Raw genomic sequence first — 56,771 nt, forward strand, 5'->3', positions numbered from 1 at the left:
GGCGGCCGTGACGACCGTCGTTCTCGCGGTCGTACTGATCACCGGGAGCGCCTGGCTGCTGGCCTGGCAGACGCTGGCGTTCGCGCTGGGCGCGGCGGGCGGGGTCGGACGCTCCCCGTACGGCTGGCTGTTCCGCAAGGTTGTTCGTCCCCGGCTCGGCCCGCCGACGGAGTTCGAGGCACCCGAGCCGCCGCGGTTCGCACAGGCGGTCGGACTCGGCTTCGCGGTCGCGGGACTCGCCGGTTACGTACTGGGCGTGGAGTGGCTGGGGCTCGCGGCGACCGGGGCGGCGCTGGCCGCCGCTTTCCTCAACGCGGCCTTCGGATACTGCCTCGGGTGCGAGATGTACCTGGTCGTACGACGGGTGACGGTACGTACGGAGTAAAGGCTGCTTAAAAGCAGGAGGTCATCCGGGGATGACGTGACGATTATCTCGCGCCCGGCAGGCACGAGGGCTGGCCACTTGTCCGTTCTTGGGGCACGATCTGCGCATCGCTGTAAAACCTACGGCTGCGTAACTTCCCCGCCGGGAACCGCCTTCCCAGGCAGAGCAGAGAGAAGGGTCATCCCCGTCCATGGCTGAGCTTGTCTACCGTCCCGCCATCGGTCTCGCCCGGACATTGTTCAAGGCCTGGGACCTGAAGATCGACTTGAAGGGGACGGAGAACATCCCGCGCTCGGGTGGGGCGGTGCTGGTGAGCAACCACATCGGCTACCTGGACTTCATCTTCGACGGTCTCGCGGCGCTCCCGCAGAAGCGGCTGGTGCGCTTCATGGCGAAGGAGTCGGTGTTCCGGCACAAGGTCTCCGGCCCGCTGATGCGCAACATGAAGCACATCCCCGTGGACCGCAAGAACGGTGAGCAGGCGTACGCGCACGCGCTGGACTCGCTCCGCTCCGGCGAGATCGTCGGGGTCTTCCCCGAGGCCACGATCTCGCAGTCGTTCACGCTGAAGAGCTTCAAGTCCGGCGCCGCGCGCATGGCCCAGGAGGCGGGCGTCCCGCTGATCCCGATGGCCGTGTGGGGCACGCAGCGGCTGTGGACCAAGGGCCATCCGCGCAACTTCAAGCGCAGCCACATCCCGATCACGATCCGGGTGGGCGAGGCGATCGAGGCTTCGCGCGACAAGTACGCGGGGGCCATCACGCGGCAACTGCGTGAGCGGGTGAACGAGTTGCTCGAGGCGGCCCAGCGGGCGTACCCCGTTCACCCCAAGGGGCCGGACGACACGTGGTGGATGCCGGCGCATCTGGGAGGCACGGCGCCCACCCCGGAAGAGGTCCGGGAAACCGAGGCGCGCTAATTCCTGCCGGCGCTCAGGTAGTTCGTTCGCTGCGGGCCCGTGGGGGCTTGTCGCGCAGTTCCCCGCGCCCCTGAGGGGCGCTCACCTGACCGTGATCCGCGCCCCCGGGCTGAACTTCTCCAGGAGTTCGACGAGTTCGGCTCCGGCCGCCTCCGCCTCGGCCCCCGCCATCGGGGGCAGGCACTCCAGGAGGAAGATCGCCGACGTGGTCCGCTCGGTGAGCCGGGTCCGCGGGCCCTGGCGCCAGTTCCAGCGACGGCACGTCACACCCTCCTCGTCGCACCACACCACCTCACCGGCGTCGGGGTGCTCGACGACCTCCTCGCCGCCGGCCACGGTCACGAAGTCCTCGGTGCCGGTGGCGCGCACGAGCCGCATCCCACCGCGGATGTGGTCGAGGTCCTCACCGCCGACCGGGACCAGGTGCGCCACGCTGATCGCGTTGTAGAGGTCGACCAGGACGTTGATCCGGGGCAGGCCGGCATCCGTCAGCGCGCGCTTGGCGAGCGCCTCGGCCGAGTTGCGGGTGCGCGACGGTTTGGAGCCGAACGCTGTGTACGTGTCCCTCCAGGCGACCATGTGCGGGTCCTCGTGCGGGGCCCGGCCGTCCAGGCGTACGGCGAGCCGACGGGCCGCGTCCTCGAGGAGCGCCGAACTCGCGTCGGTGCTGGGCCCGTTGACAAGTCCGTGCGCCTCGATCGCGACATGGGTGAAGCCGGGCACGAGCGCGCGGACCTCGTCGGACACGGTCAGGGTGAGAGTCATCGACTGCCTCAGAGTGCGGTGGGGAGCGTCTTCCAGAGATACGGCCTGTCGGGCGCGGCCTTCAGCACGCCCAGCACAACCGGATGAGGTTCAGCGTACAGTACTGGGTAGTCCACCTCATTGGACTGCGGGTCCGGGATCCACGCCAGCCGCTCACCGCCGAGAGAGAACTGGGCGTCCACGCCGGCCTTGTTGCCCCTCGGGTCCTGCCGGTGCCACGCGCCGTTGAAGCGCACGGCGATCAGACCGTGCACGGCGTGACCGCTTCCGTCATCGTGCGCGAGCCGCTGGTAGCACAGCGCCGTGGGGATGTCCTCGGCGCGCAGGAGCGCGGCCAGGGCGTGCGCCTTGGCGTAGCAGATGCCGGTGCGCTGTTCCAGGACGGTCGAGGCACGCCAGGTGACCCGCAGGTCCCCGCTGTCGGCGGAGTGCGGGATGGTGTCGCGCACGAATTCGTACGCCGCCCGCGCATAGGCATACGAGTCGGCCGCACCCTTGGCCAGTTGCGCGGCGGTCTCCCGCACCAGCGGGTGATGATGGTCGATGACCTCGTCAGCGGCCAGATATGCGGACAGGTCAGAGGTGTTCTGGATCAGCTCCATGACCCCGGAGCATAGGAAAGCGATCACCGATCAGTCAATGACTTTTCAGGTGACCGCATATCTATGCATACACGGTGAGGGCGTCAGCGCGCCATTTCCTCCTTCAGCGCCGCCAGGAACGCGTCCACGTCGTCCTCGGTGGTGTCGAACGCGCACATCCAGCGGACGTCACCCGCGGGCTCGTCCCAGAAGTAGAAGCGGAAGCGCTTCTGCAGGCGTTCACTCACGTCGTGCGGCAGGCGGGCGAAGACCGCGTTCGCCTGGACCGGGTAGAGGATCTCCACCCCGTGCACGGCCCGTACGCCCTCCGCCAGCCGCTGCGCCATCGCGTTGGAGTGGCGGGCGTTGCGCAGCCACAGGTCCTTGGCGAGCAGCGCCTCGAGTTGCACCGAGACGAAGCGCATCTTGGATGCGAGCTGCATGGACAGCTTGCGCAGGTGCTTCATGTGGCTGACGGCGTCCTGGTTGATCACGACGACCGCCTCACCGAACAGCGCGCCGTTCTTCGTCCCGCCGAGGGAGAGGATGTCGACGCCGACCGCGTTGGTGAACGTCCGCATCGGGACGTCGAGCGAGGCCGCCGCGTTGGCTATGCGGGAACCGTCCAGGTGGACCTTCATGCCGTGGGCGTGGGCGTGGTCGCAGATCGCGCGGATCTCGTCCGGGGTGTAGAGAGTGCCCAGCTCGGTGCTCTGGGTGATGGAGACGACCTGCGGCATCGCCCGGTGCTCGTCGTCCCAGCCGTACGCCTGCCGGTCGATCAGGTCGGGGGTCAGCTTGCCGTCGGGTGTGGCCACCGTGAGGAGCTTGAGGCCGCCCATGCGTTCGGGGGCGCCGCCCTCGTCGACGTTGATGTGCGCGCTCTCGGCGCAGATCACGGCGCCCCAGCGGTCGGTGAGCGCCTGGAGCGCCACGACGTTGGCCCCGGTGCCGTTGAAGACGGGGAACGCCTCCGCCGTGGCGCCGAAGTGGCTGCGGACGATCCGCTGGAGGTTCTCCGTGTAGTCGTCCTCGCCGTACGCGACCTGGTGCCCGCCGTTGGCCAGGGCCAGGGCGGCGAGCACCTCGGGGTGGGCCCCCGCGTAGTTGTCGCTGGCGAAGCCTCGGCTCTCCGGGTCGTGATGACGGCGTGCGTCGGTCTTCGGAGGGTTCACGGCTTCTCGGTCAGCCACAGACGTTTCCCGTTCACTTCGGCGGCGGGCCGCTCCCAGACGCCTGCGATGGCCTCGGCCAGCTCCTTGACGTCGGTGAAGCCCGCGAACTTCGCGTTGGGGCGCTCGGCGCGCATCGCCTCGTGCACCAACGCCTTCACGACCAGGATCGCAGCAGCCGACGTCGGCCCCTCGGCGCCCTCCGACGCCCCGGCCTTGCGGAAGAAGTCGGCCATGGCCAGCGTCCACGCCTCGGCTGCGGCCTTGGCGGCGGCGTACGCGGCGTTGCCCGCGGTGGGGTTGCTCGCGCCGGCGGCGCTGGTCAGGACGTACCGGCCGCGGTCGCTGCGCTGGAGGGCCTCGTGGAAGGCGAGGGAGGTGTGCTGCACGGTGCGGATGAGCAGGAGCTCCAGCAGGTCCCAGTCGTCGAGGACCGTCTTGGTGAACGTCTCGCTGCCGCGCCAGCCGCCGACGAGATGGACCAGGCCGTCGACGCGCCCGAAGTCCTTCTCGATACGGGTGGCCCACTCCCGGGTCGACTGCAGGTCGAGGAGGTCCACGGTGTCGCCGACGACGGTGGCGCCGCCGTGCGCGTAGCTCGCCGCGTCCACGGCCTCCGCGAGCCGCTCGGGGTCGTTGTCCGAGCCGACGACGGTCGCGCCGGCCTCGGCGAGCCTGAGCAGCGTCGCCCGGCCGGCCGGGCCGCCGGCGCCGGCGACCGCGATCACCGCACCACTGAGAGCCCCGTTCCCCATGTCCATCGCCTCCTGAGCAGTGTTTTCGGTGGCGCGGTCGCTCATGCGGCGACCCGCTCGGCGCTCTCCGCGGTGATTCCCCTGGTGGAGGCGATCACGTTCTTCAGCTTCTTGGAGAGGGCCTCATAGAACATGCTCAGCGGAAACTCGTCCGGAAGCACGTCGTCGACGAGCTTGCGCGGCGGCAGGCTCAGGTCGAGGGCGTCGGGGCCCTTGGCCCAGCGGGATCCCGGGTGCGGGGCGAGATGGGCGGAGACCAGCTCGTACGCCTTGAACCAGTGGACGAGCTTGGGCCGGTCGATGCCCTCGCGGTAGAGGGTCTCGATCTCGGCGCAGAGCTGGTTGGTGACCTGCGGGGCGCGCTGCCAGTCGATGTGCAGCTTGTTGTCGGTCCAGCGGATCACGTCGTGCTGGTGCAGGTACGCGAAGAGGAGCTGGCCGCCGAGGCCGTCGTAGTTGCGGACGCGCTCGCCGGTGACCGGGAAGCGGAACATCCGGTCGAACAGCACCGCGAACTGCACGTCACGGGCTTGCTCGACGCCCTCCGCCTCCAGCTTCACGGCCTCCTTGAAGGCGGTGAGGTCGCAGCGAAGCTCCTCCAGGCCGTACATCCAGAAGGGCTGGCGCTGCTTGATCATGAAGGGGTCGAAGGGCAGGTCGCCGTGGCTGTGCGTGCGGTCGTGGATCATGTCCCACAGGACGAACGCCTCTTCGCAACGCTTCTGGTCGTGGACCATCGCGGCGATGTCCTCGGGCAGTTCGAGGCCGAGGATGTCCACGGCGGCGTCGGTGACCCGGCGGAAGCGGGCGGCCTCGCGGTCGCAGAAGATACCGCCCCAGCTGAACCGTTCCGGTGCCTCGCGCACGGCGATGGTCTCCGGGAAGAGAACGGCCGAGTTGGTGTCGTACCCGGCCGTGAAGTCCTCGAAGGTGATGCCGCAGAACAGCGGGTTGTCGTAGCGGGTGCGCTCCAGCTCGGCCAGCCAGTCGGGCCACACCATGCGCAGGACGACCGCCTCGAGGTTGCGGTCCGGATTGCCGTTCTGCGTGTACATCGGGAAGACGACCAGGTGCTGGAGGCCGTCCGCGCGGTTTGCGGCGGGCTGGAAGGCCAGCAGCGAGTCGAGGAAGTCCGGCACCCGGAAGCCGCTGTCGGACCAGCGGCGCAGATCCTTGGCGAGGGCCCGGTGGTAGTCGGTGTCGTGCGGCAGCAGCGGGGAGAGTTCCGCGACGGCGTCCACGATCCGGCGCACGGCGAGATCGACGTCAGCGGGGTCCGGGGCGTCCTCCCGGTCGAAGTCGATCGATCCGTCCTTGGCCTGCCATGGCCGGATCTGCTCCACGGCATCCTTGAGCACAGGCCATGCCGGGTGCTCCACCACCCTGCCGAGCGCGAAAAGCCGCTCGTCCGAAACCGTCTGCTCAAGAATTTCCGTCATGTCCCATCCTCCACGGGAGAACCTCTCGTATGACCACCGTATGGGTACGAGGTTCCCGACCACAAGGCGGGACAGGAGAGATTGTCCTGCCCACCTCCATGGTCACCGAATTTTTTCCTGCCGGAAACCAAGGGGACAGTTACTTCCACTACCCGACCGTGGCCGGTTCACACCCCTCGCGGGACCATCACTTCCGGCCAGCCCTTCCGGCGCGTCCGTACGGGTCCGACGCGGGGCCCGGCGGTTAGGCTGCGGCAGCCGAGCCGCCGTCGACGGAAGCGAGTTGACCTTGAACTTCCTGACCATCGGGCACCGAGGAATCATGGGCGTGGAGCCCGAGAACACCCTGCGTTCGTTCGTCGCCGCCGACCGGGCGGGCCTCGACATGATCGAACTCGATCTGCGCCTCAGCAAGGACGGCGCTCTGGTCGTCATGCACGACGCCGATGTGGACCGCACCACGGACGGCACCGGACCCGTCGCCGAGATGACCCTCGCCGAACTGCGCGCCCTCGACGCGGGCCGCGACGAGCGCGTCCCGGTCTTCGAGGAGGTCCTCGACGCCGTCGAGGCGCCGCTCCAGGCCGAGATCAAGGACACGGCGGCGGCACGGGCGCTCGCCGAGGTCATGGAGCGCCGGGAGCTGGCCGGGCGCGTCGAGGTGTCCTCGTTCCACCCGGACGCGCTGTGCGAGATCACCCGCCTGGTGCCCGGGGCGCGCACCGCGCTCATCGCGAGCCTCTACGGCCCCGACGTGGTGGTCAGCGCCACCCGGGCCGGCGCCTCGACGGTCTGCCTCAACATCCGCCGCCTCACCCTGGAGATCGTCGAACGGGCGCGAAAGGCCGACCTGCGGATCATCGGCTGGGTGGTGAACACCCAGGACCAGCTGCGTCTCGTACGCGCCCTGGAGCTGGACGGCGCGACCACCGATCACCCGCAGATCAAGCACACGGGCCGCTTCACCGCGTAGCGGGGCCGCCGCAGCTCACACGAGTTGTCACGGCAGTTGTCACACCAGTTCCTTGACCAGCAGCTCGAACCGCAGATCGTCCCGCAGCGGAATGCCGAACCGCTCGTCGCCGTACGGGAAGGGGCTCATCTCTCCCGTACGGCGGTAGCCGCGCCGCTCGTACCAGGCGATCAGGTCGTTCCGTACGGAGATCACGGTCATGTGCATCGCCCGCGCGCCCCAGGTCTCGCGCGCCGTGCGTTCCGCCTCGGCGATGACCACCTTGCCGAGCCCCGCGCCCTGGACGGCGGGGCTGACCGCGAACATGCCGAAGTAGGCGTGGTCGCCGCGGTGTTCGAGCTGGCAGCAGGCGACCACCCGGCCGTCCTGTTCGACGGTCAGCAGCCGGCTGTCGGGTGACTTGATGACGTCGAGCACGCCCTGCGGATCGGTCCGCTGCCCGTCGAGGATGTCCGCCTCGGTGGTCCAGCCGGCCCGGCTGGCGTCACCCCGGTAGGCCGACTCGATCAGCGCGACCAGCGCCTCGATGTCGGCCTCGGTGGCGTCACGGAAGGTCGGTCCGTGGGCGGCGGTCTCCATGCGGCGGTTCTCCGGTTCTCCTGCGGCGCGGGCACCGCTGAGCCTAACGCCGATCGCGGAGGACCCCCCTAGGGCCTGTCGTCAAATTCCCGCCTGCCTAGCGACGACATGCACGCTCCCCCACTGCCTGAAGGGCGTGGGAGGTGCCCCCACTCGCTGCACCGGACACAGACCCACGTACAACCGGTACGAGGGCCTGTGCCCGGCACGCCGAGAGCACGCACCTGCCGCCGCGAGGCCCGCCCTTCGGGCGGACGACGGGAATTTGACGACAGGCTCTAGGCTCCGGTCGCATGGTGCATGTACTGAGCAGCCGCGTCCTTGTCCACCCCCTGGACCCGGAGCGTTCCCGGATCTTCTACGGCGAGCATCTGGGGCTCGCCGTCCACCGCGAGTTCGGGACGGGACCGGAGCGGGGCACGGTCTACTTTCTCGGCGGAGGGTTCCTGGAGCTCTCGGGACGGGCGGAGGAGCCCCCGTCGCCTTCCGTACGGCTGTGGCTCCAGGTGGCCGACGTGGCGGCCGCGCACGACGAGCTGGTGTCCCGGGGCGTCGAGATCCTGCGGGCGCCGGTGAAGGAGCCGTGGGGGCTCGTCGAGATGTGGATCGCCGATCCGGACGGCACGCGGATCGTTCTGGTGGAGGTACCGGCCGACCATCCGCTGCGGTACCGGCCCGGTATCTGACGCCGGGGAGTCAGAAGCGCGGCGCGCCGAGCCGGCCCTCCAGACGGCCGAGCAACTCGCCGAGCAGCACCGCGAGTTCCTCCTGGGCGGCGCTGTCCACACCAGACAACACCGCTGTCTCGTACGTGAGTTGCTCGGGCAGCACACCGTCGACCAGATCGCGTCCGGCGTCGGTGAGACGCACATGGGCGACCCGTCTGTCCCGGGTGTCGCCGCGCCGCTCGACCAGGGCCCGCTCGGTGAGCTGCTTGAGGCGCTTGGTGACGGCGGCCCCGGAGGAGAACGTCTCGCGGGCGACCTCGCTCGGGGTCAGTTCACGGCCGGTGCGCCGCAGCGCGCAGAGCAGCTCGAACTCGGGGCGGGTGAGCCCCACCCGGCGCAGCGGGGCGTCCTCGGCCTGCTGGAACAGGGCGGCGCAGCGGTTGATACGGCCGATGATCTCGATGGGCCCGGTGTCGAGGCCGGGGTGAACGGCCTGCCACTGCCGCACCACCCCGGCCACGGTGTCGTCCGCCCGGCCGAGGTGGGCCGACGACCTGGTGTCCGCCCCATCGGCCGCGGCCCCTCCCCCGGGCGCCGCACCCCCGTTCACTGCCGTCATGGCCGTACGTCCTCCGTCGTGCTGTCGTCGTGCGTCTGCCGGTGCCCGCCGGGGCATGACGTCACGTTCCCGTCGTCCGCCGGGAGGGCGGGCGTCGCGAGGCGGGCGGGAATGTGACGACAGGCCCTAAGAGCGCAGCCCCGGGCCGTGTGCCGTCGCCGCGAGCGTACGGTGTCCGGACCGTTCGGCGAGCACGACCCGCTCCTGGGGGCGGGTGCGCTGCCGCCACTCGCCGGCCGCCGTGTCGGCGGCGGTGCGCAGGTCGGCGAGGGCGGCGGCGAGGCCGCGGCGGGCGGTGTCCAGGGATCCGGGTACGGGATGTACGTCCGTCAGAGCGCGTTCGGCGTGGGTGCGGGCGTGTTCGACCGCAGTGAGCGCGTGCTCGACGCGCTCGCCCGCGCGGTGGTTGGTGACGGCGACGGCCGCGACGAAGCCGAAGAGGGCGCCAACGAGCGTGTCCAGGATCCGCTCGGTCATCAGGCGGCCGGGTTCCTGGAGCCCCGAGAACTCGGTGACGAGCAGCGCCACCGGGGTCACACAGACGCTGCCGAGCCAGTAGTTGCGGCTCATCAGCGCCTCGATGGCGAAGTTGAGAGTGAGGCAGCACAGGACGAGGGCGACCGGGCCGAGGTGCGCCAACGGCAGGACGGCGGCGAAGAGCAGTACGCCGGCGAGGTTGCCGACGGTCCGCTGCACCGCCCGGTTCCAGGTGAGCGTGACGTTGGCCTGGTAGAGGGAGGCCGCCGTGACGAGGGCCCAGTAGGGGCGGCCGACACCGAGAGCGAGGGAGGCGTAGCCGGCGAGGGCGCAGCCGAGGGCGGTACGGGCGGCGAGGGGCACGAGCGGGCCGAGCCTGGTCCGCAACGGGCGGGGCAGGACAGGGGGTTCGGGGGCGAACGGGTTCGCGCCGAGGGGTTCGTCGGGGGTCGGGGGGTGTCCGCCGGAGCGCAACTCCCGTACGTGAGCGCGCAGTTCACCGGCGCTGCTCGCGGCGGGCGCGCTGAGCGCGAACTCGGCCCGCCCGAGCAGTCGTCCGAGTGCGCGCCGGGTGTCGGCGCGAGGGGTGCCCGGGCGCCCGCCGGCCGAGGCCAGCGCCTGCCGGGCCGCCTCGACCGCGGCATCGGCGGCGACCCGCGAGCGGATGTAGCCATGGCCGCCGATGCCGTCGCCGGTGCCGTACGCCTCGGCGTGAGCGGCGACGGCGTCCAGGGCGTGGGCGGTCGCCCGGCGCTCCGGCCCGTACGGGCGGACGAGGCCGGGCGCCATCCCGACGAGCCAGGCCCATGCGCCTGCCCCGGCGGCCAGCGACAGATGGCCGGGCACCTGGCCGAGCGTCTGTGGGGCGAACAGCGCGGCCGACGACACGAAGGTGAGCACCACGTTCGCCGGCGGCCCGATCCGCGTGGCGTCGCACAGGGTCTTCTGCGCGGCCGCCAGCAGCGCGCCCACGGTGACCAGGACGACGGCGTTCCCGGTGAGCGAGGCGGTGAGGAGGGCGACGGCCAGTCCGGCGAGCATGCCGAGGACGACGCCCGCCAGGACGCGGGCCCGGGCGGCGTACGGACGGTTGTGGGCGTAGAGCGCGCACAGGGCCCCGGCCATCGTGTACATCGCCAGGTCGAGGTGGCCGAGCGCCGCCAGGGTCAGACAGGGCGGAGCGGCGGCGGCGAGCACGCTCAGCGCCGGCTTGAACCAGATGTCGGACAGCCGGCCGACCCGCAGGACACCGGACAGCGAGAGGCGCCGTGCGGGCCGCGAGGCGGCGGGATCAAGGCTCGGGTCAGAGCTCATCGTCAGATGTTAGCAAGTGTTTTACCCGTAAAACATAGGGGCTGACCTGCGGTGCTCCGGCGTACGCTCCCCCGCGTACACCCTTGCGCTCGTATGCGCACCGCCCGGCGCGGGCAGCCCTTCAACGGAGGTCTCGTGGACTCGGGATCGAGGGGGAGGTTCCTGTGCACGGTCCGGCTTCGCCCGGGTGGCTGCTGGTCGCGCTGTGCGCGGCGACCGGCGCGTACTGCCTGCTGCGGATGCGCAGCACCGTCGGGGAACAGCGCCGGGCCGCCGGCGGCGAGGCGCTGATGGGCTTCGGCATGGCCGCGATGGCCGTGCCCGCCGCCGTTCTCTCCCCGCCGCGCTGGACCTGGCTGGTGTACACGGCCGTGTTCGGCACGGCCGCGCTGCGCGCTCTGTGGGCGGCCCGCACCGGGCGGCACCATCTGCACCATCTGATGGGGGCGTTCTCCATGGCCTACATGGCGTCCGCGATGGCCGCCGCCCCCGCCCACCACCACGGATCGAGCGGCTCCGGGGTGCCTCTGCTGACGACGGCGCTGCTCCTCTACTTCACCGGGTACGTGCTGCTGTCCGGCGTCCGCCTGGTGTCCGTACCGGCACTGGTCACCGGCGGCGGGGTCCGGACGGGTGCGCCCGCGTGGGGCGAGCGGCCCGAACTGGCGCGCGCCTGCCGACTGTCCATGGGCATCGCGACGCTCGCCATGCTGATCACGCTCTGAACTGTACGAAACCGTGGTCTGCGTCACTTTGCCCTGACGGACCGTAGGTCTGAGCGCCACCGCGCTCATAGGGTGAACGCATGATGGTCCCCGCGGCACTGCTGCTGCTCGGCGCGCTGACCGCCGTCGTCGCCCCGCGGCTACTCGCCCGCGCCGACTGGCCGGACCGCGAACCGGTGGTCGCCCTGTGGGTCTGGCAGTGCGTGGTGGCGGCCGTGCTGATGTGCTGCGTGCTGTCGATGACGCTGAGCGCGGCGGCGGCCTGGCAGGCCGTACGCGGCCATGTCTTCGCCCCCGCGCCGCACGCGGTCGTGGACGCCTACGGCCTCGGCGCCTTCCGCCCATGGGCCGCGGCGACGGCCGTGCTGCTCGCCTGCGGCGGGCTGTGGACCGCGGCGATGCTCGTGCGCGAGGTCGTACGGGCGCGCCGTCGGCGCCGGCTGCGGCGGGCCGAACTCGCCGTGCGCGCCCCGCTGTTGCCCGGTGAGGAGCCGCGTCCCGACCGGCTCGTGGTGCTGGAGGGCGAGCACGCCGACGCCTGGTGGCTGGACGGCACCGCACCTGGACTGGTCGTCACCACGGCCGCGATGCGCCGCCTCAAGGGGCGTCAGCTGGACGCCGTACTCGCGCACGAGCAGGGGCACGCGCGGGCCCGCCACGACTGGCTGCTGCACTGCTCGGGCGCATTGGCCAACGGGTTTCCGCAGGTACCCGTCTTCGCGTCGTTCCGGGACGAGATGCACCGGCTGGTGGAGCTCGCCGCCGACGACATGGCCTCCCGTCGCTTCGGCCGCCTCACGACCGCCCTCGCCCTGGTCGAACTCAACGAGGACCGGGGCGTGTTCGGCCCGTCGCCGACCCCGCAGGCCCATCTCCCGCTGCGCGTGCGCCGGTTGCTGACCGCGCCGGACCGGCTGACGGCGGGCCGCAGGCTGCGGCTGACGGCCGCCGCGTCCCTGGTGCCGGTGATCCCGGTGCTGGTGGCCTTCGTACCCGGGCTGCGGGCGCTCGGGTAACACGGCCCTGTGCACCTCGGTTGGCCTCCGGCCCGGCGCGTCGGCGAGGATCGCACCATGCGCTCCCCCCACCTCGCACCCCGGCTTCGACACCCCGCCCGCCACCAGGCCGCCCGCGTGGCCGGCGCCCTGGCCCTCGCGTCCGTGCTGCTGCTGACCCTGGTCTGGGTGGACTGGCACCCGTTGATCGCCCTCGACGGTGACATCGCGCGCGCCACCCATCGCTGGGCGGTCGACGAACCCGGGCTCACGCACATCTTCCGGATCCTCACCGACTGGGTGTGGGACCCGCTGACGATGCGCCTGCTGTGCGCGGCCGTGGCGGTGTGGCTGGTGTGGCGGCACTCGGCGTGGTGGCTCGCGCTGTGGCTGGTGGCCACCTGTGCGCTGGGCACGCTGCTCCAGCAGGGGCTGAAGGCGGCGGTCGGCCGCGCCCGCCCCGTCTGGCCCGACCCGGTCGACTCCGCCCACTACGCGGCCTTTCCCTCCGGTCACGCCATGACCGCCACGGTGGTGTGCGGCCTGCTGCTGTGGCTGCTGCGCCGCTACGACGCCGGTCGTGCCGTGTGGCGTACGGCGGTCTCCGTGGCGGTGGTCTCGGTCGCGGGCGCCGGTCTGACGCGGGTCTGGCTCGGCGTCCACTGGCCGTCGGACGTGCTCGGCGGCTGGCTCCTCGGGGCGCTCGTGGTGGCGCTGGCGGTGATGACGTACGCGCGGTTCGAGCGGGCGAGGGAGCAGGCGAACGAGCGGGCCTGACCCGCCCGCGAGGCCGTTCGCCGGGGTCAGCCGTCGCGGAGCGACCGGTTGACCTCGCCCAGGGAGCCGGTCAGGCGTCCGTAGTCGGCCGGGTCCAGTGGTGCGACGAAGTGCCGCTCGACGACCTGCCCATGCACCTCCACGGCCCGGCGGAACACCGCGCGGCCGTGCTCGGTCGCTTCGACCAGGACGCTCCTGCGGTCCTCCGGCGACGGAACGCGACGGACCAGCGCGGCCTCCTCCATCCGGTCGATCAGCCGGGTGATGCCGCTGCTCGTGAGCGTGAGGTCATCGGCGAGGACACGCTGGGAAACCTCCTCGTCCGGCTGCCGGCAGAGCCTGATGAGGACCTCGAACATCGTGTGGCTGATGACGCAGTCCCGCCTCAGGACACTGTCGATCCGTCGTTCCAGCAGCGTCGCCGCCTTGATCAGCAGCCCGAAGTCGTGGATCAGCGGGCTGTTGGCGGCGCGGGCGGTCTCGTCGCCCCGCCGCGTCTCGGCTTCCACCTGTGCGTGTCCTTCCGGTCCCGGAGGACCGTGTTCGAGCCTGGGGGAATCCGAGGAAGGGGACAACTGTGGACCTGCAGCACTGGCTCGGCCGGGCCGCTGCACGTCGACGAGGACAGGTGCCGCCGTCTTCGAGGAGTTCACCGGTCGGCTGAGGGACAACTATCCCTGGCTCACCTTCCAGATCGTCCCGCCCGCACCCGCCGGGCTGGGCCGTGTCCTGGCGGCCGGCCGCCGCGCCGCGCTGGGCCGACCTGATCGACGCGTCCGACGCCCTGGAGCTGTACCAGCGGCCGGAGCTGGACATCGTGAGCTGCTTTCCGATCCTGGAAAAGCCGACGCCGACCGGCGTCGACGCCGCGTCCGCACGCGTCCTGGCCGTCGGCATGGACCATCCCGATCCCGTGTTCCTGAGCACCTTGAGGGCCGGCAGCGACGCCTTCACGGCCCGCCATCGGCAGGTCACCGCGGACGCCGACGGGGCGCGCATCCTGCGCAGCGTGCTGATGAAGCCGGAGTCCGAGCAGCACGTCGAGCGCCTCCACGAACGGGTCGAACAGTTCGCCCGGTCGCTCTGACCACCACCGGCGAACAGGACCTTGGATAGGGTCCAGCACATGGCTGCCGTGCTGTTCGACTTCTCCGGGACCCTCTTCCGCATCGAGTCCACCGACTCCTGGCTGCGCGCCGTGCTCGCCGAGCAGGGTGTCGTCCTGCCCGAGCCGGAGACGACCGTTGCCGTGCGGGCGCTGGAGGCGGCGGGGGCGCTGCCCGGTGGCGCCGCTCCGCAGCGGCTGCCGCAGGAGCTGGCTTCCGTCTGGGAGATCCGCGACCGGAGCGCCGAGCTGCACCGGGCCGCGTACACCGGCCTCGCCCGTCAGGTGCCGCTGCCCGAACCGGCGTTGTACGACGCGTTGTACGAGCGGCACATGGCGCCGGCCGCGTGGACCCCGTACGCCGACGCCGTCGAGGTGCTGGGCGCGCTGCGGGAGCGCGGGGTCTCCGTCGGGGTGGTCAGCAACATCGGCTGGGATCTGCGTCCCGTGTTCCGGGCACACGGACTGGACCCGTACATCGACGCGTATGTCCTGTCGTACGAGCACGGTGTGCAGAAGCCGGACCCGCGGCTGTTCAAGGTGGCCTGCGAGGCGCTCGGCGTCGCGCCTCAGGACGTGCTCATGGTCGGCGACGACCGGCGGGCGGACGGGGGCGCGGCGGACCTGGGGTGCGCGGTGCACTTCGTGGACCATCTGCCGGTGTCCGAACGGCCGGACGGGCTGCGGCCGGTGCTGGAGCTGGCCGGCTGAGACCTCGCCGGTGAGGAGGGCACGCCGGTCTGGGGTGATCCCCCGCGTCACCCCAGACAGGCGGCCGCCCGGAACCGCCCCTACGGGCCGCTCCGGCTGCGTCGGCTCCAGTCGGCCAGACTCGGCTGACAAAAAGTCAACGCAGAAGTACCAGCATGTCCCGGCGCGGCGCCTTGGTCAATGAGGAATTGCTGTGTCATTGACGGGACATGGGCGTCCCGCCGGACACCGGAGTGCCCGACGGGACGCCTGGGAGCGATCCGCCGGTGACGGTCAGTCGAAGTAGTCCGGCTGCGTCTGGACGTTCAGCTCGGGCACGCGGACCTTCTTGGCCGGATTCGTGCGCCGGTCGTCGAGCTTCAGGACGTCGAAGCCCTTGGCGATGTCGTTCGAGTAGATGTAGCCGTTGTAGTAGTACGCCGACCACGGGCCGGCGGTCGTGACGCGGTCGGTGGTCACCGGGCCGCGCTCGAAGTAGGCGATCTCCTTGGGCTTCGCGGAGTTGGTGAAGTCCCAGACGGAGACACCGCCCTGGTACCAGGCCTGGACCATGATGTCCTTGCCCTTGACCGGGATGAGCGAGCCGTTGTGGGCCACGCAGACCTCGGTGTCGGCCTGGTAGCGGGGGATCTTGAAGTAGCTCTTGAAGACGAGCTTGCGCTTGTCGCCCTTGCCAACGATGTCGTAGATACCGTCGGCTCCTCGGTTCGGACCGATCTGCGCGTTGCAGGTGGCCGCGCCGCCGCCGCCCAACTCGTCGGTGAAGACGACCTTGTTGGCCTTCTGGTTGAAGGTCGCCGAGTGCCAGAACGCGAAGTTGACGTTGTCCTGGACGCGGTCGATGACCTTCGGGTGCTCCGGGTCCTTGATGGAGAACAGGATGCCGTCGCCCATGCAGGCGCCCGCCGCGAGGTCCTTGGAGGGCAGCACGGTGATGTCGTGGCAGCCGGTGGTCTTGGAGACGCCCGGGTTGGTGGGCGAACCGGGGTTGCCGCCGCCGTCGGGGCCCTCACCGGGGAAGAGGACCGGGAAGCCGACAACTGCCGCCTTCTCGGGGGCCTTTCGCGGCACCTTGATGACCGAGATGCCGTCGTGCGGCGGCTGGCAGTCGGGGAAGGTGGCGCTCGGCGAGTAGGAGGAGACGTAGATGTAGACGTTCTTGCGCTCGGGCACCAGCGTGTTGGTGTGCGAGCCGCAGGCGGTCTCCACGGCGGCGACGTACTTGGGGTTCGCCTTGTCCGTGATGTCGAAGATCTTCATGCCCTCCCACGACGACTTCTCGGTCGCGGGCTGCGAGACGCTGTTGCAACTGCTGTCGCTGCGCGAGGAGTCGGTCGACAGGAAGAGCAGATTCCCGGAAACGGAGATGTCGTTCTGGCCGCCGGGGCACAGCACCTGGGAGACCGTCTTCGGGGCCTTCGGGTTGCTGATGTCGAAGACGCGGAAGCCGTCGTAGTTGCCGGAGAAGGCGTACTTCCCCTGGAAGGCGAGGTCCGAGTTGGTGCCGGGCAGCGCGTCCTTGGGGATGTTCGTGAGGTGTGTGATGTTGTCCGAGTGGACGATCTCGTCCACACCGGGTATCTCACCCTCGGCCAGGGCCTTCTTGACCTGGGACTGCACGCTCTTGGAGATCTTCTCCGGCACCGTAGGCCCGTCCCCGGGGTCGGGGGTGGCGGCCGCGGGGCCCGCGGTCAGCAGCGCGGCCAGGAGTCCGGCCGCCGCGGCGCCGACTCCCAGGTGTCTGCGCCGCGTTCGGGGGTTGTTTAACAGGGTCACTGCTTCCTCCCTGGTAGCCGTTCCGGTCAGAACGGTTCACGGTCCTCCGAAGTATCGTCTTCATCATGCACCGATCAACACAGAGCAATGCACTTGTAATGAAAGTTTCTGATCACCGGCGAATGGAAGCGTGCTAGGACGGACACAGCACTCACGAGGTGTCCCTCAACCCACCTGACCCAGGAGGCTGTTGTGCCCGTCCGTCGCGCGTCCCGTACCTGGCGCCCGGCCCTGGTCGCGCTCGCGCTCGCCCTCACGCTCGGCGCCTGCGACTCGGACTCGTCCTCGGAGGCCGACGGAAAGGCCAAGTCCGCCACGGCGACCGGGCCTTCGGTGATCGCGCCCGGCCTGCCCGGCGAGGCGGCCCGGACGCTCTCCCCGGAGGAGGCGAAGGCCGCGCTGCCCGACGACTCTCCCAACTCGGCGGACATCTCGTACGCCCGAAGAATGATCGAGCACCACGCGCAGGCGATCGAGATCACCGAACTCGTCCCCGAACGCGCCGGGTCGACACCGGTGAAGCGGCTCGCCGAGCGTATCGCCGCCGCTCAGCGTCCCGAAATCGCCGCGATGCAGGGCTGGTTGAAGGACAACGGCGGCGACGAGAAGAGCACCGGGCACTCCCATGAGGCGATGCCCGGCATGGCGACCGAGGCGCAGCTCGCCAACTTGCGCGCGGCGAAGGGGAAGGCGTTCGACGAGCTGTTCCTCACGCTGATGATCACGCACCACGAGGGGGCCGTCACCATGGCCACCGAGGTGAAGGGACAGGGCAACAACGTCCGCGTCGAGGAGATGGCCGACGATGTGATCGCCCAGCAGACGAGCGAGATCAACAGGATGCGCGGAATGTAGCCGGACACACCCGAGTCGGCCCGGCTGCCCCCGAACACCTCTACTCAGCGCCGAGCATGACGAGGCGTCAGATATCCCGCGTCCCGCGCCTGCGAGATCAGCCTGAGCGACCGGCGCCGGCTGTGCCCGGTCGCGCACATCACGGCGAGAACGGGGTCGGTGCCCTCTTCCTGGGCCGCCCGGTACTCCTCCGCGACCAGCCGGCGGCCCTCCATGCCGCGCGGCCAGGCGGGCCGGGCGCGCCGGGGCCGCAGGCCCCCGGCACCTTCACCTTCCCCGCCCATCCCGGGCCCGTCCCCGCACGCCTCGTGGAGCGGACCCTCGATCCAGTCCGCGAGAGCCGCCAGATCGTCGAGCGACAACGCCGGCTGCGCCCGTACGTCCTCGATGGACACGCCCGCCTCGCGCACCACGGCGAGTACGTCGACCTGGGCGCCGTCGGTGAAAGCGAGCCGTACGTCGAACCACGCCGTCGTCGCCGAACCCTCGTGCTCCTGCACTTCCCAGGCGGGCCGCACCGTCACCGCTCCCTGCGTCGGACAGCGACCGGAAAGATGAAGAAAGGATCCTTCTAGCACATACGGAACGTAACCGCATCATCACATTCCATACGAACGGACACGCGCGCCCGCTGCGCCCGGCACCCTGTCAGCGCAGCTCGGACGGTGCGATCCTGAAGGTGTCAGCAACAGGGAGTTCCGCAGTATCCCGCAGTGAGGGGTTTTGCCGTGCTGCGTGTCGCCGTCGTGGGTTCGGGTCCGAGCGGGGTCTACACCGCCCAGAGCCTGGTCCAGCAGGATCCGGAAGTACTGGTCGACGTCCTCGACCGGCTGCCCGCGCCGTACGGTCTGGTGCGGTACGGGGTGGCGCCGGACCACGAGAAGATCAAGTCGCTGCAGAACAATCTGCGTACGGTCCTGGAACACGAACGAGTGCGTTTCCTGGGCGGCGTCCGGGTCGGTTCCGGGCCGGGTGAGCTGCCGGGCGCCCGGCTGCGGGAGCTGTATCACGCGGTGGTGTACTGCGTGGGCGCCGCCACCGACCGTCACCTCGGGATTCCCGGTGAGGAACTGCCGGGCAGCTGGTCGGCGACCCAGTTCGTGTCCTGGTACAGCGCCCATCCGGACGCGGTCGACGACGGCTTCGTCCGCGAGGTGCGCTCCGCCGTGGTCATCGGCGTCGGGAACGTGGCGGTCGACGTGGCCCGGATGCTGGCGCGCGGCCCGGCCGAACTGAGCCCCACCGACATACCTCAGGCGGCCCTCACCGCGCTGAGCGCGAGCCGCGTGACCGACATCCACATGGTGGGCCGGCGCGGCCCCTCGCAGGCCCGCTTCACCACCAAGGAACTGCGCGAGCTGGGCGCCCTGCCGGACACCCGGGTCGTCGTGGACGAGGCCGAGCTGTCGCTCGACCCGGGCTACACGGACCCTTCCGCCCTGCCCGCCGTTCAGCGCCGCAACGTGGAGGCGCTGCGCGGCTGGGCGGCCCTGCCGCCGACGGAGACGGCCCGCCGTATCCGGCTGCGCTTCTTCCGCCGTCCGGTCGAACTGCTCGCCGACAGCGGCCGGGTGGGCGCGGTGCGTTTCGAGCGGACGGCACCGGACGGGACCGGTGGCGTGACGGGCACCGGGCAGTACGAGGACATCGAGGCGCAGCTCGTACTGCGCTCGGTCGGCTATCGCGGGGTGCCGGTCGACGGACTGCCGTTCGACACGGCCACGGGCACCGTTCCGCATCTCGAGGGCCGCGTCCTGCGCGACGGCCACCCCTCCCCCGGCGAGTACGTGGCCGGCTGGATCAAGCGCGGCCCCACGGGCGTCATCGGCACCAACCGCCCCTGCGCCAAGGAAACAGCGACCTCCCTGCTCTCGGACGCCGCCGTACTCGTACGACAGGAGCGGCTGGATGACCCGCTGACGGCACTGCGCGCGGCGGGTTTCCGACCGATCGACTGGACAGGCTGGCAGTCCATCGAACAAGCCGAGGCGGAGCTGGGGGCCACCCTGGGCCGAAGCACGGTCAAACTCCCCGACTGGGACTCACTACTGAGAGCCGCACGAACCCCCTAAGGGGCGCGGGGAACTGCGCGACAAGCCCCCACCGGCCCGCAGATCAAGAACACCCAATGGGGCACGACACACACCGGCCACAGCCAAGCAATCAACAAACTGTTCAATCCATGTACGCCGGCGCCGTAGCCGTCCCCCTGATCGTCGGCGGAGCCATGAAACTCTCGCCCGCCGACCTGGCGTACCTGATCACCGCCGACCTCCTGGTGTGCGGCATCGCGACGCCCCCTCCCCGCGATCTACGGCGCGGTGATCGTCGCGGGCCTGGCGATCGTCCTGCTGGCGCCCGTCTTCGGGCGGCTGCTGCGCTTCTTCCCGCCCCTGGTGACCGGCACGGTGATCCTGATCATCGGTCTGTCGTTGCTGCCGGTGGCGGGCAACTGGGCGGCCGGCGGCGTGGGTTCGGCCGATTTCGGCGAGCCGAAGAACCTGGCGCCGGCCGCCTTCGTGCTGGCCGTGGTGCTCGGGGTGCAGCGGTTCGCGCCGGTGTTCCTGAGCCGGATCGCTGTACTGACCGGCATTGTGGTGGGGCTGGCCGTGGCCGTCCCCTTCGGTTTCACGGACTTCGACGGGGTCGGGGACGCCGACTGGGTCGGTATCAGTACGCCGTTCCACTTCGGGGCGCCCACCTTCGAGGCCTCGGCGATCATCTCCATGCTGGTGGTGGCGCTGGTGACGATGACCGAGACGACCGGTGACCTGATCGCGGTCGGTGAGATGACCGGCCGGAAGGTCGAGCCGCGCTCCCTCGCCGACGGGCTGCGCGCCGACGGTCTCTCCACCGTCCTGGGCGGTGTCTTCAACACCTCCCCGTACACGGCGTACGCGCAGAACGTGGGCCTCGTCGGGATGACCAGGGTGCGCAGCCGCTGGGTCGTGGCGGCCGCAGGCGGCATCCTTGTGCTGCTGGGTCTGCTGCCCAAGCTGGGGGCCGTGGTCTGACGGTGGTGGCGGTCTCGGTGGCCGTGGGCATGCTGCCGGTCGGCGTGCCCACGGTGTACGCGAAGTTCCCGGACTGGTTCCAGACAGTGATGAACAGCGGGATCAGCGCGGGCTGTCTGACGGCGATCGTGCTGAACCTGCTCTTCAACCACCTTGCGGGGAAGGGTGGTTCACCCGACGGCGGCCAGGACGCTGTCGAGAGGCCCAAGGAAGAGGTTGTCCAGGTTTCTCAGAAAGTCGGCGGCAGCGCCTGTTCCGCCCAGATCGTCTTGCCCGTTCCCGACGGGCGGGTGCCCCAGCGGTCGGTGAGCTGGGCGACCAGCAGGAGGCCGCGTCCGCCCTCGTCGAAGGTGCGGGCCCGGCGCAGATGCGGGGAGGTGCTGCTGGCGTCGGAGACCTCGCAGATGAGGGTGCGGTCGCGGATCAGCCGGAGCTGGATGGGGTCGCCGCCGTAGCGGATGGCGTTGGTGACCAGCTCGCTCACCACCAGCTCCGTGACGAAGGCGGCCTCGTCGATGCCCCAGCGGGTGAGCTGGTCGGTGACGTGTTTGCGGGCGGTGGCGACCACGGCCGGGTCGGCGGGCAGGTCCCACACCGCGACCTGTTCGGCGTCCAGGGCCCGGGTACGGGCGACCAGCAGGGCGACGTCGTCCCCCGGTGTCTCCGGCAGCAGGGTGGCGAGCACGGTGTCGCAGATCTCCTCCAGGCTGTCGGCCGGAGCGGCAAGGGCCGTGCACAGGGCGGCTGTTCCCGTGTCGAGGTCGAGATCGCGGGCCTCGACCAGACCGTCCGTGTAGAGGGCGAGCACGGCGCCCTCGGGCAGTTCCAGCTCGGTCGCCTCGAAGGGCAGCCCGCCGACGCCGAGCATGGGGCCGGCGCTCACCTCGATCACCTCGACCCTGCCGTCCGGGTACAGGACGACGGGCGGCGGGTGCCCGGCGGCGGCGAGCGTGCAGTGCCGCGACACCGGGTCGTAGACCGCGTACAGACAGGTCGCGCCGATCTCGCCGGACTCGCCGCTCTCGTCCGTGCCGAGGTGGCCGACCAGGTCGTCCAGGTGGGTGAGCAGTTCGTCGGGCGGCAGATCGACGTCCGCCAGCGTCCAGACCGCCGTACGGAGTCTGCCCATGGTCACGGAGGCGTGCAGGCCGTGGCCGACGACGTCCCCGACGACCAGCGCCACCCGGGTCCCCGACAGCGGGATCACATCGAACCAGTCGCCGCCGACGCCCGCCTGGGAGAGCGCGGGCAGATAGCGGGAGGCGGACTCGACGGCCGCCTGACCGGCCACCGTCTGGGGCAGCAGGCTGCGCTGGAGAGCCAGGGCGGTCGTGCGCTCGCGGGTGTAGCGGCGGGCGTTGTCCACGCAGACGGCCGCGCGGCTGGCCAGCTCGCGGGCCAGTGACGCGTCGTCGTCGTCGAAGACATCCGGTTTCTCGGCGGTCAGCAGCCGCACGAACACGGCCACGCCCAGCGTCGTACCGCGCGCCGTCAGCGGTACGGCCATCAGCGCGAGGTCGTAGGGATCGGCGCCGTCGTCGGTGCGCAGTTTCGCGGAGCGGGCCGTGTGCCGGCCGAACCAGCGGTCCAGGTCCGGGTCGCCGGTGCGGGCGAGGACGGGCAGGCCGGTGGCGAGGGCGCGGGCGGGCGGCGAGTACGGCGGGTAGACGTCCGCGGCGCCGAGGCCGATCGCCGCCTCCGGTACCCCGGCCGTGAGCGAGTGGTGGGCGACCCGGCGCAGCTCGACCTCGGCGTCCACCTGCCCGGCCGCCGGTTCGTCGCCCTGGAGCACCGAGTCCAGCAGGTCGACGCTGGCGAAGTCCGCGAGCCGGGGGACCACGAGTTCGGCGAGCTCACGGGCGGTCCGGACGACGTCGAGCCGGGTGCCGATGCCCGCGGCGGCCTCGTTCAGCATGGCCAGCCGCTGCCGGGCCCAGTGCTGCTCGCTGCTGTCGAAGGCGGCGAGCGCGACGCCGAGTATTTCGTCGGCCGGGTCGCGCAGCGGCCACATCTCGATGTTCCAGGCGTGCATGCGCCGCCCCGAGGGCGACCGGGTCCAGCTCTCGTAGTGGACCGGCTGCCCGGTCTCCGCGACGATCTCCAGATGGCGCTGGAAACCCCGGCTGTGCTCGGCGTCCTCGACGGTGTCGGGGTAGCGGCGGTGCAGGAACTCGGCTTCGGAGCGGCCCATGACGGCGCAGGCCACGTCGTTCATCCGCAGGTAGCGCTGCCCGGTGTCGAACACGGACATCGACATGGAGGCCTGCCGGAACGCCAGCTCGGCCAGGTCCCGCCCCTCGTCGTCGGGCGCCGCCGTGACGACGTACGCCCGCTGCTCCCCGGACACCGGAGACAGGCGCAGCGCCAGCTCCAGGCGGCGCCCGTCCCGGTGCCGTACGGGCACGACGGCGGTGCCGGACGCGCGCAGCTCCCGCCAGGCCCTGCGCGGGTCGTCGGCGGCCAGCCGTGCCGCCGGGTGGCCGGTGACCTCGGCGGCGGTGTGCCCGGTGAGCCTGCGGGCGCCTTCGCTCCAGCCCGTGAGAGTGCCGTGCGCGTCGATCACCGCCAGTGCGTCACCGGCCGGGACCACCCGCTGTTTCCCGCGCGGCCCATTCACCATATGCCCAAGAATGAGGGCATAGGTGACGGTCAACAACCCGGGATCAGCTCTTCCTGAACCAGCGTGCGGGGACGGCGGCGGCCAGCGTCCGGTACCCCTCGGGGTTGAGATGCAGCCAGTCCCCGTCGTGGAGGTCCGGGCGCAGCCGTCCCGGGTCGGCCGGATCGCGGACCGCCCGGTCGAAGTCGACGACCGCGTCGAAGGCACCGGCGGTGCGGATCCAGTCGTTCACGGCCTGCCGGGTCGTCTCGCGCAGGCCCGCCGGATCGTCGTACGGCGTGTTGCCGCGGAAGGGCGTCAGGGTGGCGCCGTAAACGCGGATGCCCTGGGCGTGCGCCCGTACGACGATCTGCCGGTAGGCGGCGATGAGGTCGTCGGTGACGCGCTGCTGGGCGGCGGGGGTGGCCTCGGCGGTGCCGATGTCGTTGACGCCCTCGAAGACGATCAGCCAGGAGACACCGCTGTGCGCGAGGACGTCCCGGTCGAGCCGGGCGAGGGCATTGGGCCCGAGACCGTCGTTGAGGACCCTGTTGCCGCCCGCGGCCTGGTTGAGTACGGCGATCCGGTCGCCGCCCGGCAGACCCCTGAGCCGGTCCAGGAGCTGATCGGGCCAGCGGTTGTTGCCGTTGGTCGTGGAGCCCCGGCCGTCGGACAGTGAGTCGCCCAGCACGGCGACGGCCCGTGTGTCCCGTCCGGAGAGCACCTCGACGTCGCTGAGCAGGTACCAGTGGTTGACCGGGGTGGCCCCGGTCAGATCCTGCTCGGCGGTGCCGTCACCGGTGCGCAGGTACGAGGTGGTGCGCGAGCCCGGGTGCGAGGTGAGCGCGAGGGAGGCCTGGCCGCTCGCGAGGTACGTCGTCACGGTCAGGTTGCTCGCGGGGCGCAGCCCGAAGTCCAGCGGGTCGGAGACCACCTGGGCCCCGGCGGGGACGGTGGTGGACCGGCGCCCGGCGAACGTCACCTCGCGCAGGGTCCCGGGTTCGACCGCGCTGACCCCGGCCCGGCCGGCCAGCGGAAGGGCGACCGTCACGGCGGTCAGCGGCAGAGGGGTGGTGCCGAAAGCGTTGGAGAAACGCAGCCGGACGCGCTCGCCGCCGGTGGAGACACGCACCGTCTGACGCAGGGTGGTGTCGACGAGGACGGAACGCTCCCCGGTGAAGGGCGGGGGCGGCATGTTGCCGGGCTCGGTGAGCTGGGGCATCGACGTCCAGGTGTTGACCCAGTGCGGGGCGGACCGGCCCGGGCCGGCGGCCTCCTGCTGCGGGCTCCTGACCAGGGCCACCACGGCGGAGGACGCCACGGCGAGGGTCAGCACGAACACGCAGGTGGCGACCGCGTAGGCGAGCACTGCTCTGCCGGACCGCCGCTGGGACCTGGGCGACTGCGCGAGATGGGGCGACTTCACGGGCCGGGTGCCTTCCTTGTCCGGGGAGTTCTGTTCGGTTCGGTTCCTGTCGGTTCCGGCGGGCGCCTGGTTCGACCCACCGGGCACCGCTGCCCGCCGCCGGGCGTGTTCTGCGGACCCCGTGCGGGCGCCGAGCGCCTTCTGCAAACCCTGGGTGCCTTCTGTGAGCCGTCGAGCATCCTGTCCAGGCCGTCGGCTGCCCGACGCCGGCCATTGATCGCAGACCATCGAGCGTCAAACTTGACCCCGGCGCCTGGTTCGGACCGCCGGACACGTGGTGCAAACCGTCGGGCGCGTTCGGATCGCCGGACGGGTGGTTCAAACCGCCGGGCGCCTGGTCGGACGCCTGACGCGTGGTGCAAACCGCCGGGCGCCTGGTACAAACCGCCGGGCGCGTGATTCGGACCGCCGCACGCGTGGTTCGCATCGCCCGGCGCCCGGTTCGGACCGCCGGACACGTGGTTCGCATCGCCCGGCGCCCGGTTCGGACCGCCGGACACGTGGTTCACACCGCCCAGCGCCCGGTTCGGACCACCGGACACGTGGTTCACACCGCCCAGCGCCTGGCTCGGACCGCCGGACGCGTGGTGCAAACCGCCGCGCGCCTGGCCCGGATCGGGCCGAGCACCAGCGATGACCGGGTGCGCGCTCGTGGCACGCACCCGGCGGTGTGGGGCTCAACCGGCCGTGCAGGCCGTTCCGTTGAGCGTGAAGCCGGACGGCGCCGCGCTGTTGCCCGTATGGCTCGCCTGGAACCCGATGTTGACGCTCGCGCCGGGCGCGATGGCCGCGTTGTACGAGACGTTGGTGGCCGTCACCGCACCCGAGGCGGGGGCGTAGGTGGCGCTCCAGCCGGAGGTAATGGTCTGGCCGGCGGGCAGGGTGAAGCCCAGTTTCCAGCCGTTCACGGCCGTCGTGCTGTTGTTGGTGATGGTCACCGAGGCGGTCAGCCCGGTGTTCCAGGCGTTGGTCGTGGCCGCGACCTTGCAGGGGCCGGCCGGCGGTTGGGGCACGGTGCCGCCGCTGTCCAGGCCGAAGAAGGTGATCACTCGGGCGGCCATACCCGTGGTGATCAGGTTGTGGCCGACCCCCTGGAGGCTGATGGCCTCGACGGGCGCCTTGTCACCGGTGGAGCCGTACCGGGTGCGGGTCCAGCCGGACTGGGGCGAGTCGGTCGCGGCCGGCGTCTGCGTGAGCCCCTGCACATTGGTCCACTGCTTGATCATCTCCCCGAAGTTGGGGTAGCGCAGGGTGTCGTCCTCGGTGCCGTGCCAGAGCTGCATACGCGGCCGGGGCCCGGTGTAGCCGGGGTAGGCGTTGCGCACCAGGTCGCCCCACTCCTGCGGGGTGTGGATCACCGTCCCCTGGGCGCACTCGCTGTTCCACTCCGAGCCGTTGGTGGTGGCGAAGCAGCCGAACGGCACGCCCGCGAAGGCGGAACCGCCCGCGAAGACGTCCGGGTAGTCGCCGAGCAGGACGTTGGTCATCATCGCGCCGGAGGAGACGCCGGTGGCGAAGACCCTGCTGGTGTCGGCGTTGTAGGTCCGGGTGACCCAGTCGACCATGGACTTGATGCCCACCGGGTCACTGCCGCCGCCCCGGGTGAGCGCCTGCGGCGAGGAGACGTCGAAGCACTTGCTGCTTCGGGTGACGGACGGGTAGATCACGATGAAGCCGTAGCGGTCGGCCAGCGAGGCGTACTCGGTGTTGGAGTAGAACACCGGCCCTGAGCCGGTGCACCAGTGCACGGCCACCAGAACCGCGGGGCGGGCGGTGACGGTGTCCGGGACGTACACGTACATCTGCAGGTTGCTCGGGTTGGCCCCGAAGCCGGTTATCTCCGTGAGCGTGGCGGCCGCCGCCGTGGGGGTCTCCGCGGCCGTTTCGGTGCGGGCCGAAGCCGCGGGCGCGGTGAGGAATGTCGCCGCGAGTAACGGCAGCAGGCCTGCGAGAAGCGCGACGAGCACCGAACGCAGCGGTCTTCTCGCGATGTTGCCGACAGTGGTGGACACGTCCTGGTCCCTTCCTGATCACGGCTCGTGGGGTGACGCGTGGCGGAAGTCGGAGTCCCGCTGAGCGGGGCTGCCCGTTCCGCATCGTGGCATGAGCATGGCCTTCATGGAAGCGCTCCCACCCTTCGAAAAAATTCGCTGACCAGCGGTTGCAGAACCGACCGGCACGCATTGCGCGCAAAGCGTTGACCAGAAAGCGCTTACCCCCTACCTTCCGTTCATCGATGTGACCCATCGATGTCGATTCACATTCGACGGGACGCCCCGGAACGCACCGCCACAGGGACTGCGCACTCCCTGAAGCCGTGCCGTCCCCCACTCCGGGCCCTCCGTCGCCGCTCCGCCGGTACGCGCACAGCACACGCCATGGCGCACAACCCAGTGATCGATGTTCATGTGACTGATCGCCCCCTCGGTCAGTCAGCCCTCCCGAAGGGACGCACCCGCATGCGCACACGCCCCCCACGTACACAGAAGCAAAGATCAATGGCGGCGGCAGCCGTGGCCACCGCACTCGCGGCGGCAGCCGTTCTGGCCGCCCCGCAGCCGGCCGGTGCGGCCGAGAACGCACCCGTCGGATTCGGTGCCGGAACGACCGGCGGCGGCAGCGCCACCCCGGTCACCGTGACGACGCTCGCCGCCTTCAGGACCGCTGTCACGGGCAACGCGGCGAAGGTGGTGCGGGTGAGCGGTCTGATCACGCTGAGCGGTCAGGTGGACCTGGGCTCCAACACCACGGTGCTGGGCGTCGGTTCGTCCTCCGGGTTCACCGGCGGCGGCCTCCGGATCAAGGAGGAGACCAATGTCGTCGTCCGCAATCTCAACATCAGCAAGCCGCTGGCGCCTTCGGACGGGGTGACCGTCCAGGAGTCCACGAAGGTGTGGATCGACCACAACTCCTTCTCGGCGGACCGCACCCACGACAAGGACTACTACGACGGTCTGCTGGACATCAACCACGGCTCCGACAACGTGACGGTGTCCTGGAACACCTTCAAGGATCACTTCAAGGGCTCGCTCGTCGGCCACAGCGACAACAACGCGTCCGAGGACACCGGCCATCTGAAGGTGACGTACCACCACAACCACTTCAGCAACGTGTACTCGCGCATCCCCAGCCTGCGGTTCGGCACCGGCCACTTCTACGACAACTACGTCCAGGGCGCCGACACCGCCGTGCACTCCCGGATGGGCGCCCAGATGCTCGTCGAGAACAACGTCTTCCGTTCGACGCTGGTCGCGGTCACCACGAACCGCAGCAGCGACATCGACGGATACGCCAACCTGCGCGGCAACGACCTCGGCGGAGCCGCCACGGAGGTCTCGCGGGTCGGCAGCTTCACCACCGCTCCGTACAGCTACACCGCGGAGCCGGCCTCGACCGTCGTCGCCTCGGTGACCTCCGGTGCGGGTGCCGGAAAGATCTGACAAGTCCGCGTTTCCGGCGAATCCGGCACCTTCGCCGGCTCCCCACACAGCACGACCGACTGGAAGAAGGCATCGGGACATGACTTCTGCGGTACAGCCACGCGCGCGCGGGCGCGCGCTGACGGGCACCCTGGCCACCCTCGGCCTTACGTTTGGCATGATCATGACTAGTGGAGCGCTCTCCCCCGCGAGCGCGGCGACCTGGCCGACCGCCAACGGCAGCCAGGGCGTCTCCTCGACCATCCCGATCTCCGGCACCAAGGACTACGGGATGAAGCGCCTCTACGGCACCGGCGACCTCGGCACCGGCGGCCAGGACGAGGACCAGGGACCGATCCTGGAGCTGGCGGCGGGCGCCGTCCTCAAGAACGTCATCATCGGCGCCCCGGCGGCCGACGGCATCCACTGCAAGGGCAGCTGCACCCTGCAGAACGTGTGGTGGGAGGACGTCGGCGAGGACGCCGCCACCTTCCGCGGCAGCTCCTCGTCGAACGTGTACACCATCTCCGGTGGCGGCGCGAAAGAAGCCAGCGACAAGGTGTTCCAGTTCAACGGCGCGGGGACGCTCAACATCTCCAACTTCGCGGCGAAGAACTTCGGCACGTTCGTCCGGTCCTGCGGCAACTGCTCGACGCAGTACAAGCGGACCATCAACCTCACCAACATCGAGGCGACCTGGTCGGGCGGCAAGCTCGCCGGCATCAACACCAACTACGGCGACAGCGCAACCCTGAGGGGCATCACGATCATCGGGGACACCAGCAAGAAGATCGTCCCCTGCCAGAAGTACATCGGTAACAACACGGGCAAGGAGCCGACCACCAACGGCTCCAACGCGGACGGCACGTACTGCAAGTACTCGTCCGGCGACATCACGTACCGCTGAGCCATCCCCCCTCCGGCGGCTGTACGAGGCGGCCCGCACCCGCCTCGTACAGCCGCCGTCCTCCCGGCCCGCACCCGCTCCCCGCCCTCGCTCTCCCGCCCCCTCGACACGTGTCAGCGCGTGTTGCGGCCCCACATCGGGTCGAACCGCTCCCAGGCCTCGTCCCACTCGTCCATGCGGCGCCGCTCCAGCCGGCCGCGCAGCAGACGCCAGCCGACATACGGCACGGTCGCCCCGCTCCCGCCCGCGAGGGCGCCGACCAGCGCGGACCTGAGGCGGGCCTCGGACTCGGTGGCGGGCTTCGTCACCAGGCGGCCCTGCGGGTCCGTCCAGATCGTCGCCGGGCTGCCCGCGGTGCTGCCCGAGTCGACGCGGGCCTGGCCCGTGTGCCGGGTGCCGTCGGCGGCGGTCCAGCGGATCTTCGCCCACACCTTCTCGCTGCCGACCGTGCCGGGCGCGTCCTCGACGACCAGGGCCGTCACCGCCCGCCACTCGGCGCGTTCCCTCGCGAGCCCCCGCGCGACGGAGTGGGTCGCCACCAGGCCCACAAGGACTCCGGTGAGCACGATGAGTGCCCAGGTGGCCAGCACGGCCCATCCCTCCATGGCATCCACGCGGCGTCTGAGCGGATTCCGCCGCCAACGCCACAGCCACACCCTCGGACCACGGAATGCCGCCATCGAAGGCATCCTCCTCACGCACACACGGACATGCCCTGCCGTCCTCCCATACGCGCGATGTCCCGCCGTTGCTCACGGCTCGGCGGAGTTGTCCGTCACATCCGCCGACAAACCGCGCTGACCTGCGGCGACACCGCTCCCAGAGGTGACTGTCAGTGGTGGGGTGCAGACTGGCCGATGACTGGACAAAGACGTCCCGGAGGTGATCGGCATGACCGAGGTACTGCTCACGGTCGGCACGCGCAAGGGCCTGTTCATCGGGCACCGGCGCGGTGGCACGTGGGAGTTCGACGACAGCCCCTCTTTCAACGCGCAGGCCGTGTACTCGATCGCGATCGACACCCGGCGGGAGATCCCGAGACTGCTGGTCGGCGGCGACAGCGCGCACTGGGGACCGTCGGTCTTCCACTCCGACGACCTGGGCCGGACCTGGACCGAACCGGAGCGGCCCGCCGTCAGGTTCCCCAAGGACACGGGTGCCTCGCTGGAGCGCGTCTGGCAGCTCCACCCCTCGACGGCGGAAGCGGACGTGGTCTACGCGGGCACGGAACCGGCGGCGCTGTACCGCTCCGAGGACCGCGGTGAGTCCTTCGAGCTGGTCCGCCCGCTGTGGGAACACCCCACCCGCTCCCGGTGGGTGCCGGGCGGCGGCGGTGAGGGCCTGCACACGATCGTCACCGACCAGCGCGACCCGCGTGCGCTGACGGTCGCCGTCTCGACGGCCGGGGTGTTCCGTACGGCCGACGGCGGCACGAGCTGGGCCCCGTCCAACTCCGGTGTCTCCGCGGTGTTCCTGCCGGATCCGAACCCGGAGTTCGGCCAGTGCGTGCACAAGGTCGCGAAGGACTCCGCCAACCCGGACCGGCTGTACCTGCAGAACCACTGGGGTGTGTACCGGAGCGACGACGCGGGCGGGCAGTGGACGGACATCGGGGCCGGGCTCCCCTCGACGTTCGGTTTCGCGGTGGCGGCCCATCCGCACCGAGGGGACACGGCGTACGTCTTCCCGATCAACGCCGACGCCGACCGCGTCCCCGCCGACCACCGCTGCCGCGTCTTCCGTACGGCGGACGCGGGCAAGAGCTGGGAACCCCTGTCGGCGGGGCTGCCGCAGGGCGACCACTACGGCACGGTGCTGCGCGACGCGCTGTGCACGGACAACGCTGACCCGGCGGGCGTCTACTTCGGCAACCGCAACGGCGAGGTGTACGCGTCGGCGGACGACGGCGACAGCTGGCAGCAGTTGGCGTCCCATCTGCCGGACGTGCTGTGCGTGCGGGCCGCGGTGATCGACTGAGGACCGGCGGTCGGAGGTTCGGCCGGCAGTCGTCGAGCAGGGGTGAGCGGGTGGGTGCTCCGGGGCGGTGCGGCAGGCCCCGGAGCACCCGGTGGCGTCAGGCGATGCGGATCTCCCGCAGCACGGTTCCGCTCGCCTTGACCCTCAGCCGGGGGCGTTGGCCGGCCCGGAAGAGGACCACCCGCTGGTAGGTGCCGTCGGTGAACACCGGGGCGGGCTCCTTCTTCCAGACGTGCTCGAAGATGCCGTTCTCCAGCGCCCAGATCACCACCCGGTCCTTGTCGGGACCCAGCAGCCCGCCATGGGCGTCCTGGGGCGTCACGGTCACCCGTACCGCCCGCATCCCGCTCGGATGCGAGGGGACGCGGGTCTGTTCGACCTCTGTCTTCCGCACGTCCACCCGGATCCCCGCCAACGCGGCGACGGTCAACTGGCGGCTGAACGGCTGGCCGTTGGTGTCCACGCCCTCCGCGAAGAGCGTCCAGCTGAAGGCTCCCTCCTTGTTCACCCGAGCGAAGGTGTTGGTGTAGTTGCCGTCACCGTCCGGGTCGTGCAGTTCGTTCGTGCCGTCCACGAACAGACCCTTCGGGGGCTCCTCGCAGGGCAGGTGGGGCCACTTGTTGCGGCGCAGCAGCTCCTCGATTCTCGCCTCCCGCTGCGAGGGAGGGTCACGCCGGTCGGACAACGCCTCCATCCGGACGTTGGAGCCGAGGCCGGACAGGGCCGTGCCCATCCCGACGGCGGGCGCGACCAGTTCGGCCCTGATCGTGGCGCCCAGGATCGGTGCCGCGTCGTGCCGCAGCCGTACCGTGAGCTTCATGTCGTCGCCGGTGAGGTAGGCCGGCTTGTCGAGCAGGACGTCCGCCTTGACGTGCAGGTCCTCGAAGGGGAACACCTCCTCGACCGTGAGGGGCTTCGGCACGGGCTGCAGGGGGTTGGTGATGTCGAGATACGTCACCCGCCACTCGATCGCGGCGTCGGTCAGCTCGGGCAGGTCGGAGACCCACGCGGCGTGGTGCGTCTCCGTGCTCTCCGGCGTGACGGAGTACGTCTCGTACTGTCCGGTGCTTGGGATGAGCCGTTCCAGTTTGATGGTGGTGTTCGAGACCGGGTTCTTCGGCACGATCGCGAAGATCAGGCGGTCGGCGCCCGCAGTCGTGGTGAAGTGCGCCATTCCGGCGGCGTCGACGGTCGCGATCGGCCGGTCGACGTCCTGGTTGAGGTTGAGGATCTGGGCGAACGCGGACGCAAGGTCGGCCGCGGTGTTGACGGGCAGGAAGTGCCCGGTCCCGGCGGCGAGATTGCCGAGCACCGTGGTCTCCACCTGCGAGCCGAGGCCGATGGCGAACAGCTGTTTGTGCTCCCTGATCCAGTTGAGGATCTCGCCACGCCTCGGATGCAGTGGGTCGAAGGGCAGGTCGGCGAACTTCTTGATGGTCCCCGGCGGCAGACCGGCCGACGCGCTGGGGTCGTTGGGGCCGACGTAGACGCATCCGGCGTTCTCCTCGCCGTCGGTGACCAGGAGCATGGTGAGCCGCCGGTCGCCGACCGGCCCGGCGTCGGCCAGCAGGTCGACACCCCGGACGAGTCCGTCGCCGATCGGGGTCAGGCTGAGGGGCTGCTCAAGGTCGAGCGTCTTGATTCTGTCCTTCGCTTGGCCGATCTTGGTCAGCGGCATGATGGTCTTGACCAGGTTCGACGGACTGCCTCCGTGCCAGCCCTGCTCGTCGGTGAAGGTCACGATGGCGAGGCTGTCGTCGCCGTGCACGTGTTCCCTGGCCCCCGCGTAGAGGTGGGTGAAGACCCGGGCTGCCGCCACGGCCCGGCTCCAGCGGCTCGGGGAGTCGAGGGCCATGCTGCCGGAACGGTCCAGGACCATGACGACGTGCTGGGGGCGGGCGCTCACCGTGAGTTCGTTCGGGTCACTGGTGCTCGTCAGGAACGCCGTGTTGTTCGGCGTCGTGCCGCCGAAGGCGACGTCGGTAACGAGTCGGATCGTCTGCGGTTCGTAGACGCCCGGCAGTTTCATGTCGTAGTCGCGGGCGGTCAGCACCGGACTGGGCAGGTCGCTGATGGCTATGTCGTGCTCGTGGCGCCACCGGTAGGTGGGCGCGAGGCTCGCGGGCAGGGTCCCGATGACCGTGCCCTGGGTCGCGTCCGCCGAGTGCAGGGTGATCGGCTCCTGTTCCCGCATGGCGGCGGGCGTGCCCTGGAGTTCGGCGCGCGGGTCGCTCGCCAGGTAGTGCATGTTCGTGGTGCCGACGATCGCGTAGTTCAGGGTCCAGCCGATGGGTGCGGACACCTTGGCCCGCAGTTCCCACGTCTGGTTGAAGTCACCGGCGTTGTTGAAGATCTCCACGTTGAGGGCGGTGGGATCGGTGGCCGGTTCGCTGGACACGGTGATGGTGTAGGCGCCCCTGACCACCGGGGAGTTGGGCACGGGCCACAGGGCGACGGGCGCCGGGTCCGGGTTGTTGGTGAACGGCGGCGGCTTGAGGGTGACGGTCAGCCCCGCGGCCGGTGCCGTGTCCGGGAAGCTGATGGTGAAGCCCGTGGCGGTCCCGCCGTCGACGTCCAGGTCGAAGTTGGCGAGGAACGCCTTGGAGTTGTCTATCCGATAGTGATCGAGGGTCGGTTGGCTGACGCCGGGAAACGGCATGCTCTCTCCTTGGGAGAATTGTCCGGTCATGGAATGCGTGGACGCGCTCGGCCGCGCGGCCGTCGGGTGGTGCGGGTTCGCGGTTCTCGGTTCTCGGTTCGCATGCGTGGATGCGGATGCGCGCCGGGTGCCGTCAGACCGTGGGCACGATGCACTTCGCGAAGATGTCGTTGTTGCCCAGCCGATTGGTCTGCCAGAACATCCAGATGCCCTGGCCCGGCACGAAGACGGGAAAGGGCTTGGCGTTGTCCACGTTGTCGAGGGTCAGCCGCAGCGGGCCGCCCACTTCGGTCACGAGGTTGCGGCGTCTACGGAGCACGATCTCGTTGCCGCCGCCCGTCGCCGGCCGCTGCGAGAGCAGATAGAGCGTGTTCTCCGCATCGACGGTCGCGCTCGGCTGCTTCTCCCCGCCTGCCCCGGCGACCGCCACCGGGCTGCTCCAGACGCCGTTGGTGCACACGTACTCCATCAGCGTGCTGCCGCTGTCGAAGAACACCCGGGCGTTGGTGGCGTTGTGGGCCAGGACGAAGGCGTTGGACGAGGCGGGCGCCGGCGTCGAACCGGTCATGTCGACCCCCTGTCCGGGGGACGCGGCGGGGTTGAGCCGCAGGACCCGGAGGTTGGTCCCGTCCGTGTAGGCCGCCCACACCATGCCGTCCGCCACGGACGCGTGCAGGGGTTGCTGCGAGGCGGCGATGTCCTGCAACTGCACGGGCTGGAGGTCGACGAAGGTCTTGGCGACGTGGTCGAAGCGTCGGTAGAACCAGCGTCCGGCCGCCGACTGGTGGGTGAAGAGGACCGCGAAATCGCCGGCCACGACGGCATGCGGCAGGGTGTCGGCGGAGCTCGTCGTGGTGCCGACGTCCTCCTGCGGCGCGGTGTCGAGCCGGCTGAACGGGCCACGCTTCATGTGCACGTCCGCCCCGGTCCCGATGGACGACCCCGTCTGGTAGGCCACCAGCAGCTCGCCGTCCGGCAGTGCCACCGCCGTGGGCTCCTGGTGGACGGCGGTACCGGTGGTGAGGATCGCCGCCTGGGTGAAGCCCGCGCTGGGCTGCGAACGGTCGAGCCGGGAGGCGACCACCTGGAGGGTGGTTCCGCCGGCCCGCTGCGACTGCCAGACCACCACCAGCCCGCCCGCGGTGTCGGCGACGGCGGCCCTGCGGATGAAGTCCGGCTCCGGGGCCGGGGACACCGCCAGGTCCGGCGAGGCCGGGAGCTCGCCCTTGATCAGCGAGTTGATCGCGGAGCGCAGACTGACCAGGGGGCGCCCCTCACCGCGGCGGTAGGCGGCCGGGTCGGCGACGTCGAGGACGTCGGTGAGCAGGTGCGCGGGCGGTGTCAGCAGCCGGCGCTCACGGCGGTCGGAGATCTCGGCGCCGGTGACGGCGGCCTGGCCGCCCCGCCGGTTGAGGCGCGCCAGCGGGTAGTACAGGTGAGCGGGGATGTGATCGGTCGCCCCGGGCGCGGGCAGGACCGACCCGGTCTTGACCCGTACGACCCATTCGCGCACGATCCGCGCACAGGACTCCACACCCATGCCCGGGTGGATGAGGCCTGGTTCCTCCTCGGGGGTGAGCAGCCGTTCCCACATGTCCAGGTAGACGAGGAACTGGGTGGGTCCGGAGGGAGTGGTGAGCGCGGGTGTCACCGGGACGCCGAGCCGGGCGGCCAGGGCCGCGGCGCCGGGACGGCCGGCGTGCAACGGCTGCTGCGAGTAGCGCAGATCGGTGGGGATGATCGCGTCGAGGCCGTCGACGAGGATCCGGCCGACATGGCGCAGCCCCTGGTCGGTGGGCGCGGTGTTCGCGGGCGCGGTGGGCACGCCCGCGGAGATGGTGAAGTCGTTGTCCAGTCCGCCGACGATGCGGAACCCGTCGCTGCCCTCGGGCACGCCGTCGCCGACGTACCACCTGAGATGGGCGCGCAGCTCGAACTTGCGGACGTCGTCGAGTTCGTTGAGGTCGGCGTCGACGAGAGGGACGCCCTGTTGGAGGCGTACGTTCGCGTAGCGGCGCAGGGGGTCGAAGGTGCTCGGTGTGATGATCGCCATGGAGCGCTCCTCAGAACGTCAGCCAGACGGTCCGCTCCAGCGTGCTGTCGCGGTCCTTGGCGATGACGGGATGGGTCACGTAGTTGATCAGGACGGCCGAGCCGCCCAGTTGGGCCACCAGGCCGAACTCGCGCAGATTGCCGGTGACATGGCTCCCGTTGGGCCAGGGCGGGAAGCCCGGGCCGAAGGTCGCCAGGACCTGGAGGCGGTTGGTGGGTGTGGAGGACACCGCGCCCGCGTTCAGGAAGTCGATCTGGAGGGTGGTCAGCCGGAACGGGTTGGGGTCCACCAGGGCGGTCTGGCCGCTGGTCGCGGGCGGCGGACCGGTGCTGTCCCACTGGCTCAGTCCGGCACCCACCTGGAGTCCGATCAGGCCGTTCGCCGCGGGGGTGCCGCGGATGAAGGACGCCAGCAGTTTGCGGCAGTCGCCGACGATGGCGTTGGACTGCCAGCCCCGGTCCCAGCGCACCCGTCCGTCCGGGCCGCGCAGGACGTCCCGGTACTGTCCGCGCAGGGCGGCGGCCGGGTGTTCGGCGCCGTCGTGCCGAGGACCTGTCGTGGTCATCTTCGTTCGCGTCCTTCCGTTCGGGTCGTGCGGGTTCGGGTCGTTCGGGTTCCGGGCTGAGCCGTCGAGGCGTGGGTCAGGTGAACGGCGGCCACCACAGACGCCGGCGCAGGGTGACGGGGTTGTCGAGGTCGACGGCGACGCTGCCGCCGTCGCCGGCGAGGAAGACCTGCCAGCCGGGCAGGGCCACCGCGGTGGCCTCCTCCAGGGGCGGGAGCACCTCGGCGAAGGGGTAGTCGTCCTGGTAGGAGTCGGTGAGTTCGTTGCCCGGGGCGAAGACGATCTCCTCCAGCTCGGTGGACCGCAGGATGATCACGGCGCGCAGGTTCACGGGCAGGAACCGCTCGAGCAGTTGACGCAGCCGTTCGGCGTCCCGGCGGGCCAGCGGGCGCCCGGCCGGTCCCCGGTCGACGTACAGCCCGATGGTGGCCGGGGTGTAGACCTCGTCCGCCGACATCGGCCCGCCGCGGGGTTGTTGCGGGGTGTAGTCGCCGAGGTCCCCGAAGCGGGCCCGGCCGCGGTTGCGGTCCAGGTCGGCCGGGATCGCCGTCACGGATCCGGCGAACCGCCGCAGGGAGGCCTCCTCCGGGGCGCGGCGGCTGGTCCGGGTGTCGTCCGGGCCCGGGATGCCGCCGCCCAGCCTGCCGAGGGCCACGTTGCGGTCGCTGCGGAACAGCAGCCACTCGGTGCCGTCGGGCAGGGTGAAGGGAGCGGGGTGGCCGTCGGAAGCCGTTCCGGGCAGTCGGGGCGTGGGTGGGCCGGCCGTACCGGACGCGTCCACGTCGGTCGACCAGAGGCGGCGGCCCCCGCCTCGGTCGGAGCGGTAGTACACCCGCAGTCCGCCGGACGGCAGGCGGGACAGGGCGGGTTCGCGGTCGGTGGCCCGGGCCGGGGGCGCCGGAGGGCCGGTGACCTGGCTCGGGGCGGACCAGCCGGACGTGAGGGTCCAGTTGCGCAGCCGGACACACCAGTTCTCGCCGCTGTTCGTCTCGGGTTGCCGTTCCGCCCAGGTCAGCCAGAGACGAGTGCCGTCGCCGACCACATGCGGCTCACGGTCGGCAAGCCCGGCGGGGGCGAACCACTGGGGGGCGGACCATGGGCCGTGCAGGCCGCGGACCTGGTCGCCGACCAGTCCGTCCGCGGAGGTGACGCGCCGCCAGACACCGGCTGGGGTTCGGCGGCCGAGTCCCGTCGTGGTGCCCACCCGGACCTCGCCGTCCGGGGCGACCGACACGGCGTGGCAGTCGTTGCCCGGCAAGCCTTCGGCGGTGGTGTGCAGCACGGCTGTGCCCCCGGGGCGCAGTTCGGCGAGGCCGGCTCCGGTGGCGATCCACGCGGTTCCGGTCTGTCCGGGTTCGGGCCGGACGCCGACCGGTGGCGCGGCGAACGCGACGGCGCGGATGTCGCGGACCTCGGCCGGTGGGCTCGTACCCCCGTCCGGGCCGGTCAGGGCCGCGGGCAGGTCGACGAGTGACACCGTGCCGCTGGGGGTGATCCGGGCGATGCCGAGGACGGTGGTGGCCCAGACCGAGCCGTCGGCGGCGGGGGCGACATGCCGGACCTCGGCGGCCGGCAGTCCGTCGGTGGTGCCGAAGACGCGTTGCTCTCCGGCCGGGCCCAGGCGGACGAGCCCGTTGCCGGTGGCGAGCCATACCCGGCCCGCCGTGTCGACGGCGAGGTGCCGGCCGTCCTGCGGGGTGCTCGGCGTGGTCCAGGTACCGTCCGGGCGGCGCCCGCTGACCCCTTGGGCGTGGGCGAACCAGACGGTTCCGTCGCGGGCCACCGTGACCGCCCGTACGTCGTTGTCGGCGAGCCCGCCACCGGTGGAGGCCGTGGTCAGGGCCGTCAGCGTGCCGCCGGTGCGCACGGCGGCGCCGGCGGCGGTGGCGTACCAGGTGGCACCGTCCGCGTCGGGGGCCGTGGCGCGTACGTCGTTGCTGGGGAGGCCGTCGGCGGCGGTGACGGACCGCCAACTGCCGTCGCCCTGCAGGACGCCCACTCCGGCGGCGGTGGCGACGAGCAAGGAGTCGTCCCAGCGTGCGCGGGCGAGCTGCCAGGTTCCCTGGCGGTGGGTGCTCCAGAACAGCCGGACGGCCCCCTGCTGATCGAGTACGGCCGTGCAGTCGGCGAGGCGCCCCGGGGCGACGGTGTCGACTTCGGCGGCCGGCTGCCAGTCGAGTTCGGGTTCCCAGCCTCCCCGGCCGATCATGCGCCGGTCGCCGAACCCGAGCGCGCGGGCGGCGGTGGACTCGGCGAGGTCGGCGCGGAGCACCACTCCGGGGCCGGTCGCGGTGGTGTGCAGGGCCAGCGAGCCGTCCGCCGCGGCGGCCGCGCTCACCCCGTCGAGCTGGGCGTTGACCGCGGCGACGACCTCCTGTGCGGTCGCGGCCCCCGGGTCGGCGTAGTCGGCCGGGTGCACGGTGAACACCTCGGTGGCTCCGTATCCGGTCAGGGTCATCCGGGTGCCGGGGACGAGCCGGAACGGGGCTGCGGTCTCGCCGCGCAGCCGCGCCGGGGTCAGTGGCCTGCTCGTGCCGACCCGCCAGCGCAGCCGGGCGGCGGGCGTGTCGGGATGCTCCACCCAGGACAGCCAGAGCCGTCCGTCCGGCAGCGCGACCACCGCGGGGTCGGCCTGGGCGGCGACCGGCCGGTCCTCGACCTGCTGACCGTCGTACCAGCGCCCGCGCAGCCGGGCCTTGCAGGTCAGCCGGGGTTGTACGGTGCCGGGGCCGATCGTGCCCGCGTGGGCGACCCACAGGCGTCCCAGCGGGTCCAGGTCGGTGGCGATCCGGCCGCGCGGCGCACCGTCGAGGGAGACGAGCCCCGCGGGGGAACCCTCCAGCACGATCCGCGAGTCGGGCCCCTGCAACGGCGAGCGCAGGCGCAGGACCCCGCCCACCGCCTCGGCGCGCAGCCCGTCGGCCAACCGGTCCACCACGGCGGCGACTTCGGCGGCGGTGGCCGCGGACAGGTCGGCGAAGTCGCCGGGGCCGAAGGTGAGGGTGGCGGGAAGTCCCCCGTCGACGGCCACGGTGAGGGTCATCCCGGGGTGCAGGGCGAACGGCTCGCGCAGGGTCCCGGTCAGCTCGGCGGCGTGGGCCTGGGTGCCCACCGCCCGGTCGTTCGGGGGCGCGAAACCGAGAACGGGCGCCGCGTCGTCGGATCCCGCCCAGACCGGTTCGGGGCCTCCCGCCGGGTCGGGCCGACGTACGGCGGCGAAGACGTTGTACTGGGGCGGGTTCCCGGTGCGTGACAGGTGCTGGACGAACTCGGTGACCCGGGTGGACCAGCCGGTGTAGTGGTCGACGACGCTGCGCAGTCCCGGCATGGTGCCCACGGCCGCGTACAGGCGAGGGGCGGTGGCGATCTCGTTGCGTCGGCGGGCGATGTCCTGGTCGGCGGTGAGGTCCCAGCCGATCCAGTCGGCCAGCAGCGGCAGGAACCGCGCGTCCACCGATGTCACGTCGCGCAGTGACCGCAGGCCCTCGGCGGAACTGCGCACGGAATCGAGCCCGGCGCCGAACACGTCGACGAACCTGCGCAGTTGGCCGCCCTTCCCGGCGGCCTCCGGCAGCAGTCCGGTGCCCTCGTCCGGCGGGCGGGTGACCGTGTCGTGGCGGCGGTACACCTCCGGGATCAGTTCGTACAGGGTGCGGTTGTGTCCGTGGGGCGAGCCGGGGGTGGCGGTGGCCAGCAGCGGCTCGCCGGGCCGGCCGGGGGTCTCGAGCCGGTAGTAGTAGGTCGTGCCCGGGTCGAGTTCCGTGCCGGGGCCGCCGACGTCCAGGAGGTCCACCTCGTGGCGCAGCACCCGGCGGTCGGCGGCGAAGACGGTGCGGACGGTTCGGCGCACCATCTCGCGCGGGGCGCCCGTGACCAGTTCGGCGACGGTCACCGTCTGCTCCCTGACGCGCTCGGCGCCCTCGGTCCAGTCACGGTCCGGCAGATCCCGTACGACCAGCACTCCCGGCACTGGGGCGGGAGGGAAGGCGGCGCTGTCGTGGACGAGATACGGATCGGCGCCGTTCGACGGCACGCCCGGAAAGGAGAAGTCGCGCAGTTTGCGCCGCAGGGCGACCGGCGGCGGAACGGCGACGCTCTCCCCCGGCTCCGGTACGAAGGTCCAGCTCACCAGGACACGCCGGCCGATCAGGTCGGCCGTCGCGGTGAACGCGTCGACTCTCATACCGCGCCCGTCCTGACCCGCACGTCGAGTGCGCCGAGGACGGGGATCTCGAACTCCCCTATGTCGATACGGCCTTCGGTCGCGATGTTCGACAGCGCCGCTTCCCGCAGGAACGGCGGGAGTTCCGCGAGCGGGGGCAGGTTGTGCCGGGCGAGCTCGGCGTCGAGGTCGGCGGGCGGCCGGTCGGCCCGGCGCAACGTGGTGATCGTCGAGGACAGCACCCCGGGGACCGCCTCGGCCACGGCGTAGAAGTCGCTCTGGTAAAGGGTCTGCGCGAAGTCCACCCGGTCGAAGGCCAGCAGGCCCGCGATGGCCGCCTCGACATGGCTGGCCACGGCGTCGCTCACGAACCGTTCGTCGGTGAGGAGTTCGATCGTGATGTCCACGGGCACGGCCTGGGCGTCCAGGACGCGTACCAGCGTGCCCGCCATCCGCTTGTCCTCGAAGTATCCGATCAGCCGGTGGCGCAGCGCCTCGGGGACGGGGCGGAAGGAGTCGCCCGCCGGGGCCACGTACAGGTCGATCCGGTTCCAGGAGGCGCTGTACGCCCGGGCCTTGGCGACGGTGCCGGTGCTGTGGGCGAGCGCCACGTAGTCGCTGGTGGTGACCGCGCGGTTGGTGGAACGGAAGGCGAAGGGGGCGTACTTCGCCGCGTGGTCCGTGCGTTCGGCGTCGCCGCCGCCCGCCGCGCCCTGGGGGTTGACCACGGCGCGCAGGGAGGGAACGGGGGTCAGCGGCTGGGTGATCGCCCCCGCGCCCAGGTTTCCCGCCGCGCCCCGGCACACCCGGTAGGAGGCCCGGACGTTGCTGAGGCCCACCGGAGGACGCCGCCCCGCGCCGAACACGACATGCGCGGTGCCGGTGCCGTCGATCAGGAGTTGGTAGTGCCGGGCCTCCGGATGCGAGAACACGGCCCTGCCGTCCGCGGAGATGTCGAAGAGCAGGCTGTCCCTGCGGTCCCAGGTGACCCAGCCCGCACCCTCGTTGACCTGTACGACGACGGAGTCGACCACCACGGTCGGGTCCGGCAGCCGGAACGTCTGGTTGGGTTCACCGGTGGACGAGCCGAGCACCACGTCCTCGACGGCGACGCTCTGCTCCACCGGCAGTCCGTCGTAGTGCACGACGGGCCCGAGGTCCGGGTCCTCGCCGGGCCGAAGCTGGTCGGAGAGCAGGTCGAGGTCCAGGTCCGGCCCCAGATACACGTACTCCAGCACGGCGGCGCCGTCCTGCGACCGGGAGGCGAAACGGCTGCCGTGCGCCACCCTGACCCGCTGGGCGGTCGTGGGGCGGGTGAAGGTCAGCAGCAGGTCGGCGACGGCGGGGACGGCCGGGGAGAGTTCGTAGCCGATCAGCCGGAGCAGGTCGACCACGCTCTGCCGCTCGGTGGCCGTGCCGGGGAACAGTTCGCTGGCGATGCGGTCCTGGTAGTACAGCATCACGTCGCCCGCGTAGGCGAACAGATCGACCATCAGCATGCCCAGGTCGGCGGGTGACTCGTCGGTCCATTCGGGCAGCCGCAGCCGGGCCAGCCGCAGCATGGCGTCCCGCAGGGACCGGAAGTCCTTGTCGGTGTAGTCGATGGCCGGCGGCGTGGCGGGCGGCGTGGTCACGGTGGGCTCCTGGATCGGTTCTTCTGTCTGCTCTTCTGTCTGCGAAGCGGCAGTCGGGGTGTCCCGAGGTGTGTGCAGGGGTGCGTGCCGGGTGCCGTCAGTCCAGCGGCACGATCAGCTGGCCGCCCACGGGCTGGTCGGCGTGGATGTAGTCCAGCGCCAGGCGCAGTTCGCCCTGGTCGTGGCCGACATGGGCCCGGGTGACGACGATGCGCCGTTCCCAGCGGACGACGGCCTCGTGGGCCTGCCTGCGCAGCAGGTCGGCGGTGACGTCGTCGGCGGGCTCGTGGACGAGCGAGTGCACCCTGGTGCCGTACTCGCGCAGCATCGGCCGTTCGCCGAGCCGGGTGAGCAGCAGGATCCGCAGGTCCTCGCGGACCTTGTCGAAGCCGGTGGTCCAGGCGACCCCGCCGGTGCGCGGATCGATCCGGAACGGAAACGCGGTTCCCGCAGCTTCGGGCATGGTGTCCTCCTCGATCGGTGATCGGTAGGGAGTGGGTGGAGCGAGGGGCGGCGGAACGGGTCAGTCGAGCGGGCAGGGCGGCGGGGCGGGCAGGTGCGGCGGCGCCGGAATCGAGGGCGGCGCGGGCAGACCGGGTACGGCGGGCAGGGGTACCGGGATCTCCGGGACCGGTGGGGCGGGCAGCCCCGGCAGCGCGGGGAGTGCGAGGCTCGGCGGGGCGGGGAGCGCGGGCGCGGCCGGCAGTCCCGGCACCGCGGGAAGGGGTACGGCGATCTTCGGCAGGGGTGGGGCGGGCAGGCCGGGAAGCACCGGCGTTTCGAGGACGGGCGGGGCGGGGGGCTTGGGAATCGTGGGCAGCCCCGGCAACGCCGGTACGGGTACCGGGATCTCCGGGAAGGGCGGGAACGAGCAGCGGCTGGTCATTTGACGACCACCGCACTGCTGAAGTGCGTACCGGGCTTCGGCAGGACGGGGGCCAATTCCAAAGACGCCGTGGCCGGCCCCTGCGGCGTCGGGTGCGTATGACCGACCACGGCCTTCCACAGCGCCTCGAACCCCGACTTCAGCACCACCGCCTCTCCCGCGCCGCTGCCCACGGCGACGGTCGTCGCGTCCAGGACGATCTTGGCGGCACTGACATGGACGGTGTCCCCGGCGACATTGAGGGTGGTGCCGTCCGGATTGACCAGGGCGGTGCCGTTCTCCCCCATCACCAGGTGGTTGCCGTGCTGTTCGACGAGGGTCGTGGTGCCGTTCTCCGCGTCGAGGTGCAGATGCGAGCCCTGCTGGTTGGCCAGCAGAACACTGCCGTTGTGGTCGATCGAGACGAACGCGTCGCCGCTGTGCCGGATGAGGACGCGCTCCTCCCCCTCGGTGTCGTCGATCTCGATGGTGTGTCCCGAGCGGGTCTGGATCACCCGCCGCTCGGGAGGGGAGACCTGGGTCTCCGGCGGGGTGGAGCCCTCCGGGTGCCACACCCCGACCCACAGCGGCGACTGCGGGTCCCCCGCCTCGAACTCCACCCAGACCCGGGCGCCGACGGGCGGCACGAAGAAGTGCCCGTACGGCATGCACGCGGCGGCGGCGACCGCCGTCCCGCGGAATATCGTCGGCACCAGCACCGTGAGGGTGCCCTGGTGCTTGGGGTCGTTGTTGTCGACCACCTCGCCCCGGTACTTGCCGTAGTACCTGCCCATGTGCCGGCTCAGTCCGTCGGTAGCCATGCGCTCACCTCGTCGCCGTGAACTTGGTGTGGTACGAGGACCGGACCCGGTCCTTCTCCCGCACCCGGGAGTACACGTGGTTGACCTTGGTCAGGTACCAGTCGCCCTCCGCCCACGAAGCGACGCCCTTGATCGTGACCATCGACTTGGCCCGTAGCCGTACGTTGCCGAGGGCCACCCCGCGACCGCTCAGCCCGAGCCGGCGCGTGGGGTCGGGCTCGACCTGCACGGCCGTGGCCGCGACGGCGGCCTCTCCCGCCAGGTGCTCGACGGGACGTACGAGGGTGGCCGCCGCCTTGGCCCCCAGTTCCGTCAGTGCCTCGATCGCCCGCTTCTGTGCGACGGTCGCCTCCCTGTTGCGGACGGTGGCGGGGGGCGGCACCGGCTCTTTGGGCGGCTCGGCGGGTGCCTTCTGCTCGACGACCTGGCCGGTTCCCGGATCCATCGCGCTGAACTCGCGCAGCGCCAGCGCTCCGGAGCTGACGCGCTCCAAGGAGAACTCGAGGAGGCTGCCCGTGCCCTGGCAGTAGGTCAGCGTGCCGACGGGCTTGCTCTCCGCGACCGACTTGATGGGCAGGAAGTAGAACTTGGACACGTCCTCCGTGCTCACGAACTCCACGAACGCCAGGCAGCCCTGCAGTTCGGCCTGCCGGAGGATGAACTGCCATTCGGTGCCGCCCACTTGGCCCACCGGGCGGTGCGCGTCCATGACCCGGTCCTGGACGGGGAGAATCTTCGCCGTGCGGACCCGGTTCCCGGTCCGGGTCACCAGGCGGTCGATCACCGTGCTGAGCCGTTCACCCGGTTTCCACTCGTCCGGTGCCAGAGCCCGCCCGCTCATGAAGTAGCTGAGGTCGAACGCCGTGAGCTCGCAGCCCTGGCCGCCGGGCAGGGCGAGCATTCGGCTGCCGCGGATGACGCCTTCGAACACGGTGGCGTGCTCGGCCTGCCAGCCCACGGTCACCCGGGTCAGCAGTCCCTCGAACGACGCGTGCGCGAGCATGCCTGTGCTGTCGTCGAGCACGATGACGGCCTGGTCGGTCAGCCGGTCGTGGTCCTCGACGTCCACGGACTGCACGGCCGAGGAGACCGGCACCCAGCTGTCCTTCGTCCCGTCGACACTGACCTGGAAGTCGACGAACGCCGCGTCGTCACCCGGCGATGCCATCTACAGGATCCGTTCGCGGTCGATCCGGCCGAAGCCGGAGATGGTGGGCACGGACAGGGCGTCACCGGGCCGCAGGTCCAGCGGGCAGGCGGTCGGGTTGGCGTCGGCGATGCGCCACCAGATCTCGCTGTCGCCGTGGAACCGCCACGCGAGGTACTCGATGTCCTCGATGCCGGTGACCCGGTGGTGGTAGTCCACGCCGTCGGCGCGCGGCGGGACATGGCGGCGGATCGCCACGGTGGGGTGCACGGCCCCGGTGGCGTCCGGGGCGTCGTAGACCTCCAGCCCGCGGTACCGGGATGTGATCGATACGGCCATGGCCGTCTCCTCCTGCTGCGTGGGTCCGTTCCGGTCAGAATTCGAAGATGTTCTGGACGAGGCCCGCCCCGGGGGCCGCCTGGATCCAGTCGGAGCCGTCGAGCTGTCCGTACGACTTGGCGACCTCGACGAGCCGGCCGATGGCGTCGAGGCTGGTGGACAGCGAGTGGGTCTGCTCGCTCAGCGACACGCTGACCTCGGCCCGCTCGGGCGTCAGGTCCGGCTTGAACTTGGTGATCTTGATGTTGAGGTCGGTCATCACACAGTCCAGGTCGATGCCGCCGAGCTTGAGCGTGCACACCGGGGGCTTGACCGGCGGGCAGAACCCCTTGTGCCCGGTGACCCAGGCCAGCAGGTCGCTCGCCGGGTCCCAGCTGGGGTTCATGAACGAGCGCAGCACGGCCAGGCTGGGCTCGATCCGGCCGCCGAACCGGTCGTCGCCCTCGACCGGCACGCCGGGCTGGGAGACCGGGAGGTCCGGCAGCGGCCTGGCGTCCAGGGCGAAGTCGAGGGCGAAGGTTCGGGGTTTGCCGGTCTCGGCCTCGAGGGCCTTGGTGTTGACCAGCCTGCTGCCGAGTTCCTTGAGGTCGTCGACGATTCCGAAGACGTTCCCGAAGCCCGTGGCACTCGCGGTCTGGTCGAAGTCCCACTTGCCGAAGTCGTTGCTCTCCCGGTAGCCGAAGCTCTTCTTCTCGGTCAGCAGTTCCGGGTGGAACTGGAAACGGAAGATCAGCGGAGGGACGTTCAGTACGTTGGCGAGGTAACCGGTCGTCCGGGCCATGGTCTGTTCCCGTTCCTTTCGTCTAGAGGGGCAGCGGCCCGAGGCCGCGGCCACCGCGCAGCGCGTAGTCGGCGCGCATCCGGGCGTCGTGCTCCATGTAGTCCCGGTCCGCGGACGGCGGGAAGGGCAGGTCGGACACACCCAGCGGGCCGGGCGCGGCGGGCTGGGCGGGGGCGGCGGAGCCCGGCGCCGCCGGAGCACCGCCCACCTCGATCACCACCTCGTCGATACGGATGGTCGCAGCCGGCCGGTCGACCGCGCCGGCACCGGTGATGGCGTCCGGGACCCCCTTGCGGCCGCGGTCGCCGGTGAAGTGGTCGGTGATCCGGTTGAGCAGGGCGTCCATGCCACCGCCGGTCATCCAGGCCCCGTAGGCGTCGGCGATCTTCTTCAGCCTGCTGTCCGGCTCGACCGCCTCGCCCACGACCAGCGCGCCCGCCAGCTCCACCGAGCGCTTGCGGACCTGTTCCAGGCCCCGGTCGAGTACGGAGTCCGACAGCCGTGCCTCCGCCCGCGCGCCGGTGTCGGCCCGCACGGCGAGGTCGGTCATGGTGGTCTGCATGGCCCCGGCGACGGTGCGCACACCGTCTCTGGTCACCTGCTTCAGCCGGTCGAACTGGGCGGTGACGGCGTCCCGGCTCTTCTGGTCGGTGAGGGACGCGCCGAAGTCGGGGACGGGGGGCGGCAGTACCGGAGCGCCGGTGGCCCCGGGCCTGCCAGGTGTCAGCGCGTCGAGGAACGGCAGCTCCGCTGCTTTGGTGAGCGCGTCCGCCTGGTTCTTCGGCAACGCCTTGTTGTCGTTGGCCAGCGCGTAGAGCGGCGGGATGATCGCCGGGAGGATCCGGACGACATGGGTCAGGACCCGGAAGGCGCGCAGATCGGCGAAGTTGCGCAGAATCGTGTCCACGGCGGGGACGAGCCAGTTCAGCAGTCTGTCCACGGTCGAGGCGACCGATGTGCCGAGCGCCGCCGCCAGGTCCATGGTCGCGAACAGCGCCTCGCGGACGGTGTCGAAGACCGCGGTGAGGATGCCGTCGAGCGCCTTGGCCAGGATGCCCACCACGTTCGCCGCCATCCGGGCCACCATGGCGAGGGTGTCGAACGCGATGACGGCGAGCGAGCCGCGCAGGAGCAGGGTGTTGCGCAGGACGAAGGCCAGGGTCTCCGCGATGGCCTGGCGGATGTCCACGAGCCGGGTGATCAGCCATGCGAACGCGCCGAGGAGCAACGGCAGGGTGAGGACGAGTCCGTCCACCAGGCGGGACAGCGACTCGACGATCCCCTGGGCGCGGGCCCCCAGGGCCAGCCAGTTCTGCGCGTCGGTGCCCAGCGGGGCGTTCGCCACCTCCGTTTTCTGCGGGGGCTTGCCGGACGCGGCGCGGAACACACCGGTGACGCCGTCGAGCATGCCGCGCAGGTTGTCCATCCGGGCGACCTGGCCTACGTCCGGTTCGACGGCCGGCGCGGTCTGCGGCGCGGGTTCCGTGGCCGCCGCCTTGCCCGCCTTCACGGCGGCTGCCGCCGGATCGGGTTTGGCGGGTTCGCCCACGCCGAGCAGTTTCAGGATCCGCTCGACGCGGGTGGCGATCTCGTTGATGGTGTCCAGATAGTTGGGGATCGCGAGCGAGGAGACGAGGCTGCCGCCGAAGCCGCCCACCAGGTTGCCCACGAACGCGCCGGCCCCGCCGAGCAGCCCTTGGAGGAACGCGCCGAACCCGCCGCCCGGGGCCAGGTCGGAGATGTTGACCACATGAACCTTCAGGGCGCCGTCGTACATCGGCGGGGCGCCGAACTTCGGCCCCGCGGTGACCACGGAGGTGAAGTTGAACGTGCCGTAGTTCGACGTGGCGCGTTCGATGTCCTCCAGTGCCCGCCGTGCGGATCTGGTCTGGGTCAGCAGCAGCCCGAGCGTGCCGATCAGTACGTCCTCACCCATGGCGGCGGCCACCCGTTCCGGCCTGTGCCGCCAGTTCCCTCAGTCCGGTCCGGTAGGCACCGCGCACCGCTGCCGCCAACTGGTCGGCGACGTCGTCGGCCAGCGTCTCGTCGAGTTCACGGCCCGGCGTGGCGCGCAGCAGGACCCGGGGCACCTCCACCGCTTCGAGCAGGGCGCGGCGGCGCAGGATGTGCGGCGAGGTGGGCAGCGCCGGACCGGTCAGCTCCGTGGTCTCGGTGAGCCGCGCCTCCCAGTACGCGGCCAGTTCGCCTACGTAGGCGGGGATGGCCTCGCCGAGGAGCGCGAACCCGCCCCCGGCCAGCCGGGTTTCGAAGCTGCCGGCGAGCGGGTCCAGGGCTGCGCCGGCCGGGCGCGAGGCCCTGGCCTCGGGGCCGAGGACGAGGTCGGCGGAGCGCGCCGACCGCTCGCCGAGGCCGGTGAGCGGCCCTGCGTCACCGAGTCGGGCCGCGCGTGCGGCGTCCGCCGCGAACTCGGCGGCGAGCCCCGTCAGGGCGGTGCCGGCGGAATCGAGGGCGCCCCCGAGCCCGCCGCGCACCGCGGACCCGAGCCGGTCGACGGCGTCGGTCACGCGCCGGCCCCGGCCGCCGCCGAACAGGCCGTCGGCCAGGTTCGGGAAGGCGGAGCGGAAGGCGAGGGGGGCGGTCTCGACGAGTTCGGGCGTCACATAGCCCTTGCTGTTGTAGCCGAACAGCGCGTCCACCAGTTCCTGCGCGTGGGCGAGGGTGTCGGAGAGCCCGAGGGTGAGCACCCTGGCGTCGAGGACGGCGTCGGAGAGTTGCAGGTGCAGCAGGGAGTTGGGGCGCCGCCCGTCCGCGTCGAGCAGATCGTCCAGGGAGAAGTCCACCACCCAGCCGACCACGTCACCGAGCATCGACTGCCAGAGCTTGGTCAGGTCGAACTTGGTGAACGCGGTCAGCATCGCCGGAACGGCGTTCAGCAGGGCCACCATGTCGGCGAGGTAGCCGCTGAGCCCGGTGAGGAAGCCGGCCACGCCGGAGGACACCGTACTGACGAACAGCTGGGCGAATCTGAGCTGGAAGGCGATGTTGGCGGCGATGACCCCGTGGGCGCCGACGGCCAGCGCGCTGCCCCGCCGCGCGAGACCATTCAGCTCGGTGAAGGCGGTCTCGAACGCGGTACGGCGCAGGTCCAGCACCGTCCGCTCGGCCTCGGCGAGGGTGTCGACCGCGACGGCCCGCAGGATGCCGGCCGTCACATTGAGCAGGGCGGCGAGCAGCGCGGGCCCCGCGATGGTGCCCAGCAGGCCCGCGGTCAGCAGCCGGGCACTGTCGTCGAGGGACTGGGCCAGGTCGGGGGTTGCGGCAGTGGGCAGGGACTGCCCTGGACCGGTGGACGCCGGCTGTCCGGCAGTGCTGGTCGCGGGCTGCGAAGTGCCGCCGATCGCGGCCGAGTTGGCCGAGGCGGCGTCGTCCGGCCGCGCGGGCGGCCGCAGGGCCTTCGCGGCCCCCTCGAGCTGTCCGCGGAACCGGTCGAGGGCGCCGCCGGTGCCGCCTGCCTCAGCCGCCGCCCGGAATCCGAGCGCGGCCGACCCGAACAGGTCGGAGGCGGTGTCCCGACCAGGATCGAACATGCGCGCTGTGGGCGTCGCCGAACGCCGCACGGCCTCCTCGATGTCCCGCAGGGCCCGTTCGGCTGCGCCGAGGAGCCGGGTGATGGCGGTGTCCTGGGAGTCCTCGGCGAAGGGGGCGGTGGCGCGGGCGAGGCCATGGAGGAAGTCGAGCCCGCCCTGCGCGAGGGAGCTGCCCAGCGACGGCGGTGGCGCGAGGCCGGTGAGCGACTGCCCGGGAGCCAGGCTCAGGGTCAGCGCGTCGCCCTCGAAGCGGAGCACGGGGTACTGCCTGGTGGCGCGCTCCACGAGTACGGCGGCGGCCTTGCGTCTGGTGAGGACGGGCCCGATGGCGAGCTGCGCCATGGCCGCGCCCTTGAGCTGGAGGGCGAACGCGGCCGCGAACCGGGCGGCGACGGCGGTGAGATCGACCGGCATCTCAGGCCCCTCCCGCACGCTGCGGCAGCGGACCGTTGACCGGGTACTCGATACGGCGCAGGCGCTCGGTCACCAGGTTCTGGAAGCGTCGTACGGCGGCGGGGTCGGCCCCCGGCATCCGCAGCCGCAGTCTCCTGACCGCCGGTGCGAGCCGCGCCCCCGAGGGAACGTCGAGCACGGGGTGCAGGTCGCCGTCGGCCTGTCCCGCAGGGCCGGTTCCGGCGCCCTTGCGGTCCAGGAAGTCCTGGTGCTCCCGGTCGAGCGCGGTCAGCACCCCGGCGATCCTCGGCAGCACGGTGGCCCGCATCCTGGGCGGCAGGACCTGCTCGACGACGGGGGTCAACAGGGCGCGGACGCGCTCGAACTGCTGGAGGTTCAGCAGGACCACCAGCGCCGGAGCGTCCCCGGCCGCGTCCATGGCCCGCCGCTGGGCGGCGAACACGCCCAGTCGGCGCTCCGTCCTGGACAGGGCGGCACGAGCGGCGGCGCTCAGCTCGGCGGGCCGTCCCTCGTAGCTGCTGAGGCCCCACCCCTTCGCGGCCTCCTCGATGGCGCGGCCGGTCAGTGGCGGCACCGCGTCCCCGCCGGCCCTGCGGCGCAGGTCCGCCGTGTCCGGAAGGCCCGGCAGCGCGGGAAGGTCCGGGACGTCGGGGAGTTTGGGCAGCGCGTTGAGGATCAGGTTCTTGGGCGAGGGCGGCGGGCTGCTGAGCCACTGGCCGAGGCCGTACATCCGGGCGGCGATCCCCGGCGGGATCTGGATCGGGACGCCGGGTGTGGGTGTGGCCTTCGGTCCGGCCTCCGCCCACGCCTCCTTGATCGCCTTGACCTGTGCCCGCAGGGCCAGGAACACCCGGGCGACGGGGTGATCGGTGAACAGCTTGCCGACGAAGACCAGAACCCTGTTGCCATATGCCGACAGGGCCGTGTCGAGGAGCTCCCAGGGCGCCCGGCTCGCCTGGATGACGAGGTCCAGCTGCCGGCCCATCGCTCGGACCGCCTTGACCAGCGTCCGCCGAGCCACGCGGCCGGCGTCGGCCAGTACGGCGGGGACGGATCCGCTGCCCTCGGCCAGCGCCCGCAGGCGGTCCTTCAGCCCGTCCGCCACTGTGCCGAGCGTGGCGCTCACCGCCGATGCCAGGTCCCCCAGCCGGACCAGGCTCCTGGCCGCCGGTTCGAGCCGCGGCCCGAACTCGACGACGACCACCGCCGCCACGCCCAGCGCCTGGGCGAGCAGTGCTGCCAGTCTGTCGCCGAGGCGCAGCAGGTCGCGCAGCAACGGGTTGCGGACGGCCTCGCGCGGCCCGTGCAACTGGTCCAGCAGGTCCACGGTCGCGTTGGCGGTCCGGGCCGCCGCGCCGCCGAGGTCGTAGAGCGCCTGCACCTCGCGGCGGTCGCCGAGCGCGGCGGCCACCGGGAAAGCCGCGCCGGCCGCCAGGAGCCCGCCGCCCACGAGCGTGCCTGTGCCCTTGGCGATGCGGCCGATCACGCCGGCGCTCGCCGGGACGAAGTGGATCAGCACCGGGGCCGCCAGCACGGCCAGCGGGTACAGGAGCAGGGCCAGCGCCTTGGCGATCGCCTTGACGCTGCCGTCGGAGAACCGGAGCAGCAGGCCTGCGACGACCGCCGTGTTGATCGGGCTGAGCAGCATTCCCGCGACGGCCCCGGCGAAGCCCAGTACCGGCGCCGTGAGATTCGGCCCGTCGCCGCTGGTGCGTACCGACTGTTGCGCGGCGCGGAACTGGGCTTCCAGTTCACGCAGGTTGACCAGGCGTACCCGAAGGCTCAGACCGTCGAGAGGCAGCCGGGTGCCGAACCAGTGCACGAGGAAGGCACCGCGGGCGCGAGCCACGATCGTGGACTCCAGGTCGACGATCGTGATCCACGGCGTCAGTGTCCTGACCGCCGTGCCGAACGTGCCGGCCAGTTTCTGTACGAGCAGCATCGCGATGGGCATGCGCGCTCACCTCCCTTCCTCTTGTGTCGGGGGCCGGGTTCACCGGTCGCGGGTGGACTCCACCCGGGCGTTCTCCCGGTCGATCTGCTCGACCAGGAGCGTCACGTAGGCGCGGCGCTCCGCCGACTCCATGTCCATCAGCTCCGACCAGGGCCAGTGCAGGTGATAGGCGAGGAAGAAGACTTCGCGGCGCAGTTCGTCGAGCCCTACTCCGGAGTTAAAAAATTGGTCATGTCCAGGCTGGCCCGCAGTTCGTGCCCGCAGGCCGGACAGTCCAGTTCCCGGATCAGGTCGACGCCGGGCGCGGTGTCGTTGAACGCCCGGTCGATCAGCCGTCGGTCGGTGAGCGTGAGGTCGGCCAGGATCTTGGGGCCCAGCGCCTCCAGCCGGTGCACGGGCATGTCACCGAAGGACTTCAGGCACCGGGAGAGCAGGGCGTTCTTCCCGAGTGAGGCGTTCTTGCGCATCTGGGGAGCGGCCGCCGACTCGTCGCTGCCCCGGGCGAGGCGCAGTGTCATCGACGTGTGCACGCTGCCGTCCCGGTCGACGTATCCGTCGTCCAGTTCGACGACGATGTCCTCCGGCTGTTCGCCGTCGGCGAGCATCCGCGTGGGCAGCGCGTCCAGGTCCTCGGTCTGCTCGAAGCGCTCGCCGCAGGACGGGCAGCCGTACGCGGCGGACAGTTCGGGGCCGAAGGTGAAGCTGCGCAGCCTGATCAGCAGGTAGTTGCGGTCGACGGAGTACATCGACTCGATGTCGGCCCTGCGCAGCGTGGTCCTGTCGCCGAGCCGGGTGATGCAGCTGTGCAGCAGCGCGGTCACCAGTCGGCCGCCGTTGCGCTGGTTGGCCGGATCCGCGAGGAGTGCCTCGTCGCGGCCGGTCATCTTGCGCAGGGTGACCTGCCGGTGCGCGGCACCGTCCTCGTCGGTGTGGCCGACGGGCAGCGTCACCTCGATCTCGCGGGCGCCACGGGGTCCCGCGGCGGAGGGCGGCGGCTCGGAGAAGGGCGGAGCGAGGCCCTCGGGCAGGGCTCCGCCGTAGGGCTGAGCAGTGGTGGTCATGGTGAAAACCTCCTGAGGACTACGGAGTTGAGGTGTCCGAGGGGGGCGGAGAGGGACGGCGGCGTCACCGCGGTGTGTGCGCGTCGGTCAGTCGACGCGTTCGAGTTCCTCGATCTCCAGCACGATCGTCTGGATGAACAAACCGGTGGAGCCGGCCTCCATGTCGCTGAACGCGGAGGACTTCACCCAGGCTCCGTAGAACGCGAACTTCAGCACGTCCTCGCCGAAGTGCCGCTTGATGATCATTCCGTTCTTGCGGACGGTGGAGCCGCCCCGCGTGGTGTCGAGCCGGAAGGTCTGGCGGAACCAGTCGAGGAACCTCTTGTCCTCCGCGCTGCCGTCCACCCTGCGTTCGATGGTCAGCGGCTGGAACGTCCGCTTGGCGGCGGCCAGTTTGTAGACATGGCCGGTTGCGCCGTCGGCCTGTTCGATGGTGTCCAGGGAGCCTTCGCTCAGTCCCGAGATCTTGCTGACTCCCGGACTCACCGTGCCGTCGATCATCATCACGAACTCGTCGGCCCTCAGGCCCTCGTAGAAGTCGCCCACTCTGGGCATGGCTGCTCCTCGAAATTCCGGTGGGGGCTCACGCCTCGCTGACGGAGGCGCCGCTGGGCTGCTGGCCGACGGTGATCACGACGGTCTCGGCGGGACTGTTGGGATACAGGTAGACCTCGATGTTCAGCAGTCCCTGCTGCACCTGGTCGGGTGGGTTGTTGGTGGCGTCGACGATCACGGTGAACGTCTCCGCCGGGCTGCCCGTGCCGAACGCGCCCAGCCGCCACAGCCCGGTCAGGAACGGGGTGACCGTGCCGAACTTGACCGCGTCCCACAGCGTGTCGCGGTTGGGCTCCTGCCTCACCCAGCGCAGTCCGTCGCGCAGACTGGACTTGACGAAGTTGAACAGCAGCCGCACGTTGACGTACCGCCAGCGCGGGTCGCTGCTGAGGGTGCGGGAGGCATCGATGACGATGCCCTCGCGGGGCAGCGGGCGGATGCCGTTGACGGCCCCGTTGACCACCAGGTCGGTGTGGTCGGCCTCGGAGAGCCGGGTCTCCACGTCGAGCACGCCGAGCAGGTTCGCCTCCTGCCCCGCCGGCGCCTTCCACACTCCGCGTCCGCTTTCGATCCGGGCGAAGACGCCCATGACATGGCCGGTCGGCGGGATCGACTTGCGCGGGTTGTCGCCGACGCCGATCGGGTCCTGTACGACGATCCACGGCCCGTACAGCGCCCCGTACGACTTCTTCGTCATCAGGGCCTGGCCGTAGGCGACCGCCTGGCCGCCCCCGACGAACCCCTCCGGAACCGCGCCCACGTACAGCGCGTCGCCCCGGCCCTCGCAGTAGGCGATGCCCGCCGACGCGACGGCGGTGTCCGTGCGTTCGGCGCACACGAGCTGGACGTCGTACGGGTCGAAGGCGTGGAAGCCGGTGCGCGTGGCCTGGTCGCCGATGAAGTGGTTCGCCGTGGGCAGACCGTCGTTGCCGCCCTCCAGGAGAAGGAACGCGCCCCCGGTGTCGGCGGGCCGGTCGGCGTTGGTGCCCGGCCCGCCGGAGTCGGCGAGCCGCACCAGGCGGGAACCGGTCAGTTCGTGGTTGAGCACGCGGACCGCGTAGTTGGGGCGGTCGCTCTCCATGGTGAGGCCGGTGTGGGTCTCGACCACATGCCCGGCGTCGGCGCCCCCCACGGCGATGAGCAGATCGAACTCGGCGGCGGAGACCGTCACTTTGCGGAGGTCGGTGAAGGCTCCCGGATTCGGCAACGCCGGTGCCCAGGTGACGGCGCCGGTGCTCGCGTTGACGGTGAGCAGCTTCACCTGGACGGGTGCCGTCCCGGCGGTGTCGCCGACGACCACGGTGGTACCCGCGGTGAGGTCACGGCCCCGCGCCAGGGTGGTGCCGCCGGCTGTCAGGGCCGCCGGGGTGCCCTGGACCGGCTGCGCCATGGCGGTGAAGCCGAGGACGGCGTTGGCGGCGGTGACCTGCAGCGCGCTCCACTCACCGGTCAGCGCGGCCTGCTCCCCGGTGGAGGTCAGCACGAGCTGGTTGGTGCCGGTGCCACCGACAGCGGCCGTCAGCAGATGGGTCTGCCGGTTGATCGCGTTTCTGATCTCCACCCGGGTCGCGGCGGCCGGGTTGGCGAAGTCCGAAGCGGCGAAGGTGAGTTCGGTGGGTGTGCCGGCACTGTCGACCCGCACCGCGAGTTTCGGGAAGGCCGACATGTCGACGGCGGCGGCGATCACCGACCCGGTCACGGACGCCTTCGCGGTCTCGGCGAGCCGGGTGACCGCCCCGGCGCTGTGCCGTACCCGCACAGCGAGACCGCCACCCCAGCCGCCGGGGTCCGCCTTGCCCCGGTAACCGGCCTCGACGACCAGGCTCGGGACATTGCCGGCGCCGTTGAGCGTGCGGGTGGCCGCCACCGCTCCGGTACCGGGAGCGGGGTCGACGATCCGGTTGACGTAGGCGGTGCGGCCTCCGTTGTCGAAGAAGCCCTTCACCAGGTACGCGCCGTAGCCGCTGGTGACGTGGCGCCCGAACCGCTCGACGAACTGGGTGAAGCCGGTGATCCGGACCGGTTCGTTCGGTACACCGCGCTGCGTGACGATGTTGAACGCACCGACCGAGACGGCCGCGCCCGTGATCGACGGCGAGCCGGTGCCGTCCACTTCGACGACGTTGACGCCGATATTGTTGGCCATCGCTGGGTCTCCTCCTTGGCCGTCCGGGGTGGGACCGCCGGGTCTATTCCTGGTCGGACGGCGCTGTGCGCCGGGCTCGTGCCGGGCTGTGGCGGGTCGCCCGCTTCGGCGGGGGGCCGGAGGCCGACGGCTGTTCGTCGACCGGCGGGGCCGCGCTCTCCGGGGCGGAGTCGGGCTCGGTGACGCGTACGGCGAGCACCCCTCGGCGGCACAGCTCCCGCACCTGGCCTCGCACCAGGTCCTCGGCCGCGCACCCGACGCGGGCCAGCGGCGACAGCACGACCACCGCGTCCCCGAGGTGCAACTCCACCGGCCTGTCACAGGTGTTGACGAGCGTCGTGGTCGCCTCGCCGCCGGTCGTCGATGTCGTCTCGTCCTCGGTCGTCCTGCTCATAGCGCCTCCCACTGGTGGGGTTCGATGCGTACGCCGCTGACCACCTGGACGGGGCCGCCGCCGGTCGCGGTCCGCCGCGCCCCGACCCGGAAGACCAGGACCGGCACCTCCCCCGGCGCACCGCCGATCCGGTCCGTTCCCGCGAGGCGCACCAGCTCGACCGGCAGCCGTTCGCCGTTCACGGCCAGCTCGTCCAGCGGGGCCAGCCGGTCGAGCACGGCCTCGATCAGAGCCGCCTGGTCGGCCCGGTCCTGGGCGACGGGGCTGATCGCGTAGTCGAGGTCGAACGGGTCGCCGTAGTCGGCCAGTCGGGCGCCGCCGTCGGTGTGGGCGACGACCCGCTGCCCGTCGAGTGCCCGCTCCGCGGCGAACTGCGTGTCGAAGTGCACGACGTCCAGGGCGGGCGCGTCCGGCAGGGGTTGGCCGGCGGCGCGTATCGCCACGCCGACCGGGCCGGCGGCGACGGTGATCCCGGACAACCTCGCCAGCAGGGCGTGGTCGGTGTCGGCGAGCAGTTGCGGGCGTACCGCCACCATGTCGTCGAGGTGGGCGGTCAGCGGGGCGGTGGCGTCGACACAGCGCAGCTGGATCTGGGTGAGCGCGCCGGAGACGGCGGTGTCGAGATCGTCGATGGCCATCCGTACCGTCTCCCAGCGGTGGGGAGCGCGCACGGGCAGCAGCCGGTGCCAGGTGTTGCCGGGGTCGGTGAGGGGGCTGCCCGCGGAGCCCAGACTCAGCTCC

At 71.3% G+C, this 56,771-nt stretch carries 48 protein-coding genes and 1 pseudogene (2 of these 49 only partly in view); 15 read left to right on the plus strand and 34 right to left on the minus strand.

Annotation, left to right across the window (positions count from 1 at the left end; all coding sequences use genetic code 11):
- Positions 1 to 385, plus strand: partial view of a DUF4395 domain-containing protein gene (locus ABZ855_RS18415; RefSeq protein WP_319203020.1) — the 3' portion only. Its footprint begins 32 nt before the window's first position; the window shows 385 of its 417 coding nt (coding positions 33–417); its start codon lies off the left edge, out of view; it ends in the stop codon at positions 383 to 385.
- A 190-nt stretch (positions 386 to 575) separates the two neighbouring features.
- Positions 576 to 1,304, plus strand: a complete 729-nt coding sequence (locus tag ABZ855_RS18420; RefSeq protein ID WP_360807959.1) for a lysophospholipid acyltransferase family protein — start codon at positions 576 to 578, stop codon at positions 1,302 to 1,304.
- 81 nt (positions 1,305 to 1,385) lie between these two features.
- Here the strand turns inward: ABZ855_RS18420 and ABZ855_RS18425 are convergent, their stop codons facing one another.
- From ABZ855_RS18425 to ABZ855_RS18445, 5 genes are all read right to left on the minus strand, one after another.
- Positions 1,386 to 2,069 carry a phenylalanine--tRNA ligase beta subunit-related protein gene (locus ABZ855_RS18425; protein WP_360807961.1) on the minus strand — a complete coding sequence of 228 codons (684 nt, stop codon included), beginning with the start codon at positions 2,067 to 2,069 and terminating at the stop codon, positions 1,386 to 1,388.
- Positions 2,070 to 2,077: 8 nt separating this feature from the next.
- Positions 2,078 to 2,671, minus strand: coding sequence for a transglutaminase domain-containing protein (locus ABZ855_RS18430; protein WP_360807963.1), 594 nt, complete (start codon positions 2,669 to 2,671; stop codon positions 2,078 to 2,080).
- Between the two features lie 83 nt (positions 2,672 to 2,754).
- Positions 2,755 to 3,825: a low specificity L-threonine aldolase gene (locus tag ABZ855_RS18435; RefSeq protein ID WP_360807965.1), complete on the minus strand. Its 1,071-nt coding sequence runs from the start codon at positions 3,823 to 3,825 to the stop codon at positions 2,755 to 2,757.
- Complete coding sequence (locus tag ABZ855_RS18440; protein ID WP_360807967.1) at positions 3,822 to 4,577, minus strand: SDR family NAD(P)-dependent oxidoreductase; 756 nt, start codon at positions 4,575 to 4,577, stop codon at positions 3,822 to 3,824. Before ABZ855_RS18440 ends, ABZ855_RS18435 begins: the two co-directional genes overlap by 4 nt.
- A gap of 41 nt (positions 4,578 to 4,618) precedes the next feature.
- Positions 4,619 to 6,016 (minus strand): DUF6421 family protein, encoded by a 1,398-nt coding sequence (locus ABZ855_RS18445; RefSeq protein WP_360807969.1) that lies wholly within the window; start codon positions 6,014 to 6,016, stop codon positions 4,619 to 4,621.
- Between the two features lie 289 nt (positions 6,017 to 6,305).
- Between ABZ855_RS18445 and ABZ855_RS18450 the strand changes: the two genes are divergently transcribed.
- Positions 6,306 to 6,989 carry a glycerophosphodiester phosphodiesterase family protein gene (locus tag ABZ855_RS18450; protein WP_360808074.1) on the plus strand — a complete coding sequence of 228 codons (684 nt, stop codon included), beginning with the start codon at positions 6,306 to 6,308 and terminating at the stop codon, positions 6,987 to 6,989.
- A gap of 39 nt (positions 6,990 to 7,028) precedes the next feature.
- Here the strand turns inward: ABZ855_RS18450 and ABZ855_RS18455 are convergent, their stop codons facing one another.
- On the minus strand, positions 7,029 to 7,568 hold the full coding sequence (locus tag ABZ855_RS18455) for a GNAT family N-acetyltransferase (protein WP_360807971.1): 540 nt from the start codon (positions 7,566 to 7,568) through the stop codon (positions 7,029 to 7,031).
- A gap of 293 nt (positions 7,569 to 7,861) precedes the next feature.
- Between ABZ855_RS18455 and ABZ855_RS18460 the strand changes: the two genes are divergently transcribed.
- Positions 7,862 to 8,254, plus strand: coding sequence for a VOC family protein (locus ABZ855_RS18460; RefSeq protein WP_360807973.1), 393 nt, complete (start codon positions 7,862 to 7,864; stop codon positions 8,252 to 8,254).
- Positions 8,255 to 8,264: 10 nt separating this feature from the next.
- Here ABZ855_RS18460 and ABZ855_RS18465 read toward each other — a convergent pair whose 3' ends face one another.
- Positions 8,265 to 8,855 (minus strand): MarR family transcriptional regulator, encoded by a 591-nt coding sequence (locus tag ABZ855_RS18465; RefSeq protein ID WP_360807975.1) that lies wholly within the window; start codon positions 8,853 to 8,855, stop codon positions 8,265 to 8,267.
- 126 nt (positions 8,856 to 8,981) lie between these two features.
- Entirely contained in the window at positions 8,982 to 10,646 is a 1,665-nt protein-coding gene (locus tag ABZ855_RS18470) for an FUSC family protein (RefSeq protein ID WP_360807977.1), read from the minus strand.
- Positions 10,647 to 10,810: 164 nt separating this feature from the next.
- On the opposite strand from ABZ855_RS18470, the gene ABZ855_RS18475 reads away from it, so the two are divergent.
- The 3 genes from ABZ855_RS18475 (at position 10,811) to ABZ855_RS18485 (ending at position 13,143) form a co-directional block, all read left to right on the plus strand.
- Entirely contained in the window at positions 10,811 to 11,371 is a 561-nt protein-coding gene (locus tag ABZ855_RS18475) for a DUF5134 domain-containing protein (protein WP_360807979.1), read from the plus strand.
- A gap of 80 nt (positions 11,372 to 11,451) precedes the next feature.
- Positions 11,452 to 12,387 (plus strand): M56 family metallopeptidase, encoded by a 936-nt coding sequence (locus ABZ855_RS18480; RefSeq protein WP_360807981.1) that lies wholly within the window; start codon positions 11,452 to 11,454, stop codon positions 12,385 to 12,387.
- Between the two features lie 57 nt (positions 12,388 to 12,444).
- Complete coding sequence (locus ABZ855_RS18485; protein WP_360807983.1) at positions 12,445 to 13,143, plus strand: phosphatase PAP2 family protein; 699 nt, start codon at positions 12,445 to 12,447, stop codon at positions 13,141 to 13,143.
- A gap of 26 nt (positions 13,144 to 13,169) precedes the next feature.
- Here ABZ855_RS18485 and ABZ855_RS18490 read toward each other — a convergent pair whose 3' ends face one another.
- Positions 13,170 to 13,652, minus strand: a complete 483-nt coding sequence (locus tag ABZ855_RS18490) for a MarR family transcriptional regulator (RefSeq protein WP_360807985.1) — start codon at positions 13,650 to 13,652, stop codon at positions 13,170 to 13,172.
- Positions 13,653 to 13,867: 215 nt separating this feature from the next.
- Here ABZ855_RS18490 and ABZ855_RS18495 point away from each other — a divergent pair, with 215 nt between their 5' ends.
- The gene (locus ABZ855_RS18495) at positions 13,868 to 14,230 is read left to right on the plus strand and encodes a hypothetical protein (RefSeq protein ID WP_360807987.1); all 363 of its coding nucleotides are present in this window, start codon (positions 13,868 to 13,870) and stop codon (positions 14,228 to 14,230) included.
- 39 nt (positions 14,231 to 14,269) lie between these two features.
- Entirely contained in the window at positions 14,270 to 14,959 is a 690-nt protein-coding gene (locus ABZ855_RS18500; protein WP_360807989.1) for an HAD-IA family hydrolase, read from the plus strand.
- Positions 14,960 to 15,232: 273 nt separating this feature from the next.
- Here the strand turns inward: ABZ855_RS18500 and ABZ855_RS18505 are convergent, their stop codons facing one another.
- Positions 15,233 to 16,735 (minus strand): hypothetical protein, encoded by a 1,503-nt coding sequence (locus ABZ855_RS18505; protein WP_360807991.1) that lies wholly within the window; start codon positions 16,733 to 16,735, stop codon positions 15,233 to 15,235.
- Positions 16,736 to 16,927: 192 nt separating this feature from the next.
- Here ABZ855_RS18505 and ABZ855_RS18510 point away from each other — a divergent pair, with 192 nt between their 5' ends.
- The gene (locus ABZ855_RS18510; RefSeq protein WP_360807993.1) at positions 16,928 to 17,590 is read left to right on the plus strand and encodes a DUF305 domain-containing protein; all 663 of its coding nucleotides are present in this window, start codon (positions 16,928 to 16,930) and stop codon (positions 17,588 to 17,590) included.
- A gap of 44 nt (positions 17,591 to 17,634) precedes the next feature.
- Here the strand turns inward: ABZ855_RS18510 and ABZ855_RS18515 are convergent, their stop codons facing one another.
- Positions 17,635 to 18,114, minus strand: coding sequence for a DUF6214 family protein (locus ABZ855_RS18515; protein ID WP_360807995.1), 480 nt, complete (start codon positions 18,112 to 18,114; stop codon positions 17,635 to 17,637).
- Between the two features lie 204 nt (positions 18,115 to 18,318).
- On the opposite strand from ABZ855_RS18515, the gene ABZ855_RS18520 reads away from it, so the two are divergent.
- Positions 18,319 to 19,662: an FAD-dependent oxidoreductase gene (locus ABZ855_RS18520; protein ID WP_360807997.1), complete on the plus strand. Its 1,344-nt coding sequence runs from the start codon at positions 18,319 to 18,321 to the stop codon at positions 19,660 to 19,662.
- Between the two features lie 56 nt (positions 19,663 to 19,718).
- Positions 19,719 to 20,783: pseudogene (locus tag ABZ855_RS18525) on the plus strand (nucleobase:cation symporter-2 family protein); the annotation flags it as partial.
- 50 nt (positions 20,784 to 20,833) lie between these two features.
- On the opposite strand, the gene ABZ855_RS18530 reads toward ABZ855_RS18525, so the two are convergent.
- The 3 genes from ABZ855_RS18530 to ABZ855_RS18540 all read right to left on the minus strand — a co-directional run bounded on the left by ABZ855_RS18530 (position 20,834) and on the right by ABZ855_RS18540 (position 26,641).
- Positions 20,834 to 23,224: a SpoIIE family protein phosphatase gene (locus tag ABZ855_RS18530; RefSeq protein WP_360807999.1), complete on the minus strand. Its 2,391-nt coding sequence runs from the start codon at positions 23,222 to 23,224 to the stop codon at positions 20,834 to 20,836.
- 43 nt (positions 23,225 to 23,267) lie between these two features.
- Positions 23,268 to 24,506, minus strand: coding sequence for an SGNH/GDSL hydrolase family protein (locus ABZ855_RS18535; protein ID WP_360808076.1), 1,239 nt, complete (start codon positions 24,504 to 24,506; stop codon positions 23,268 to 23,270).
- Between the two features lie 800 nt (positions 24,507 to 25,306).
- Positions 25,307 to 26,641: a PHB depolymerase family esterase gene (locus tag ABZ855_RS18540; RefSeq protein ID WP_360808001.1), complete on the minus strand. Its 1,335-nt coding sequence runs from the start codon at positions 26,639 to 26,641 to the stop codon at positions 25,307 to 25,309.
- A 447-nt stretch (positions 26,642 to 27,088) separates the two neighbouring features.
- Between ABZ855_RS18540 and ABZ855_RS18545 the strand changes: the two genes are divergently transcribed.
- Both ABZ855_RS18545 and ABZ855_RS18550 read left to right on the plus strand, forming a co-directional pair.
- A complete protein-coding gene (locus ABZ855_RS18545; protein ID WP_360808003.1) occupies positions 27,089 to 28,069 on the plus strand; it encodes a polysaccharide lyase family 1 protein in 981 nt (326 codons plus the stop codon).
- Between the two features lie 79 nt (positions 28,070 to 28,148).
- Positions 28,149 to 28,955: a pectate lyase gene (locus tag ABZ855_RS18550; protein WP_360808004.1), complete on the plus strand. Its 807-nt coding sequence runs from the start codon at positions 28,149 to 28,151 to the stop codon at positions 28,953 to 28,955.
- Positions 28,956 to 29,068: 113 nt separating this feature from the next.
- On the opposite strand, the gene ABZ855_RS18555 is transcribed toward ABZ855_RS18550, so the two are convergent.
- Positions 29,069 to 29,635 carry a hypothetical protein gene (locus ABZ855_RS18555; RefSeq protein ID WP_360808006.1) on the minus strand — a complete coding sequence of 189 codons (567 nt, stop codon included), beginning with the start codon at positions 29,633 to 29,635 and terminating at the stop codon, positions 29,069 to 29,071.
- Positions 29,636 to 29,846: 211 nt separating this feature from the next.
- Between ABZ855_RS18555 and ABZ855_RS18560 the strand changes: the two genes are divergently transcribed.
- Positions 29,847 to 30,932, plus strand: a complete 1,086-nt coding sequence (locus ABZ855_RS18560; protein WP_360808008.1) for an exo-alpha-sialidase — start codon at positions 29,847 to 29,849, stop codon at positions 30,930 to 30,932.
- 97 nt (positions 30,933 to 31,029) lie between these two features.
- Here ABZ855_RS18560 and ABZ855_RS18565 read toward each other — a convergent pair whose 3' ends face one another.
- The 19 genes from ABZ855_RS18565 to ABZ855_RS18655 all read right to left on the minus strand — a co-directional run.
- The gene (locus ABZ855_RS18565; RefSeq protein WP_360808010.1) at positions 31,030 to 33,591 is read right to left on the minus strand and encodes a vWA domain-containing protein; all 2,562 of its coding nucleotides are present in this window, start codon (positions 33,589 to 33,591) and stop codon (positions 31,030 to 31,032) included.
- A gap of 133 nt (positions 33,592 to 33,724) precedes the next feature.
- On the minus strand, positions 33,725 to 35,644 hold the full coding sequence (locus ABZ855_RS18570; RefSeq protein WP_360808012.1) for a DUF6519 domain-containing protein: 1,920 nt from the start codon (positions 35,642 to 35,644) through the stop codon (positions 33,725 to 33,727).
- A gap of 10 nt (positions 35,645 to 35,654) precedes the next feature.
- Complete coding sequence (locus ABZ855_RS18575; protein WP_319203084.1) at positions 35,655 to 36,209, minus strand: hypothetical protein; 555 nt, start codon at positions 36,207 to 36,209, stop codon at positions 35,655 to 35,657.
- A 76-nt stretch (positions 36,210 to 36,285) separates the two neighbouring features.
- Positions 36,286 to 40,392 carry a phage tail protein gene (locus ABZ855_RS18580; RefSeq protein WP_360808014.1) on the minus strand — a complete coding sequence of 1,369 codons (4,107 nt, stop codon included), beginning with the start codon at positions 40,390 to 40,392 and terminating at the stop codon, positions 36,286 to 36,288.
- Entirely contained in the window at positions 40,389 to 42,005 is a 1,617-nt protein-coding gene (locus ABZ855_RS18585) for a baseplate J/gp47 family protein (protein ID WP_360808016.1), read from the minus strand. Before ABZ855_RS18585 ends, ABZ855_RS18580 begins: the two co-directional genes overlap by 4 nt.
- A gap of 97 nt (positions 42,006 to 42,102) precedes the next feature.
- Positions 42,103 to 42,468: a GPW/gp25 family protein gene (locus ABZ855_RS18590; protein ID WP_360808018.1), complete on the minus strand. Its 366-nt coding sequence runs from the start codon at positions 42,466 to 42,468 to the stop codon at positions 42,103 to 42,105.
- A 60-nt stretch (positions 42,469 to 42,528) separates the two neighbouring features.
- Entirely contained in the window at positions 42,529 to 42,891 is a 363-nt protein-coding gene (locus ABZ855_RS18595) for a hypothetical protein (RefSeq protein WP_360808020.1), read from the minus strand.
- Complete coding sequence (locus tag ABZ855_RS18600) at positions 42,888 to 43,691, minus strand: phage baseplate assembly protein V (RefSeq protein WP_360808022.1); 804 nt, start codon at positions 43,689 to 43,691, stop codon at positions 42,888 to 42,890. The genes ABZ855_RS18595 and ABZ855_RS18600 overlap by 4 nt, the downstream gene beginning before the upstream one ends.
- A 4-nt stretch (positions 43,692 to 43,695) precedes the next feature.
- Positions 43,696 to 44,859 carry a hypothetical protein gene (locus ABZ855_RS18605; RefSeq protein ID WP_360808024.1) on the minus strand — a complete coding sequence of 388 codons (1,164 nt, stop codon included), beginning with the start codon at positions 44,857 to 44,859 and terminating at the stop codon, positions 43,696 to 43,698.
- Positions 44,860 to 45,177, minus strand: coding sequence for a hypothetical protein (locus tag ABZ855_RS18610; protein ID WP_360808026.1), 318 nt, complete (start codon positions 45,175 to 45,177; stop codon positions 44,860 to 44,862).
- A 34-nt stretch (positions 45,178 to 45,211) separates the two neighbouring features.
- Positions 45,212 to 45,958, minus strand: a complete 747-nt coding sequence (locus ABZ855_RS18615; protein WP_360808028.1) for a hypothetical protein — start codon at positions 45,956 to 45,958, stop codon at positions 45,212 to 45,214.
- Positions 45,959 to 45,980: 22 nt separating this feature from the next.
- Positions 45,981 to 47,894: a hypothetical protein gene (locus ABZ855_RS18620; RefSeq protein WP_360808030.1), complete on the minus strand. Its 1,914-nt coding sequence runs from the start codon at positions 47,892 to 47,894 to the stop codon at positions 45,981 to 45,983.
- The gene (locus tag ABZ855_RS18625) at positions 47,887 to 49,920 is read right to left on the minus strand and encodes a hypothetical protein (protein ID WP_360808032.1); all 2,034 of its coding nucleotides are present in this window, start codon (positions 49,918 to 49,920) and stop codon (positions 47,887 to 47,889) included. Before ABZ855_RS18625 ends, ABZ855_RS18620 begins: the two co-directional genes overlap by 8 nt.
- A gap of 1 nt (position 49,921) precedes the next feature.
- On the minus strand, positions 49,922 to 51,874 hold the full coding sequence (locus ABZ855_RS18630; RefSeq protein WP_360808034.1) for a hypothetical protein: 1,953 nt from the start codon (positions 51,872 to 51,874) through the stop codon (positions 49,922 to 49,924).
- A gap of 206 nt (positions 51,875 to 52,080) precedes the next feature.
- Positions 52,081 to 52,935 carry a hypothetical protein gene (locus tag ABZ855_RS18635; RefSeq protein WP_360808036.1) on the minus strand — a complete coding sequence of 285 codons (855 nt, stop codon included), beginning with the start codon at positions 52,933 to 52,935 and terminating at the stop codon, positions 52,081 to 52,083.
- Between the two features lie 87 nt (positions 52,936 to 53,022).
- The gene (locus ABZ855_RS18640; RefSeq protein ID WP_319203112.1) at positions 53,023 to 53,490 is read right to left on the minus strand and encodes a phage tail protein; all 468 of its coding nucleotides are present in this window, start codon (positions 53,488 to 53,490) and stop codon (positions 53,023 to 53,025) included.
- 28 nt (positions 53,491 to 53,518) lie between these two features.
- Positions 53,519 to 55,636, minus strand: a complete 2,118-nt coding sequence (locus tag ABZ855_RS18645) for a phage tail sheath C-terminal domain-containing protein (RefSeq protein ID WP_360808039.1) — start codon at positions 55,634 to 55,636, stop codon at positions 53,519 to 53,521.
- A 43-nt stretch (positions 55,637 to 55,679) separates the two neighbouring features.
- Positions 55,680 to 56,030: a hypothetical protein gene (locus ABZ855_RS18650; protein WP_360808041.1), complete on the minus strand. Its 351-nt coding sequence runs from the start codon at positions 56,028 to 56,030 to the stop codon at positions 55,680 to 55,682.
- On the minus strand, positions 56,027 to 56,771 hold the 3' portion of the coding sequence (locus ABZ855_RS18655) for a hypothetical protein (RefSeq protein ID WP_360808043.1). It continues 308 nt past the right edge of the window; 745 of the gene's 1,053 nt are visible here — the last part of the coding sequence; the start codon falls outside the window, past its right edge; it ends in the stop codon at positions 56,027 to 56,029. The genes ABZ855_RS18650 and ABZ855_RS18655 overlap by 4 nt, the downstream gene beginning before the upstream one ends.

The organism is Streptomyces sp. NPDC047042, assembly GCF_040644035.1.
Classification (GTDB): Bacteria; Actinomycetota; Actinomycetes; order Streptomycetales; family Streptomycetaceae; genus Streptomyces.

What these genes read in the sequence shown, in the direction of transcription:
- ABZ855_RS18440 (WP_360807967.1), bottom strand. Translation starts at nt 4,577, where the DNA reads ATGGGGAACGGGGCTCTCAGTGGTGCGGTGATCGCGGTCGCCGGCGCC.
- ABZ855_RS18480 (WP_360807981.1), top strand. Translation starts at nt 11,452, where the DNA reads ATGATGGTCCCCGCGGCACTGCTGCTGCTCGGCGCGCTGACCGCCGTC.
- ABZ855_RS18570 (WP_360808012.1), bottom strand. Translation starts at nt 35,644, where the DNA reads ATGGCGATCATCACACCGAGCACCTTCGACCCCCTGCGCCGCTACGCG.
- ABZ855_RS18560 (WP_360808008.1), top strand. Translation starts at nt 29,847, where the DNA reads ATGACCGAGGTACTGCTCACGGTCGGCACGCGCAAGGGCCTGTTCATC.
- ABZ855_RS18445 (WP_360807969.1), bottom strand. Translation starts at nt 6,016, where the DNA reads ATGACGGAAATTCTTGAGCAGACGGTTTCGGACGAGCGGCTTTTCGCG.
- ABZ855_RS18455 (WP_360807971.1), bottom strand. Translation starts at nt 7,568, where the DNA reads ATGGAGACCGCCGCCCACGGACCGACCTTCCGTGACGCCACCGAGGCC.
- ABZ855_RS18460 (WP_360807973.1), top strand. Translation starts at nt 7,862, where the DNA reads ATGGTGCATGTACTGAGCAGCCGCGTCCTTGTCCACCCCCTGGACCCG.
- ABZ855_RS18645 (WP_360808039.1), bottom strand. Translation starts at nt 55,636, where the DNA reads ATGGCCAACAATATCGGCGTCAACGTCGTCGAAGTGGACGGCACCGGC.
- ABZ855_RS18485 (WP_360807983.1), top strand. Translation starts at nt 12,445, where the DNA reads ATGCGCTCCCCCCACCTCGCACCCCGGCTTCGACACCCCGCCCGCCAC.
- ABZ855_RS18600 (WP_360808022.1), bottom strand. Translation starts at nt 43,691, where the DNA reads ATGGCTACCGACGGACTGAGCCGGCACATGGGCAGGTACTACGGCAAG.
- ABZ855_RS18625 (WP_360808032.1), bottom strand. Translation starts at nt 49,920, where the DNA reads ATGCCGGTCGATCTCACCGCCGTCGCCGCCCGGTTCGCGGCCGCGTTC.
- ABZ855_RS18565 (WP_360808010.1), bottom strand. Translation starts at nt 33,591, where the DNA reads ATGCCGTTTCCCGGCGTCAGCCAACCGACCCTCGATCACTATCGGATA.
- ABZ855_RS18420 (WP_360807959.1), top strand. Translation starts at nt 576, where the DNA reads ATGGCTGAGCTTGTCTACCGTCCCGCCATCGGTCTCGCCCGGACATTG.
- ABZ855_RS18605 (WP_360808024.1), bottom strand. Translation starts at nt 44,859, where the DNA reads ATGGCATCGCCGGGTGACGACGCGGCGTTCGTCGACTTCCAGGTCAGT.
- ABZ855_RS18590 (WP_360808018.1), bottom strand. Translation starts at nt 42,468, where the DNA reads ATGCCCGAAGCTGCGGGAACCGCGTTTCCGTTCCGGATCGATCCGCGC.
- ABZ855_RS18545 (WP_360808003.1), top strand. Translation starts at nt 27,089, where the DNA reads ATGCGCACACGCCCCCCACGTACACAGAAGCAAAGATCAATGGCGGCG.
- ABZ855_RS18430 (WP_360807963.1), bottom strand. Translation starts at nt 2,671, where the DNA reads ATGGAGCTGATCCAGAACACCTCTGACCTGTCCGCATATCTGGCCGCT.
- ABZ855_RS18465 (WP_360807975.1), bottom strand. Translation starts at nt 8,855, where the DNA reads ATGACGGCAGTGAACGGGGGTGCGGCGCCCGGGGGAGGGGCCGCGGCC.
- ABZ855_RS18615 (WP_360808028.1), bottom strand. Translation starts at nt 45,958, where the DNA reads ATGGCCCGGACGACCGGTTACCTCGCCAACGTACTGAACGTCCCTCCG.
- ABZ855_RS18630 (WP_360808034.1), bottom strand. Translation starts at nt 51,874, where the DNA reads ATGCCCATCGCGATGCTGCTCGTACAGAAACTGGCCGGCACGTTCGGC.
- ABZ855_RS18640 (WP_319203112.1), bottom strand. Translation starts at nt 53,490, where the DNA reads ATGCCCAGAGTGGGCGACTTCTACGAGGGCCTGAGGGCCGACGAGTTC.
- ABZ855_RS18500 (WP_360807989.1), top strand. Translation starts at nt 14,270, where the DNA reads ATGGCTGCCGTGCTGTTCGACTTCTCCGGGACCCTCTTCCGCATCGAG.
- ABZ855_RS18610 (WP_360808026.1), bottom strand. Translation starts at nt 45,177, where the DNA reads ATGGCCGTATCGATCACATCCCGGTACCGCGGGCTGGAGGTCTACGAC.
- ABZ855_RS18635 (WP_360808036.1), bottom strand. Translation starts at nt 52,935, where the DNA reads ATGACCACCACTGCTCAGCCCTACGGCGGAGCCCTGCCCGAGGGCCTC.
- ABZ855_RS18555 (WP_360808006.1), bottom strand. Translation starts at nt 29,635, where the DNA reads ATGGCGGCATTCCGTGGTCCGAGGGTGTGGCTGTGGCGTTGGCGGCGG.
- ABZ855_RS18620 (WP_360808030.1), bottom strand. Translation starts at nt 47,894, where the DNA reads ATGGGTGAGGACGTACTGATCGGCACGCTCGGGCTGCTGCTGACCCAG.
- ABZ855_RS18550 (WP_360808004.1), top strand. Translation starts at nt 28,149, where the DNA reads ATGACTTCTGCGGTACAGCCACGCGCGCGCGGGCGCGCGCTGACGGGC.
- ABZ855_RS18530 (WP_360807999.1), bottom strand. Translation starts at nt 23,224, where the DNA reads ATGGTGAATGGGCCGCGCGGGAAACAGCGGGTGGTCCCGGCCGGTGAC.
- ABZ855_RS18470 (WP_360807977.1), bottom strand. Translation starts at nt 10,646, where the DNA reads ATGAGCTCTGACCCGAGCCTTGATCCCGCCGCCTCGCGGCCCGCACGG.
- ABZ855_RS18580 (WP_360808014.1), bottom strand. Translation starts at nt 40,392, where the DNA reads ATGAGAGTCGACGCGTTCACCGCGACGGCCGACCTGATCGGCCGGCGT.
- ABZ855_RS18595 (WP_360808020.1), bottom strand. Translation starts at nt 42,891, where the DNA reads ATGACCAGCCGCTGCTCGTTCCCGCCCTTCCCGGAGATCCCGGTACCC.
- ABZ855_RS18575 (WP_319203084.1), bottom strand. Translation starts at nt 36,209, where the DNA reads ATGACCACGACAGGTCCTCGGCACGACGGCGCCGAACACCCGGCCGCC.
- ABZ855_RS18425 (WP_360807961.1), bottom strand. Translation starts at nt 2,069, where the DNA reads ATGACTCTCACCCTGACCGTGTCCGACGAGGTCCGCGCGCTCGTGCCC.
- ABZ855_RS18650 (WP_360808041.1), bottom strand. Translation starts at nt 56,030, where the DNA reads ATGAGCAGGACGACCGAGGACGAGACGACATCGACGACCGGCGGCGAG.